This is a genomic window from Brevibacillus sp. SKDU10, assembly GCF_001645205.1.
Classification (GTDB): domain Bacteria; phylum Bacillota; class Bacilli; order Brevibacillales; family Brevibacillaceae; genus Brevibacillus_B; species Brevibacillus_B halotolerans.
The window spans coordinates 57,672-115,342 of the sequence record NZ_LSSO01000013.1; the positions used below are offsets into that span (position 1 = coordinate 57,672).

Genomic DNA, 57,671 nt, shown 5'->3' on the forward strand with positions numbered 1-57,671 from the left:
CAAACCTGAGCAAAAAGGCTATCATGGCTATCCCTATGCCACATGCGCATCAGTTAACGATGTCATTTGCCACGGATTCCCTTCTAAAAAGGAATTAAAAAATGGTGACATCGTAACGATTGACATGGTTGTTAATCTTAACGGATGGTTGGCCGACTCTGCTTGGTCATATGGAGTAGGACAAATCTCAGAGGAAGCTGATCGTCTATTGACTACCACCAAAGAGGCTCTGTATCTAGGGATTGAGCAAGCAGTTGTTGGCAATCGTATCGGCGATATCTCCCATGCTATTCAAACATTCGCCGAAGAGCGCGGATACTCAGTCGTCCGCGATTTTACCGGCCATGGAATTGGTCAAAAAATGCATGAGGATCCTTACGTTCCACACTATGGGCCTGCTGGTAAAGGAGTTCGCTTAAAGGAAGGCATGGTTCTCACCATTGAGCCCATGCTGAATGTAGGAACTTATCATGCAGTCGTAGATGAAGAAGATGGGTGGACAGCACGTACGCGTGACGGGAAATTATCAGCTCAGTACGAACACACTCTTGCTATTACGGCAGATGGGCCACAAATCCTAACTCAATTATAAGTCTTCTGTACCAGAAAAACATAATTCTTATTATTTTCATCGGCAAATTTGCATTAATAGATTTGCCGTTTTTCTTTTTTCCATAATTTAACGAGCCAATGTCAGACTACAGACGGATAACTGAAGATTTTGTTTTTTCGCATAGTACGAAAGTACCTTAGCACATGCTTCAATTGTTGCTCCTGTTGTAAAAATATCATCTACTAGCAGTACTCGCCAACTGGTTTTTTTTGGCCAAATAGAAAATGGATGAAAACAATGAGATGTAGTATGCAGGCTCGGATGAATCACGAATGCATCCTGCATACTTTCAAAACGTGCTGCCCGTCCTTTTTGCTTACTTTGCTTTTCTGTTTCCTTTTGACGCTCCCATAGTGGAACACAAGGAATTTTCTGATGATACCCCACATATTCGGCTAGCTTCTGCGCTTGATTAAATCCCCGTTCTTGCAACCGAATTCTGTGCATTGGAACGTAACTTATAAGATCAATCCTTCTCCTCAGACCATAATGAAACCGATAACCTAATAATATCAAAGTTGCACAGATAGAATACAATCGCTCATCGCCCTGATACTTCCACTGTTTTATTACATCTTTCGCCCATTCATTATACTGGATTACGCTTCGATTTCCATTCAATCCTTCCCTATGTCGACTACAATCCCGGCATAGCTCTGGATGTCCTGGACATGCTCTACCACACATTTTACAGATATGCTTCAGCAAAAGTATAGCATTTGAAACACATTTCTCACATAAAAGTAGCTGCATTAGCTGATAGAAGCAACTTGGATAAAAGAAAGCAGGCACATTCTTTGATAGATGATGAATTACTTGTCTTGTTTTTGCAGCAATTTGAATCGTATTTTTACAGACCAAACAATACTTCATCATTTATTCCCCTCATTCTATCATTGTTGCAGTCTCTTCTGCCAAACGATTCATTCGTTTAATATGCCTGATAGCTTGAGCTGGGCCAGAAGCTTTCTTATTCATGAGATAGAGAATCTGTCCCTTTGGAGAATCACTGGACCGTCCCACTCTTCCTGCAATCTGGACTAGTGAAGCTTCATCGAAGATAGGAGCATCTGCCTCTAGCACAATGCAATCGCTACGAGGAATGGTCACTCCGCGTTCCAGAATCGTAGTGGTTACTAAGATCATATACTCCTGTTCTCGAAAAGCACGCACCTTATGTTCGCGTGCAGGATCTGAAGCATGTACCCCTTCTACTTTATCTCTCATATCCGTAAAAAAGTGCTGAACATAAGCTACCACAAAGGGGATTTCCTCAATTCGCGGCACAAATATAAAAACCTGCCTGTGTGCCTGTATACTATTTCGCAAAAAAAATAACAGGGGAGTAATGGGCTGTAATACATGAATACTTTGACGCAAGTGGGTTGTAACAAGCATTGTTGGAACAGGAAGTGGATGTCCATGAAATCTAGCTGGCAGAATAGCATGTGTAGAGGAAGTAAGAGAAAGCTTTTTGTGAAAAGGGAACAGTTGATTATCCATTCGTTTTTTTACTAGTTCTTGCTGAAGATAGCGTGGGGGTGTAGCGCTAAGATATAAAATCTTGCCATGTGATAGTAACGAGCGCTTCACAGCATGATACAAGGTCTTATTTTTGTGGTAAGGAAAAGAATCTACTTCGTCAACTACTATCAAAGAAAAACGCTGGTAACAACGTAACATCTGGTGTGTAGTCGAAATCATCAGTTGGCTTTGCTCCCATTTTTGCTGGCTGCTCCCGTGAATAGCCATGACTGAAATGGAAGGAAATACTTTTTGTATACGTGGCGCTAGTTCTAAAACTACATCTTTACGAGGGGTAGCGATACACACAGCTCCTCCACGGGCCAATTCTGCATCGACCGCTGGAAACACGAGCTCTGTTTTCCCTGCCCCACAAACCGCCCAGATTAGAAATCTCCGTTCTTCGGAAAGAATGAATTCTCTTACCTGTTTGGCTACGATTGCTTGCCTTTTAGAAAATTGTCCATTCCATTGCAGGACGGTTTCTAAGGAAATGCAATATTGAGCATCAGCATCTAGATAACCGGACAGACTGGCAGGCACAAATATTAGAGGTACACAGCTCTTGCATCTCCCCATCGAAAGGCAATTATAGCAGTATGCACAGGGTTGTTGACAGCTATAGCAGCTTGTCTGTTCAATCTCCCTGAAACTATTGCACCGCTCACAATGATAGGACAGTTGATGCCGCCACCAACAACGATGTAATTCAAGACTAACACTTGGGCGCCACTCTGCTTTTCCCTGTAAAACAAGCCAATGCAATGACATGATAAGGTGATCTGAATGATTTAGGTTTATATATGGGGATTCCTGAAAACCGAACCTTTTAACTTCTTCTAATAATAACGCCCTGCCTTGTAGCTTAAGATAAAGCTGATGCGTCTGCTGCTTGTTGCTAGCAAAGAATTCTATCACATTTTGTTTTTCAAGCATATGAGATTCGCAAGCCCTTCCCTCCTCCTCCAGTTCTTCGAAGCTAAAGGCGCAGGATCGCCCGTAGGAATAATTTTCACCTGTCTCCCTTACGGATAGACGATTTACCTCTTTCGTGTAGCCTTGAGCCACCAGACGTGCCTGTTTGAGTGTATGAGAAGCAACTTGACCAGCGGCATCTTGCTGCGTAATTTTTCTGTTCACCCTGTCTCTTATCCCGAAAAGTAAGGAGAGTGATTTGCTTTTTCCAATAATGTGCAATCTTTGCCCGTTCTGCTCATTCCAAAATTGCTTGTCTACCTGGAAACACGGAGTAATATATGCTAAGACAGAATGTCCATCTTCTTTTAAATAAAGAACATATTCATGCATAATGTCGATCCCCCCTTGTCCTTATTCTTAAAAAAGACAATGGGATCATGCAAGAAAAAAGAGACCAGCCTATAACTTAGCTAGCCTCTTTTCCAACTGTTCGTAAATCGATGACAACGACCGGTTCTCTTCCTGCTTGTTGTTCTCTTATCGTATCTGGATGGACTCGGTATAATATCTCCGTCATCCGCGGCGTATCGTCAGAAGAGCCTTCATCCACAAAACTAATACTAATTGGATGTCCATATAAACCAGATTGAAACATCAGGGTGCGTACAGCCTCTTCAACTCGATGCTCTGAATTATGCAAAAGTAGTTGATAATGTGTCAAGGTCAAAGGTTCCATAATAGAAGCGGCCCTGCCTGACTCCATCCAGATATAGAACATTTTCAGCAAAAGAGCGGAGCAGCCGTATGCTGCAAACAACCAGATCATAAAATCAGCCAACACGGTCATCCCCTCCTGTAATAAGGTATGCCGTACTGCTTGACTTGGTTGCTTTCTCCACACTCATTTTTCATAAATGCTGTATGATCCGTTTAAAAACCTTACAGCTTTACCCAGCCATTCTTGATGGATATAACCACAGCTTGAGTACGATCCTGTACATTTAGCTTTTGCAAAATACTGCTTACATGGTTTTTAACCGTCTTTTCACTGATGAATAAATATTCACCGATCATTCGGTTGCTTTTACCTTCTGCCATTAATTGCAAAACTTCACGCTCACGACGCGTCAAGGATTCAATAATGCGCGGGTCCATCACTGGTGACTCTTCGAACGTAATACTACGATCCATTGACTCTTCCTGCTCGCTCAAGCGACGGAATTCGTCGATTAACTTACCGGTCACTTTTGGATGGATATACGCTCCACCTTGGGCAACTACGCGTACCGCTTCTACCAATTCAGAAGTCCCCATATCCTTTAGTAAATAACCGGATGCTCCTGAACGAAGTGTGCGGTAGACATATCCTTCATCATCATGAATGGATAAAATGATTACTTTTGTTTCTGGGCTAATTTTTACTACCTCTTCTGCAGCCGAAACACCGTTTACATTTGGCATATTAATATCCATCAATAAAACATCTGGTCTGTATTCAGCTACTAGCTTGGGAGCTTCCATTCCATCTGAACCTTCTCCCACCACTTTGAAACCAGATTCCATATCGAGTATTCTCTTTACGCCTTCACGAAACAATTGATGATCGTCTACTAACACGATTTTAATTTCATCCAACAATTTTTCCACCGTTATTAACCTCCCTGTTTGCCGGTACTTTTGAATACTGACGCGGGCTGCAGCGGTATTTGAAACACCACTCTAGTCCCTTCTTGGTTATTGGACGTAATGCCGATTCTGCCATTCAGTAATTGGCAACGTTCCTTCATTCCCATAATTCCGAACGATTGTCCTTTTTTGCTAACCTCACTCACATTAAATCCAATTCCATCATCTTTTACGACAATAAACATGTTTTCCAGCTGAAACTCAACCTTTATTTGGACAAAATTAGCTTTCGCATGCTTGTACACATTGTTTAGGCATTCCTGAACTAAGCGAAAAGCTGCTGCCTTAAATGAACTTTCAAGCTTATGTTCTTTGCCAAAAACAATTAGATCAATATGTAATTTACTACGATCCTCAAAGGTTTGTATATACTTTTGCAAAGTTGGAATGAGTCCTAAGTCATCTAAAGCCATTGGTCTCAAGTCAAAAATAATTTTTCTAACATCTGCTAAGCTCATTCTTACAATTTCCTTTAAGCTGCCTAATTCCTGTTGAGCATCCTGGATTGCGTCATTTTTCAACATTTTTTCTACGATTTCTGTACGCAATACTACATTGGCCATGGATTGTGCAGGTCCATCATGGATCTCTCGGGCTACCCGCTTACGCTCTTCTTCCTGGGCCTGAATAATTTTAAGTCCCATAAGCTGATGCTGCTTGGCAGATTCCAAGGCTTCCTCCACTTTGGACAAATCTCCTGCTAAAAAGCTGTGAACCACGCTGATCTGACTTAGTAACCCTTCTGCTCTAGTAATTGTCTCTAAAATATTCCGCAACCGAAACTCTAGCTCGTCACGGCGTTTCTTTAGGTTATTTTCCCGCTCACGCATTAAGGAAAGCTCTATCTGAACATTATGAGCTTCCTCATAAGCTGCACGAATATCGTTTTCAGTAAAGCTTTGAAAATTGCGGCTTACTTGTACCAATCTCGATCTTGATCGGCGGGACTGTAACTCTAGATTATCAACATTTTGGATCACTTCTGCTAATATTTGCCGTATTTCAACAATCTCTTTTTTGATTGCATTACTTTCCGAACGAGCACCTTCTGCTATCTGAAATATTTGCTCTTTGCTCATTTCAACCGTTCGAATCGTTTTTTTTATGACCCCATCTAGAAGGCTGATATCAATGCCTTTATCCATGGGTTTCCCCCTTATTCTTCCATTTTTACTTTAGTAAATAGTTCAAGGAGCTGGGGTGCACCTACCTTGCGTATTCCTACATCAAATCTCGGGATGGAATACGGATCTTCATTTGGCTTCACAACGTCTCTTCTAGATGTAAAGACATACTGATATCCTGCTTCCTTTGCCGAGTCAATCACAATCTTGCTTTTATAGCCTTGGGGTAAGGAGAGAGAGGCTATAGGCTTTTTCACAAGTTGCTCTAAGCCTATTTTCGACATCTTAAAATCAACAAATAAACGACTTCGGTACTCTTCCTCATTCTCTGCACGTTGGAATTCTTCTAGATATACAGGCTCCGTTCCCGCTTTCTGTACTCCCCACTCATCCAGCTCTTTATGTTCATGTAAACTGAATGTGTGCGAGCCAATATCAACTAAGCCGGAAGCCAGCATTTCGTCAATTTGTTGATAAGCTAAAGGAACGGTCATATTTTCTCGCTTTCGATCCATGGTATCTCTCAATCTACCTGCAATTACAAAAGCTGCAGATGGATACCCATATTCGGAAAGCAACGGATATGCTTGTGTGTAATAACTTTCATAGCCGTCATCAAACGTAAATAAAACTGCATTCTCCTTGGCAGTTACGCCTGTTTGCATAAAAGTGAAAAACTCTCTTAGGCTAATAGGATGAAAGTTATGTTCCTTTATAAATTGTAAATGCTCACCAAACTGCTCTGGTGTTATTACAAATGGCTTATTACTGTCACGATCAATGTGATGATAATTCAAGATGACAACCTTGTCTTTATACCATCTCTCGTTTGATATCTTTTCCTCTGGTTTACTATTTCTAGAAGGAATTTGCTCTACGTCTGACCCTTTAGGTTCTAATGAATGAGACGTATGATCCCCCGTCTTTTGTTGCACATAATCCGTATTTTCTACCCCTACATTCTCTGGTCTAAACCAATACACAAGGATAGAAAACAGCAGAAGAAGAAGGAAAAAGACGAGAAAGAAAGGTTTTTTCTTCATGATGCGCCCATGTTCCTTTCGATCTTATTATAGTGCTTTTCGACAAAGATTTACAGAATCCTCTACGTAGTCTACCCCATTGAAGTTGTACTTGCCTAGCCTTTTTCGCAATTTTCATAAGAAAAAAGAAGCCCAGGAAAATCCTAGGCTTCTCTGTATTTTTTACAGGTTAGCAGCGTCTTTTTTCAGATCTTCTGCTTTATCTGTACGCTCCCATGGTACATTCAGATCATTACGTCCGAAATGACCATATGCTGCGGTTTGTTTATAGATCGGACGACGTAGGTCTAATTGCTTAATAATGCCTGCTGGGCGCAAATCAAAGTGCTTGCGAACCAATGCTACCAAATCAGATTCAGCAATTTTTCCTGTTCCAAATGTGTTTACAGCGATAGATACCGGTTGAGCTACCCCGATTGCATAAGCTACCTGTACTTCGCAATGTTCAGCAAGACCTGCAGCTACAATGTTTTTGGCTACATAGCGAGCTGCATAAGCACCAGAACGGTCTACTTTTGTAGGATCCTTACCGGAGAATGCACCACCGCCATGGCGAGCATAACCGCCATACGTATCTACGATGATTTTACGGCCAGTCAAACCAGCATCCCCTTGAGGACCACCGATAACGAAACGTCCAGTTGGGTTAATGAAGTATTTGGTTTGATCGTCTAATAGGTTTGTAGGAACGATCGGTTTAATTACTTGCTCCATTAGATCCTTTTTAATCTGATCTAGTTCTACTTCTGGAGCATGTTGAGTAGAAATAACAATTGTATCGATGCGAACTGGCTTATCGCCATCGTATTCAACAGTTACTTGAGTTTTACCATCTGGACGAAGGTATTCAAGCGTACCATTTTTACGCACTTCTGTCAGACGACGCGCCAACTGGTGAGCCATGCTGATTGGAAGAGGCATTAATTCTGGAGTTTCGTTGCAAGCATAACCAAACATTAGCCCCTGGTCACCTGCACCGATTGCTTCGATTTCAGCATCAGTCATGCTACCTTCACGTGCTTCCAACGCCTGGTCAACACCTAGTGCGATATCTGCTGATTGCTCGCCGATTGCAGTAATAACACCGCATGTATCTGCATCAAAACCATATTTTGCTCGATCGTAACCAATTTCACGAATCGTATCTCTTACTAGCTTTTGGATATCTACATACGTAGAAGTTGTGATTTCACCTGCCACAAGTACTAATCCGGTGGTAACAGATGTCTCGCATGCTACACGAGCATTCGGATCTTTCGATAAGATCGCATCAAGAATAGAATCAGAAACTTGGTCACAAATCTTGTCTGGATGTCCTTCAGTAACGGACTCAGATGTAAACAAGCGACGTCCTTTTTGCAATTCCATACTTAAAAACCTCCTTCAACTGGAAACATGATATATAGTATGTTTGCCGAGCCAGGTTTCCATCACGACAAAAAGAAAAACCTTTCCCTCCGCTGAGGAAAAGGTTGCTTTTCTAATGCGTTCCTTAACCCTCTTATCGGCCAGAGTGAGTCTAACTATTTAGATAGTTATCCTTTCTCTGCTGGTTAGCACCGCTCAAAACGGTTGCCGGGCTTCATTGGGCCAGTCCCTCCGCCTACTCTGGATAAGAGTAATATCCATGATTTATAGAATAATCTTTTTTTAGAAGGGTGTCAATGTACTTTTGTAAAAAACCCGGTATTTTACAATTGGAAAGATTTAGCTAATACAGTGACCATTTCTCCGCGTTTCACAGGACGATCTGGCTTAAAGGTTCCATCCTGATAACCATGCAACCAGCCATAGTGTGAAAGTGTTTCGATTGCAGCCACCGCCCAATGTGAATGAGGCACATCACGATAAGAAGTACTGGACGATCTTGACACGTTTATTTTTTTAGCACGCGCAATCATCAAAGCCATTTCTGCTCGATTAACAGGTCGATCCGGTTCAATTTTTCCATTGAATCCGCTCATAATCCCCAACTGAGAAGCCTGTAACAAGCTCTCATACGCCCAATGCTTTTTATCTAAATCCTTATAGGTATTAATACCTATTTTACCAGTTGGAAGCTTTTTGGCCTTCATCGAGCGAAGGAGCATGTCTGCGAATTCAGCTCGTGTCATATTAGCATCTGGACGGAAGCTATACGTATTAGGTATGGTAATGACTCCACGTTGAGTTAAACGCCCTATATCATTTCTAGCCCAATGCCCATGTATGTCTCGAAAGCCGCCATACATTTCCTGACGATTTAATGTAAATCGATACGCATCATAGCGGAATGGCGTAGTACTGGTCAACTTTATATAGTATGTCCCTGCTGCTAATTTTTTTTCAAAGACAATGCTATTATCTTGTCCAAAAACCTTTTCAGCTCGAATTGCATATTTCATATCGCGACTATCATAAATACTCATCATGATCTTTACCTGTGGCGGTACATAAGGTGCCCGAATGGTAACATACGTTTCTTTTGGAATCGAAAACGTAAACCAATCGTTATCTGCTTCTGAAGGAATTGTGCCTGTAATCAGACTGTTATTCCCTAGTTTTGTAGCTAAACGATAGGTATCGTTTGGTTCGTTTGGATCTTTTCGTTCAGGCATATAATTGAGCTGAAAAAAGTACTCGCCGCTCACAGCAGCAGGATAGCTGTTCTGAATTTGGAACAAATAGCGACCTGGCGTGACGTTCATCTCTAAGCTTTTTAAAGGATCAGTGACTGAGCTGCTATCAAGGGAAATTCCGCCAGATGTCTTATCGCGTTCTTTACGCACCTTAATTTGCGGGTCTAATCGTAGAGTATCTGTATCCACTCGCAGATAAAGCTTGCCTGGATCACGCACAAAATAGGAAAACCAATCAACATCCTGTGCTGTATGAAAATTCCCCTTGATCTCAATATTATTACCCGGCGGCAGGGGGCGGACTTGATCAATACTATTATTTGGCTCATATCGATCAGGTGCAATGGAAAAACGATTGGTAATGGTATAGCGTAAAGTGCTAGATACCGCAGACCGCTGGAAGTGAATGTGAACCTTGCCCGGCTTCACTGCAATTGTTGCATTTGCTTTATTACCAAGATAATACGTATCTTGAGGCTTTCCATCCTGATAAACGCTAGCTGCCAATGGAGCCAGCGTATCCACCGAAACATCTGCTTTTAATTCTAAGGTTCCCTCATAAGGAATATCCGTGTAAAACCAATCGCTCTTATCTTTATCGCTCAGAGTGCCGCGAATCTGACTTTCCATGGGGAATGCGGCTGCTGTACGCTGTGTATTGTTTGGCTCATTTATATCATCAGGCAGTCTACTCATTACTGCCTTCTGAACATTTAAAAGTCCATATCCTGTCCGCCTGTCCCATCTAACTCCATGTAATTTCGTTGCTGAATGGTACAGAAGCTGGCGTACTTCCAACGGTTTCATATTTGGGTTCCTAGCAAGAATCAGCGCCGCCGCACCAGCTACCTGAGGAGCCGCTGCAGAGGTGCCCTTCATCGAATCGTACCCGCCACCTCTTGCTGTCGTATACACATTCACGCCTGGGGCCACTAGGTTAATTTCTGGCCCAAAATTAGAACGGCTATGGATGGTATTAGAGTTCGTAACGGCGCCAACCGCAATCACCGTAGGAAAAGCAGCAGGATAGTTAACACGACTCCCTTCATTTCCAGTAGCCGCTATAACAACAACTCCTCTGTCCTCTGCAAAATCTATTGCATCCTCCAGCGCCTTCGAATAATATAGTGCGCTGGCGGACATCAAAACAACTTTGGCCCCTTCATTAACTGCTCGTCTAATTCCCGCAGCTAAACGATCAGATGATGAAAATCCTTTTTTATCCAAGATTTTAATAGGCAATATTTTAGCATTCCATAAAACCCCTGTTACCCCTAAACCGTTGTTTCCTTTAGCTCCCAATATCCCAATGACATTGGTGCCGTGTCCGTTTAAGTCTGACGCACTTTCCTCTTGCACTAAATTAATAGTAGGCAACAGATTGTCCTTCAAATCTGGATGGGAAGAGTCTACCCCGGAATCAAGTACCGCAATTTTAATAGCTGTATTGCTGTTGACGATCCCCCAAGCCTCCACTGCCTTAATCTGCGTTAAATGAAGCTGTTTTGAAAAGTAGGGGTCGTTCGGCATGGCGGCTGCTTGGGCAGGCTTTTCACCAACCGTAAAAGCAAGTAAAGCAACAACCGCCGGAATAATCATTCTTTTTGTCAACTGTGTATATAGCATATGGTGCCCTTTCCTCCTTCTCCTGTAAAGAAGTAAATCAGGAAGGATTAGCGTTCTTAATCTTTCAATTGTTCTTTATATAGCATAGTATAGGCTTGCTCAAGAGACAACCATTTCCTACACCTAAATATTTCCAAATCCAATAAATAAAGACCCCTCTCATTACGAAAGGGGTCATAAAAGGATTACTGAATGAATCCCTTGTTATTTTCATGTAATTCTAGCTTCTGAGCTTTTACATCTTTATCCTGTCTTGCATCTGGTACATAAGCTTTGCATTTAGACAAGTCCAGATCTTTGCCTTCTAGCGAACTTGCTGGAATATAGAATCCCCATACGCGTTGAGTTTTAGGTTTAATGTAGAGGCTATGCAGGCCAAAATGCATGCGTGCAACATCTCTTCCAATCTCGTCACGGATATACACAGGTACTTCTGTGAATTCTACACGTTTATCTAAACCATTCATAAAGGCTACAATTACTTTTAGTCCGCCATCTGGAACCTGAACTAAATCAATAGCTGTCAGTTCAACTTGACCGTCTCGGATCGGGAACAGGTCTTTTACCTTTTGGATATAAGACTCTTCCTCTTCATCTGTTAAGCCGTTGTGTTTCTCCACTAGCTTTTCTTCCATTTTATATTGATCTAGTCTTTCTTTATCATAAACCATAAATAATTGCGTATCATCCTCAGGCATGAACAAGAAATCATCCCATGTGAAAAGGAATTCGCATGGACTTGCAGACATATCTTGCAAACCACCCATTGTTAGCATCTCAAAGGATTTGCGTGCCACTACCTTACCATCAGAGGTAACCAAAGCAAGTGGTAATTTATTTAACATAATATCCTGATGTGTAGCATTACGAACAAATGTCATTACCAAAAAGCCTGTATTTAATACATTCGTAAAGAACGGAAAAATACCTACCTCATCACGGACAACCGGTGGCAACTCATCGTGAATGAACTGCAACAACTCAATGTCCATCTCTTCCAAATTCTTGGAAGCTAAACTATTCAAGTTTAGAAACAATTCCTTGGAAGGGATGCGGTTTGACGATTGCTCAGGCTGTTCAATGCCAGATACGCCTAGGTAAAACTCTTTTTGTAGAAACTCATGAATATCCTCACGGGCCTGTTCTAACCCCTGTTTAGAACCAAACCAATTAACTAATTGCCAACTCATTCTATAACCTCCTGTGCATAAGGCAAGGCGACATGCTTTTCAGCAGTCACCTTGCATGCTTTCTCTATAAAACTTCTACATCCAATTCCCAATTGGATTTATTCAATGTTTGATTCATGTTAACAACTTTTGGCGGGAACGCTAATATCCATGGCTTGCTAGAACCGCTTTTCAGGCTGATCTTACTTCCATCCACGATTCCTTCCGCTATTACCTTATCCTTGTTTCGTTCACGCACTACTACACGCAATGCCTTTGGTTGGAAGGTGTCCTCCAAAGCGCTGCGGATTAGCATCGCCACGATTAAACGCCCATCCTCTTTTAAGCCAATGTCAAAACCGGTGAAACTAACTGTCCCTGGTGCCAGGAACGGAAGGTTGTATATCATATTTTCCAGACGATCCTTTTGCGTTACGGTCAAACGTTTTTCCATAGCTGGATCAATCTCTAGATTTTTTGGCCAGACAAACTCACGTTGTGGCAGTCCAATAATCAGTTTCCATTGTCTAACGTCCATAGATTTTTCGTTTGTCACCAGATCTTCTGGGAAAGTAATTTCCCACGGACGACTGCTCATTGGTGGAATTGTTCCAACTGGACTCAGATCAAATTCACCTTTAGCAAATAAATGACCTTCAACAGCAATTGCTAGGTCTAATTTACCCATTTCTACCGGTATTGATGAGGCATTACGAATAAATAACGCTACGGTAACCGCCCCTTCACGAGGAATCAAGCTAAAACCCGTAAGTCCTAATGTTCCCTCAGGGATATCCGGCAAGCTATCATTTAAGAAACGCAAGGTATACTTTTTCTCTTGATCCAGCATTTCGTTCCATGCTGGGTTGAAAGAAACTTCCAGATCGCTTGATTTTAACATTTTTTCTGTCGCTTCTTCAATCCGATTATGCGTAGTCTGAGAAAGGTCTTTCTTGAGATCCTCGGGACTTCGCATTTCATTATCGTTAGTAAACCAATTCTTTAAAAAGTTAAACATAAGATCCCCCTCTTTGCTGTGATACAAAATTCCTATATGATCAATTCCGATTTTAACGCAGTACGGTCTCTAGTCAGTGACCAGGAGTTATTCGCCGGGAAAAAGATTAATTTTGAGCAAGCTGCACTTTCCACTGGGATAAATCAACATTTTCCTTTAGGATGCTCTCTTTTGGAAAAATAAACATCCAAGGCTTGCTTGTTTGGGCATTTACAACAAAATCCTTGAGCTGGAATACACCCTCTGCCACCTTATCACCTGTGCCATCATAAAGAGCCAGTGGCAATTGTTCAAAAGAAAGATTTTGAGTCGTTCCATTCCGAATTAAGAGAATCGCTCGAATTACGCCTTCATCGTTTTGCTTCGCCTGAACGCTCTGAACATTTACTTCCCCTTCTTTTAACTCAGGAAGACTTTTCGCCAGCTCAATAAAGTATTTCTTTTGATCGTCAGTTAATGATTTCACCCAAGATTCTTCCAGCTCCAAATTTTTCGGCAGGACCATTTTATTTTGAGCCAATTCAAAGGCAAGTTTCCAGTTTTGCAGCAAAACATTTGTCGTGATAAAGTGTTCTCTCGTAAATACAAAATTCCACGGTCGAGCATGGAACGCCGGAATTTCTCCAAGCTCGCTTAGATCAAATTCTTGTCGGGTAAATAGCTTATCGCCGTCAAACAGGATAAGCAAGGTCATTTTTCCCAACGCAACAGGCTGATCGCTTGCATTTCGTACAAAAGCCGCTATTTCAACGCCGTCCTCATGAGGCACCATATTAAATCCAGAGATAGCAATATTGCCCTCTTCCAAAGGCTCCAATTGGTTAGCCATAAAGGACATAGAATATTTCTGCATATTATCTAGCTCATTTTCCCATAACGGATGCAGGGATAGCGCAGTCACGCGTGTAGCGACGTCAGTTGATTTTTGTTTCGTAGTCTTTTTGGCTTTGTCATTCTTCTTATCCGAAGCTTGTTTATCCGTGTTTGTAACAGGCAACACAGACTGTTCCTTACTTTTAGGCAAAGTAGAGGTGTCTTTTTCATCACCTGACAATATATTTTTCAAAAAGGAAAACATGATTTGTCCGCTCCCACATGTATAGTATTGTCTACCTATATTCTTATCTTTTCATATTATCATAAGTAACCTTCAAAACACAAAAGCCCATATTTTCCTTAACTTAATCGTTTCAGGCATACCATTATACCTTGTTCATAAGGGGTATGTACAATACGCCCAAGCTCGTGTTCATATTTACTGCCGTCTAACTGAATGGTAGATTCTGTGACATACATCATCTCCACCATTTCCCTCATAAAGGGCTGGAACCAGCCTAGCACTGTCATTACTTTCCGGCCAATTGGGAGCATGAAATTTTTTCTTCCATTATATAGACGCGCTATCTCCCTGATTTGTTTTGCTGAGATCGTCCCCGAACCTGGAATATTCCAAGTCGTTCCATACGTATTCGGATGTTTAGCCAATCGAATTATCGCTTTGGCTGCATCTGGTGTATAAATGTATTCACGTTTAACAGTAGGATCGCCAATAAAGATACTGGGCTTCCCTTTAGCCAAAGACTCAAGCGTGACATGTAAGAACGTATTCGTTGCGTGTGGACCATAAAAGTCAGGTAAATGAACAAGCATACATGGGGTACCTGACTCGTTCGCTTTCCACACAAGCTGTTCTAGCTGTAACCGAATCTTTCCCTTTGTCGTATGTGGTTCTTTGGAGTGCTGTTCATTTACTAATGGTGTTTTGGCTCTGCCATATGCATAGATGTTGTCGATCACAACCACTTTTGCTCCATGATGCTTGGCAGCAGTTAAAACATTGTTCATCAATGCTGGATGGCCTATTTTCCATTCCGGATAAGGAACACTGACACAATGAAAAATCACATCCACACCCTTAGCGGCTTGTAGCAAGTCTTCTAGGCTGTAGGCATCTCCCGTGTATAAGGACAAAGCTGGAGAGTAGTCTCGTTTTTTCGCTTCCAATTCCCATTCTGCTTGTAAATTCGTTAGCTTTGAATTAGAGCGTGCAAAAGCTACCGTATGAATTCCGTTGCGAAGTAATTCAAAAACTAATTCTGTTCCAATGCTACCTGTAGCTCCAAATACCAATGCTTTATCCATGATCCTTCTCCCCTTTTTTAACCAGCGGTCAATTAATGTTTGAGAAAAAACTCGACTGCTGCCGAGCTTTTTTCATGGTTTCTTGATTCTTGTCTCTGGATTCTTGTTTCTTGATTCTTGTTTATTGTTCCATCTATTATTTCATTTTCAGCTTTTCTTTTGATATTGAATGACGTTGCTTATTTATTCAATTCGCTTCAAGTTTCAAGCCTCGCGATCGTCAGCCAATTGGTTAGCCAGAAATCTCACATGCACCTTAACAAGTGCTTCCACATCCTCGTACGATTGCTTCGTTTGGATATAATGCACGACAAACCCATGTAAAGAAAGGAATATGACCCATGGTATTGTGAACATATTTCCAATCCTTTGCAGCGCATCTCCCGCCTCTTCCCTGACAAGGCTTGCAAACGTTTCATAACAACTGTCCTGTTCTGGTCGAGCGTACTCCAGTGTCTCCGGCTCATTTGAACAAAACATCATTTCATAATGATGCGGATGGCTCAAGCCAAAATGGATAAAGGTCTCCATTAGCGACTCTAATTTATGCTGGGGCTGGCTCGCAGTATCCGTCTGTTGGATTGATTTTTTCATTTGTTCCTGCAATGTACGATAATCCTCTTGCACAATAGCGTTAAATAGCTCAGCCTTTTCTTTGAAATGATAATAAAGTGATCCGTGGCTATAGCCTAGTTTTTGTGCAATACTTCGCATGGAAACCGCTCGATAGCCTTGTGTTGCAAATAGTTCCCGAGCTACTTTTACAATCTGTTCACGGCTCAGTTCCTTGGCTACCGCCCTTCTTGCCGCCATCGCGCTTCACTCCCTACAAACTAACTTCAGTTTATTTAACCAATGGTCAATTAATGATTTCATTATATCTTTAATTTCCTTTGCTTGTCAAAGGGCAATATCCGTTATTTCCCTCATCGTATCCCAAAGAACAGACAACCTATTCAAGTTGTTTCCTTATTATATAATGCTTTACGCAGGCCGATCTTATGATCTATACTTCATTACGTCTTTGTACAAAAAAAACGAGCGTAAAGCTCGCTCGTCTCTTTTGTCATGTATGATGCTGTATTTTTATTCGGTATTACCCTCGCTGGTCATTCTCGCGGTTTTCCTCTGCAAATGCAACAATCGCCACATTAGGAAAATAGCCCCAACGGCAAGACCTACAATTAAACCAATCCAATAGCCGAATGCACCTAAATCGGTAATTTGTACCAATAAAAAACCGAGTGGTAAACCAATGACCCAATATGAAATCAAAGCAACAATAAAAGTAATGTTTACGTCCTTATAACCGCGCAGCGCTCCTTGAATAGGTGCGGCCACCGCATCAGACAGCTGGAAAAAGATGGAATATAATAAGAAGTGCTGAGCCAGTTCAAATACTTCAATGTCATTCGTGTAAAGGGAAGCCACTTCTTTGTTGAAGATAACCAAAGCTGCTGAAAATAATAACCCCAGTGCTACGGCAATACCAATACCTAAAAAACTGTACTGACGTGCATCCTTCATTCGTTTTGCCCCTACCTCATGACCAACCACAATCGTTAATGCCATGGCGATACTCATCGGTATCATATATAGGAAGGAAGCAAAATTCATTGCCACCTGATGGGCAGCAATCGTAATGGTATCGAATCGGCTCATCAGCAGGGTAACAGCCGCAAAAATACTGGTCTCAAAGAAAATCGAAAAACCAATCGGCAAGCCTAATTTTAAAATTTCTCCCCATGTCTTAAAGGAGAGCTTATGAAGTTTACTAAACAATCCGTACTCTCTAAAATTCCCAACGCGTAAAATAACAAAATAAGTAATCACCAAAATAATCCAATAAGTAATAGCCGTCGCTACCCCTGCACCAACCCCACCTAATCGTGGCAAGCCGAATTTACCGAAGATTAACAAGTAATTTAATACAACATTAATCGGTAAAGAGATGAGGGAGATAAACATAGTGACTCTAGTCTCACCCAAAGCGTCGATAAAGCAGCGCAAAACAGTGTAGACAAAAAGCGGAATGATACCAAAAGCAAGTGCCAATAAAAAGTTCTGAGCAACCCGGTGCACCTCTGGTTCCAGCTTCATGCCGCCCAGGATGGAAGGAATGGCAAATATACCAATCACAATGACAGAGAGAGCGATTGCCACACCTAGGTAGATTCCTTGAAAAACAATATAAGGAACCTTCTCCTTCTTCTGCGCCCCAATCATTTGAGCAACGATTGGAGTGACCGCCAACAGAATTCCGTTTAACCCGGTAAAAACAGGCGCCCATATACTAGTCGCAATGGCTACGCCCGCTAAATCATTCGCCCCCGCATGTCCTGACATAATCGTATCAAAAAAGGACATTGCAAAAAGAGCCACCTGTGTAACCATGATTGGCAACAAAATGAGTAAAAAATGTTTCGATTTTTGAGATAAGTTGTAAGTTTGATTCATAATTGACCCCTGTATTTTTTTGGATAATTATAAAGTCTAATTATAACATAGTTTGGGTTTTTTATTGGTAGTTTATGTGAAGATAAAGCCTTTTGCAATAAGATATAGGATATGAATTGCATTTTACCTAGTTTATTACAATTTAGTCTATAAATTAGTACAGTTTTTCTTGTTTGGAAAAACCCCCCATTGTCGAAGAGCTTAGAAACAACCTAACTGGTGTAGATAACTTTAAGTATAAAGTAGTTGTTTCAAAAAACAATGAAAAGTTTACATTTGTCTAGTAACCGTTACAGTTTTGGTTGATCAAGTAGTTATTAGGGCGACTGGATTGGAATTGTTGAAAAACGGCTACTGCAATTGGCAAAGCATACGAAACCCTTGAATCAAAGTCTAAACATATGGAACCCTTGGTCAAAGTCTAAGCATCTATCAGTAGCCTTACTTACCGTCATATATTCCAAGTGGGAAAAGGCTTCAAATATAAGCTTGTTACTCTTTAAAAATATTTTCAATGATCTAGCTGCTCCAAAAGGAAGAGTTGATGTAAACATAATTGTGAAACGCTTGAAATTTACGACCCCTATGAGTTAGATAGATATATGAAATCATAGGGATATAAGTAGTTTTGGGGAAAAATTTATAGAAGGCTTACGGGGAATTTTACAGAGAAATCATAGTTGATCACCTTCCGTAACAATATATGAGGAGGAGAGTAATCTAGAGCCTTCAGAAGCATCTCAGAACGTTTCACAGCTAATAGGATTAAAATAAAAAAACGTTATTGTTAAAGAATATAGGAGTATAATGAACTACCTTACTTGTATTTGGTAGTTTGATACGGTGAAAAATTGATTAGGTTGAATGTATTTAGATAAGTAAAGAGCCTCCTAGACTCAGCAGTGAATGCTTTGTCATAGAAGGCTCGTTTCTTCTTTTACTCAAAAGAGTTTATGAAATTATGTTTCTTAAAATTAAAGACTTACTTTATTACTGCATTTTTAAAAGTTTCCGTAGCTGTAGCAAGATCAGCTTTTGCTTGATTCAATTGAGCTTTATTAGAAGCTGCATTATTAAATACTTGTTCTGCTGCTGCAATTGCAGTGTTGTAATCATCTTTAGCGCTTTGCTCATACTGTCCTGTAGCACTTCCAACTACTGCTGCACTGTGGTCAGCTTTAGCATCAGTGATTGCTTGTCCAAGATCTTTTTTAGCTGCTTGTAATTCAGCCGCTTCTTGACCTTTATTATCAAACGCAATACGAGCAGCTTCTACAGTGTTCTTAGCAGTATTTACTTTTCCTTGAAGGGTTGTTTTTTCTGTGCCATCAGCAAGTTTAGCAACAGCTGCATTAGCTGTTTTTACAGCATTTTCAGCAGCAGTCAAATTAGCTTCTACAGTCAAGTCTTTTGCAGCTGCTTCTTCAAGAGCTGTTACTGCTGCTTTTGCAGCTGTCAAATCAGCTGCTGCAGCTTGACCTTTTACTTCTAATTTCACAACTTCGTTATTTAGTTGAACTTTATAATCGGTAGTTTTTACTTTAACCTTAACAGATTTAATGATTAAAGAAGCTGTTCCGTCTTTTTTAACAGGTGTTGACGTATTACCTATACTACTAATTACTGCATCATTATCACTTAAGAAATCAAAATCTTCTACAGTAATATCGGATGCCTCAGCACCTGTGAAGGTAACTGCAAAGAGGTCTTTAAGATCAATATTCTCTTTAATTGTTGATCCTTTAGTTACATCAACACTAATAGTTCCTTTAGTCAAAGATACTTTTGGAAGTTCTTTTGTATCTTTTACTGTGAACTTATCAGAGAATAGTTGGTAAGCAGTGTTTTTATCTGCACCCATTTTAACAGTTACAGTGTATTCTTTTCCTGCTTCAAAGATGTCTTGAGTAGCATCAATTTTTGCAGTAGTAGCAATTTCTTTACCAGCTGCATCTGTTACAGAGTAGAAAAGACCATTTGTAATCTCTTCTGCTTGGTTACCTTTATCGTCTACACTAAACACTTTAAGTTCCATTTCGGATTTAGCGTCTGTGTTAGCCTTGTTTTTGTCAAGTTCTTTTTCAAATCCATTTACCTTAAAGTCAGCTACTTGACCAGCTTTTTCAACTTTTACAATCAATTCAGCTTTAATTTGATCATTTAGAGACAATTCGATAACAGCTGTTCCTTCTTTACCATCTACAGGTTCAATGGTAATAGAATGTTCTGTACCGTTAACTGCCTGTTCTTTAACCAATGGCTTGATCAAATCTTGCCCAGATTTAGGTTGAACAAATACCTTACCATCGTATGCAACGTCATTACCATATTGGTCTTTAAATTTCACCACTACAGTTTTAGTTGTACCAAGAGAAGATGAAACCGTTACTTCAGTTTCTTTCAACTCAAGTTTGCTAGTTACAGCTTTAGCAACTGTTTTGATTTCTACAGTTTTTGAGTAAAGAACTTTTCCATCTGCTTTTACAACGGAAATTTTAACTGGTGTTAAACCATCTTTAATTGGAGTTACTGTTCCTTCTTCACGATCAACTAAAGCAACAGTTTTGTCAAGAGACTCATATTGAGGTTTAATATCAGTATATTTATTACCAAACTGATCTTTCAATTCTGTATGGAATTTGAAAGCAGGACTAGCATCTGCAGTTACTACAGTGTTTTGCTTGTATTCAGAACTGTCAAATGTTGGGACGCTAGTGGAAACAGTCCAATTGATTAGATCCATTGGCTTAGGATCTTCAGCTTTTACAGTGATTTTTTCACTCTTAACTACAGTGCCATCGTCTTTAGTAACAGTTACATATACGAATGCGATTGCACCATCAGTATTTAGTGTAATATTGCCTTCATTATCGATTGGAGCAGTAGCTTCGAATTTTACTTTAGCTTTATTTTCAGCAGTTACATCTACACCTGCTGCATCAAGCAATTTGTAAGTAATTTTTTTGTCAGCAGCCTTAGTTGATACTACTTGAGAAGTTTGTACTTCAACTTTAGCTACTTCTCCAACTACGAAGTCGAAATCTTTAGAAGATGTCTTATCTCCAGCTTTTACAGTTGCAGTATAAGAACCTTTTGTCAAAGATTGATAGAACTCAACAGTTGCAGATTTTTTATCATCAGACAAAGTTACTGCTTTAACATATTCTTTGTTTCCAGTATCTTTGTTTACTACTGTTACATCTTCTTTAGCAATAGCTGCAACAGCTTGAGCGAAAGTTACTTTAACAGTTGTGCTGTTAATTGCACTTACGCTTTCAACTTTCAAATCACCAGTAGGTTGTTGTCCATCTTGCTCAGGTACTTTGTTCTTTTGGGAATCTACAGTACCGTCTTCAAGAACAGTGTGGAAGCCATCTGCGCCACCGATTTTGTCAAAGTCAGCACCTGTAGCTACACGGAAAGCGTCTTTGCCTGTTTGTCCATTATCGATTGCATCAACAATGTCTTTAAGAGATGCTACTTTACCTTGTGGGTTTACAAACAATACTTGATCTTGAGTAAGAGAAGATTTGAATGCTTCTTCTTTAAATTTAGCAGCTACGTCTGCATTAATTAATGCATCTGCTCCATAGTATTTCGTAACATTTCCACCAAGGTAATAACCAGTGGAAGCAGCGAATGCGGATGTTGCCATGCTAGTTACTAGCGCTGTAGAAAGTACTGATAGGACTACTTTTTTCACTTACTACCCCTCCAAACAGGATTTATTGTTGGATTTCTAATATATAAATAAGTACAAGTACTGTAAATTACAGCCAATCATTAGGCAGATCAGAGGGATTTCCTCTGATCTGCTTCATGATTATTGGTCAAAAATTACTTAGCAGAAAGTTTTACTTCTGTAGAGTAAAGTTTTTTACCAGCTTTGTATGCTGTTACAGTAGCTTTTTTCTCAACAGTGTCTACGAATAGACCAGCAGAGAATTTAGCACCGTCTTTTACAGTTACAGTTTTTGTTTCAGAACCGATTTCGATTTTCACTTCATCAGCATCTTTTGCTTCACCTTTAAGTGTACCAGCTACAGAGTAGAGGTAAGTTTCACCAGGGTATTTTTCATAGTTGCTGCTTGTGAAGTCGATATCAGCATCGTCTTGACCTGGATCTGGTTTTTCACCATTCCATTTTTGTTTTAGGAATTGATCCATTAGGGTTTCTTTGTTTTCATCTTTCTTCAGGTAACCCTCAGTTTTTGCATCGTCAGTGCTGATAACATACAATACATAATCGATATCGTCAGAATCGTCATCAGTATCAACTAGTACTACATAGTCATCAGTGTCAACTCCGCCAAGATCTTTACCGTCTTTGTCGAAGTAAACAACGTCTTTGTTAAGTCTTACGCTTTCTTTCTTAGAATCTGCAGTGTTGAAGTAGATCTTCTTAGATTCTGTTTTTGTTACAAGTGCAGGAATAACAGCTTCTACACCAGCATCTTCAAAGTCAGAAGTTTTGATAGTTTGGTATTTGTACTCGTCACCGCGAGCGTTAACGATGATTTTAACATCATCCTCTTCGATTAGCTTGTCGCTATCTACGCTGTAACGGATGAAAGTTTTCTCAAGCTTATCGCTGTTGTCACCATCATATTTGAACTCGTCTTCAACCCATTTGTTGTTTTCATCACGGTGTTTGATTTTTAGGTAGTCTGTGCTTCCTTTAGTGTAAGCTTCAGTAACCACACCAAACTCAGAACCAGATGCAAGACCTTTGGAATCTACAACGAATACTGCTTCTAGATCGCTACCGTCTACAGTGTAGTAAACTTCAGCGTCTTTCTCAGCAACGTCTTTCCATTTCAAGATCTTAGGACTTTTCAGTTCAGGTTTGCTACCGGAAGAAGTAAGATCTTTAGTTCCATCGATCAAGACAGTGCTGCTAGTGTATTCATACGTTTTACCGTTGATTTTAACTGTCTCATCGCTCTTCTTGGAGTTTTTGCTCCATTCAGATTTAGATAGAGATTTTACTTTAGAAGGGTCTTTCATTTCAACTTTTTCAATATCACCGTTTGCATTCATTTCAATTTGTGCAAGGATGAATTTTTTGTCGTTGGACAAAGTTAGGTATTCTTTAGCAAGTTCGTCTTCTTTTTTCTTCAAGTCGCTGAACTTGTCGCCTTTTTCGTTTTTGATATATTTGCCTTCTAGTTTAACAGAAGTAGTTTTACCTTTTTCAGTGAAAACTTTGAAGACATATCTATCGTTGACGTTATCCCAAGTACCGGAAGTGGAGATAACAGCCAATTGTTTGCGATCGTTAGCTTCATATCCTTCGATGTGGCGAATACGGCCTACAGCGTCAAGATAGATTTTAACTTTTGTACCTTCAAGGTTCTTAACATCATCAGAAGAGATATTGTCTTCGATTTCCTTGTCTTTGTCTTTCGCGAAAGAAGCATTTCTGAAACGGTATTCTTTACCGTCGATGCTGATGCGGTAGTCGCTTTCAGACTTCGTACGAACTTTTTCAACTTTACCTTCAACTACAGTACGGTTAGCGAAGATTAAAAGTTTGTCTTTGTTACCGTCTGCACGGTATGCATGGTAAACGTCCATTTCTTTAAGGTCAGCCAATTTAGCTGGTTTACCATCCAAGAATACTAGGTAGTCAACGCCTTCTTTTTTACCGTCAAGAGATAGATCTTTACCTACCAAAGTAGTGATCTTCTTGTCAGATACTTTTTTGATTAGCTCAGAACCGAAGTGGTTGTTTACCCAGTTTTGGTCGCCACTGCGATCGTCAACGATGCTTAGGTAACGAACTTCATTCTTAGTGTTAAGAACTAGCTTAACAGAATAAGCATCGTCAGCTTCTAGCAATCTTTGTAGAGCATCTTGTACATCAGATGCTTTTGTAGCGCGCTCAAAGTTGAACGTTACAGTTACATCTTCAGCCAAATCGTATTTTTTCTCGCTGTCAAGTTCTAGAGTAAGTTTCTCGAACTTGTCTTTTTTGATTTGGTCTTTGTCTTTAGAAGGAGACAATTTTTTACCATTAACATGGATAGCTTTGTATTTATCGAAAACAACTGTTTCGTCTTCGGAACCTTCCATCCATACTACAGTGTTGTCTTTGTCTTTGATCCATACTTGTACGCGTTGACCAGCGTAGTCGTTAGCATTGATGCTGTCAGCAACTTTGTACTTCACTTTGTTGAAGAAAGATTTGCTGTCAGAAGTCAATTCTACTTCGTTGTATTTCAAAGATCCAAGACCGATTACTGGTACGTTAGAAACTGAAGGAAGATCTTCAGGTTTGTTACGATCAGTCATAGTCCATTTTGTATCGTAAACATGTACATGTAGGTACTCAGTTAGAAGGTTCTTACCAGCAAGAACTTCGTGATTGTTGTTAGATCCAACAGTTGTTTGTTTCATTAGGTCAACGCGAAGAGAGTTGTCTAACATCTTCAATACGTCACCACGAACAGCTGGTTTGTTAGGATCGATAGTTACGCCATTGGAAATTCCCAAAGTGGACGCTTGTGCGATGAAGTTGTTTGGCCAAGTACCTTTTTGAAGTGCCATTGGCTCATAACCTAGTGCACGCACCAACATAGTAGCTGCTTCAGCATATGTTACTGTGTTGTTTGGACGGAAAGTTTTGTCTGGGTAACCTTTTGCAAGGTCTTCGCTAACTGCGATGCTAACCCAACCTTTGAACCAGTCAGTAGCAGTAACGTCTTTAAAGAATGGATTGAAAGTTGCAGTGTTTGCAGCTTGCTCAAGTCCACGAGCACGTACCATCAAAGTAGCGAACTCAGAACGTTTGATTGTTTGGTCAAGGTTAAGGTTACCTTTTTCATCCCCTGCAGCCAAACCAAGTGCTTGCAAACGCTTGATAACTTTCTCCATGCTTGGATCTAATTGTGGTGCAGTAGTTTTTGTTTCTTCTGTAGTTTTTGCCGCTTCTTCTGCTCCTGCAACAACAGGAACTACGGATAGTGCTAGTGCACTTGCCAATAAGCTATTAACAACCTTTTTCATAACCTTAGGTTCTCCTCCTCTAGTATATAACAATTGATTTTGGGATATCTTATTACTAGTTGTCTCTTTCTTTTTCCAGCCCGAATCCTGCAAGCGCGTTTCACCCCCTTTCGCAGGATCGCATATAGAAAGAACAAAATCCTTCATAAATTACGCAAAACTAGCGAATCATGTCATAAAAGTGCAACAGTCATTAGTGTATCATAGTTGCTAGACTTCGTGAATCCTTTTTTAGGAATCTAACCGTAATTACTTCGACATACTATTAAACGCATAGGATTTTAAAAAGTTGCGGTCGTTGCATACATTTTTTTAAAAAAACTTTTCGTAAGTTGATAATTCTGGGTAATTTGAGTCACAAAGGTAATTATAATTATCGAATTTCCAATTGTCACCTACAATCTTTTTCCATTTTTGCTACCGCATACCAAAAAGAGGGGATAGAATAATCTATCCCCTCTTTGACTGTTTGCCTACAAACAGTTGGTAATTCCCCTATTTTTGTGTTTTATTGACCTTTAGGTGATTGCAAAACTGCATTCTCGTATGACATCACAGCCAGGTTTAGCTGATGCAAATTCTTTTGATAGTTGTTTTCCGCCTTAGATAGCTCTTCCTCAGCAGTAACTACCTCAACTGCTGTTGCCAAGCCGTTCTCGAAGCGTAGCTTGGTTAAACGATAGTTCTCTGCTGCAGCTTCTGTACCCTTTTTAAGGGCTTCTAGTGCAGTTTTAATTGAATTTAGGTTGTAGTAGGACTGCATGAGATCCACTTTAACTTGATTTTGTGTTTGTGTTAAAGCTAATTTATTTGTTTCGTAGTCATTCTTAGCTTTTTGGCCCCCGAATCCAGAGAGGATCGAGTACTTCTCAATGACTTCCAGCTCTTTTTCTGTGTTTGTAATTTCTTGTTGAGCAGTCAGGATGTCTACATGTTCTTTTAATGCTTTGGCGATTGCTTTTTCAACATCCATCACTTCTACATTTTCACTTGTTTGTTTTGTCAGCAGGTTCCATTTTTTATTCAGGTCTACACCCATAAATTTGTTAAGCTCTAGTCTGGCGATGTCTTTTGCAGACTCAGCTTGAGCAACTGCAGCCTTAGCCTGAGCTACCCCTGTTTCTGCTTGCAGTACTTCCGTTTTTGCACGTGTACCTACACCAAATGCTGCATTAGCAATTTTCAACTGAGATTCGGAACGTTCCAAGCTTTGTTTTTTTAATGTTAAATCATCCTCAGCATTTAACAAATCAAAGTATAGTTTCTCTGCACCTAACTTAAAGCTACCCTCAGAACGTTTCAAGGCAAGCTTCCCAAGCTTCTCCTGCCCCTCCGCTTTAACCGTTCCTACATATTTACTAGTCGCAGTGCCAACATCTTCAATCATGCCTTCCTTGATTTTAGTACTAGTGAAAGCAGCCGCATTTGCGCCAATCATCGCATTATCTACAAGAATCTTTGCTTTTTTATAGTCCAGATTATTTTCTAATGTAAGCTGTACCGCTTTTTCAACAGTAAGATCGTTAGCTCCTACTTCTTGTTCTTTCTTAACAGTCACTTGTTGAGTTGTTGCTGGTGCTGTTGTAGTGGCTGCCGCAGCAAGTCCACTGCCTGAGGTCATAACCATCGCTGCTACTGTTAGTGCAACCCATTTTTTTGAATAAGGAAAATTCATATCTGTACACTCCTTCTCTCTTACCATTCGATTTATGAAACTCTCTCGTCTATCTACATTAGTACCATACCATATTTGGCGTAAATTGGTCTCTGGCAAATCATTCGTATTTTGTTACAGATTTGCTTAGACCTTGATTTGCCATGCATCCTAAGTCTTGCATACAATACTCAGGTCTCTTATGCAGATTGCTTATATTGCAAGTGCATTTTTCCTTGTACTCATTTACAATACGTCTACTATCTGCAAAAAATTACACATCGTTTGCAAGGTTCTCTGTTTCTCGTTATGCTGGTAGCATGAGGTGATGCAAATGTTACAACATTATAAAACCCTGGCTGGCTACGGAGAAGATGAGATCGTTATTGAACGATCCCGCTTCATTGGTTACGCACAGCGTGTAACTACAGAAGAAGAAGCGACTGCTTTCATCGCTATGATAAAGAAAAAGCATTGGGATGCAACCCATAACTGTTCTGCATTCATCATAGGGGAGAATGACCAAATCCAACGTTCTAGCGACGATGGTGAACCAAGCGGCACAGCTGGAAAGCCCATATTAGAATGCATCAAGAAAAATGGGGTAAAAGATACGGTTGTTGTCGTAACTCGCTACTTTGGTGGTATTAAATTAGGGGCAGGCGGGCTGGTACGTGCTTATACAGCAGGTACGGTCACTGCATTGAAAGCAGCCGGCATCGTTGCCCACATTCTTCACCAAGAAGTAATCATTTCATTGGATTATCATTGGTGGGGGAAGGTGGAAAACGAGCTGCGACTGGGAAATCACCGGGTAGCAGGTATTGATTACGCCGATTCCGTAACCGTTCGGGTACAGTTACCACAGGGAGAGGAAGCAGCCTTTATCGAACGAATCACAGATCTTACAAATGGTAAGGCTTCACTGACTCTCGGAAATAAAGAGTATGTAGAGCTACCTGTCGAAGCCATTCAGGAAGATACCGAATAAAAAAGGTATGACATCTTGAAAGATTATACAAAACCAGTATCTACTTACTATACGCATAAAACCATTTGAAGGTTGCACCTTCCTGTTAGACAAATGGTTTCCTATACAACTATATAAGGATTATTTGTGAAATACTAGACCTTACTCGTATGAACAAGCACTTGCCAAATTGCGGCAGGTGTTTTTTATTTCTAACTTTGCATCTATATTAATGAAGGAAAATTTACAGACAAAGATTTATTTCTTAAAAAAATCAAACACGCAACAGTTCATTTCTCGCTTATTTTCAGTCTTACCACATACATAACTCGTTCTTATCTGTCCACTTTTCTCTCCTAATGTCTAGGAGATGATAGATGATCCATCAATTTTGTGTCACTACCTGCTAAATCTTGGGCTCCATGTATATCAAGCGTAATTTTTTTACACCCGTGTCTAATACAAAAAAAGAGCCGCTGATTGAAGAGCGGCTCTTACATTTATTGACCTCGACGCATCGAGTTGCTTACTTTTAATTTTAAACGTTCATAAGCATTGAGGATTGGACGGTGCTTACGGCCAACCAAGCCTACAATTTCGGTCACCATGTGAATGACAAACCCTAAAACAGCCAGAATAATAAGCGTCATCCAAATGGTATGCTGTGCGTTGGTTACTTTTGTAAGCAGGATAGCTGCTCCGCCAAAAAACGCACTCATTCCATAGATTGTGATAACTGTTGTTCGATGGGAGAGTCCCATATTCAGCAAGCAGTGATGCAAGTGCCCTTTATCTGCACTGGAAATTGGTTTGTTATTCAGAATACGGCGTACAATCGCGAAGAACGTATCCCACAACGGAACCCCCAGAACCACAATTGGAATGATAAAGGAAACAAATACCGCTTCTTTAAAGCCCATAATGGAAAGAGCCGCTAAATTAAATCCTAAGAATAACGCTCCTGTATCACCCATAAAAATTTTGGCTGGATGGAAGTTAAAATAAAGGAAGCCAATGATTGCTCCAAGCAAAATGAAGCAATACATCGCAACACCAGTGTCCTTCATGATAATGGCCATAACACCCATAGTAGCTGTGGCAATACCAGACACACCAGCAGACAGTCCGTCTAATCCATCAATTAGATTAATGGCATTAGTAACTCCAATAATCCATATCATCGTAATAGGGACGGCTAGTACAGCTAACCAGCCTGTGGAGAAGTCTAAGCCAACATCCCCGAATGGAAGATTCACTACTCCAATCTTCAAGCCAAACCCTATCACGACAACCGCTGTTCCGATGATTTGTCCAAGCAGCTTCCACTTAGGGGACAACTGATACTTATCATCGAGAATCCCGGTGATTAGCACAATCGTTCCACCTATAAAGATTCCCAGCATTTCATTTGTTAAAGGCTTTAAGAAAATAAACAGCGCAACTACAAATCCTATAAAAATCGCAAGTCCACCCATGCGCGGCATAATTTTGGTGTGTACTTTTCTATCGTTGGGAGCATCAACTGCTCCAATTTTTATTGCTAGTTTTTTTACATATGGTGTAGCGATAAAAGCCACAACCATCGCAGTCAGCAGTCCGAAGACATAACCAGACATGATGTTTCCCCTCTCTACTGAGACTCGGAACGTTTTTTCAAACGGCTCCACAGCACTGTGGCGACAAAGTGTGGTATTGCCAGTTGTCTTCTCCATCTCGATGGATCTTTTAGTAAGCGATATAGCCATTCCAAGTGTAATTGCTGCCACATTTGTGGGGCACGTTTTACTTTACCAGAAATGACATCTAAGCATCCTCCAACTCCCATAGCAAGTGAAACAGGAAGCCCATCCCAGTATTTTGCTATCCATTCATCTTGTTTTGGTGCACCCATGGCTACAAATAGTAAATTTGGTTTCTTTTCTTGTATATCTGCGACAATTCTGGCCTCTTCCTCAGGCTTAAAATATCCATGTTGTCGACCAACAATGTTTGCTTGTGGAAAACGTTCCTGTAGAACTTCAGCCGCTTTCTCATTTACATCCGGCGAAGCCCCTAATAAATAAACTCCCCAATGATTTTCATTGGCTTGTATCATGAGATGCTCTAATAATTCAACACCTGTAACACGTTCGCGTATCGGGGCGTTTAACCACCGAGCTGCATAAATAATTCCAATGCCATCTGGCACTACATAGGCTTGTTCCATCAAGCGTGCCATGTTTTTGTTTCCTTGAGATAGCATCACGATTTCTGGATTGGCGGTAACGACGTGTGTACGCTCCCCAAGTTTGACAAGATCGGTCAAATGCTGCACCGTATCCTGCAAACCTTTAGTAGAAAACGGAACCCCCAGGATTCGCGCGACTTTCATAATATATGCCCCCACTAATTCTATTATGTAGGCCTTAAAGAGACAGGTTGCACGTAGCCAATTTTACTCTAAAAGAAAGGCACATTCAAGATCAATTCCAGAATGTGCCCATGTTCTTCTTTGTCTAATTTGCTTATTTATTGGCGATGGCAAACATAATTTCGCCTTCTGCCACTACTTTTTCGCCAACTCGCGCTACTGCATTTCCTTTTCCAACAGTACCGCGAACCCTTGTCATTACTACCTCTAACAGCAATGTGTCACCTGGCGTTACTTGTTCTTTAAAACGGAAATTGTCAATACCTGCAAAGAAAGCTAATTTCCCTTTATTCTCTTCTTTACCCAAAATTGCTACTGCACCGACTTGAGCAAGTGCCTCCACAATTAAAACGCCTGGCATAACAGGATAGCCGGGAAAATGCCCCTGAAAAAATGGTTCATTTATCGTTACATTTTTCAATCCAACAGAGCGTTTCCCATATTCCACTTCTACAATTCGATCCACTAAAAGAAATGGATAGCGATGGGGGATGATCTCCTGAATTTGTACAGCATCTAAGATTGTTGGATATTCCACGCGTCTTTCCTCCACTTCCATATTTTCACTAGCTATGCTATGTATGTGAGTTGTTTGATCTACTTACAATATAAGTACTCCCTTGTCTTGTCCCAATCAGGACGAGGGTTTCCTATAAAGGGGCACTTCGGTTACGGAGTGCTCTTTTCTCCTATATCCTTGTTTAACAATAATACCTTCATTAAATAAATGGCACTGGTCAAAATGGAGAACAAAATAACGATCCATAAAAATAATTCACCATATGTGTATCGAAACATGATGGAAGTAAACACGATATAAAATAACACGGTGGTTACCTTCCCATAAATATTAGCCGATACGAGCTTCTTTCCACGAAAATGAAAAAATGCAGAAAGAATAATCATTGCTAAATCTCGTAAAAAGAATACGGATGCAGCCCAAATGCTGATACGACCAGACAGCAAGAACGAAAAGATAACGGCTAACATCATCAATTTATCGGCTAGTGGATCGAGCATTTCACCTGTCGCAGTAGTCATTTTATAAGTACGTGCAATATATCCATCCACCACATCCGTAAGGCCTGCGAAGATAAGAATGAAATAGGCCCAGATAATATGGTCGGAAAAGAACACAATCAGGTAGATCGGGACCAATGCGATGCGTAAAAGAGTTAACGCATTAGGAACATTCACCGAGCATACCTCCGTTTATTCCGGCTCTATAGCAAGAGCGAGAAGAGTATTTTCCAGAGAAAATGGTTCATCTTATGTTCACACAAGCAATTCTCATTATACCCTTTTCAGCGAACAAACAGCAACTAGGAGTAGGCAAGGAATCAAATTCCTTCCCTTTTTGCACCCTCATTATGAAAAAAGAAGCCCTCTTCCCCTACAGAAAAGGACTTCTATCTGATCACGCTTGTACTTTATTAATTTGAAAACATCAAATCGTAAATATGCTTGTACGTCTCAAACTGGAATGCTTGGGATAGAGGCATCTTTCCCACGACAGAAAACCCGATACCAAGGCCTATCGCAAGAGAGATAAATAACAGGATAGGCACCATGGCTACTTTTACAAGCACTCTTGGGAAGCTCCTACCTTTTTTCGACTTTACCTCTTTTGCATCCAACTCTTCACGTTGTGTGTTACGTCCTCTCACCTGGTTCACTGCTTGGGGTCCTCCTTACTAATTTCCTATCGGCTACGTAGCATATTTGCTGTACTCATCATCTGATCGCTAATTGATAGCGCACGTGCATTAAATTGGTACGCCCGTTGAGCTAACATAAGCTGAGTCATTTCGTGATTCAGCTCTACGTTTGAAGTTTCCAGCATGCCTTGGCGCAGTTGACCTTCACCAGCAGCATAATCAATTCTGGTCATACCTGCCAAATCAGCGGCGTTATTCGTAATACGTAGATTATTTTGACCTACTCGCTCATATCGATCTTGGTTTTTAATCTTAAATAAAGGAATTGTACTGGTAGATGCTGACTTTCCATTAACAAGGATTTCACCGTGATCGTTGACAGTAATTTGCCCGCCTTCCGGGTCATCAATGTCAATTTCAATGCCTGAAGCGTCGACAAGCACTTCACCAGTAGCCGTTAGCAGATTATACCGCTCATTTGCATTCTTTTGCAAATGGAAATTACCATTACGTGTTGCATAGTACTCTTCAACAGGGCGTCCATTGCGGAAAATGACTTGTCCGTTTTCATCCATCATTTGCTTGCGGACCATAAACATGCCGTCGCCTTCAATCATAAGATCAGTGGGAACTTCTGTCGTACGCACTGCACCTTGCTTTAGATTGGTACGGGTCATGCCCAGCTTCACACCGCTCCCAATAGAGATGCCCGCTGGTGTATTGCGATTGACTTGATCCGTAACTGGTTGTTTGTCCATAGTGTCTGACAACAACTCGGAAAAATCTGCGCTGCTCCCCTTAAAGCCTACAGTGTTCACATTAGCAATGTTATTTGATGTAACGTCAAGCACCTGTTGGACAGCACGCAGGGCAGATGTAGAAATATTTAATGATTGCATGCAGGCTCCCCTTTTCTATTAGGTTACACGTCCAACTTCATTTGCGGCCTTATCCATCGTACCGTCCAATGTGGTAATTACCCGCTGATTTGCTTCATACGCTCTCATTACCGTCATCATGTCAGTCATTGTACGGGTGGGATCAACATTGGCACGCTCAATCCATCCTTGTCGGATAGCATAGCGCCCAGTGTCAGTGCCTTCAAGAGCTTGTACATCCTCAGGATTTTGCGGACGAAATACATTGTTTCCCTCGCGCACCATTTGATAAGGATTATTTGCTTTTACAAGTCCTAATTGACGTGTCGTACCGTCTGACAGGTGAATGAGTCCATCAGCATCAATCGTTATTTTCCCATCTAACAGACCCGTGTCATCGCTAATCTGAATAGGACGATTATCATTTCCCAACAGATAGTAGCCATCAGAATTCACCAGATATCCTTGGGGATTTACATTCCAATTCCCATTGCGTCCATAGCGAATTTGTTCCGCTGTTGCCGTCCCGTTTGCGTTTTCCAATTTAGCTACACTAACAAATAGCTTAGGCTGAACTGGTTTCCGATTAAAGAGGGGGGCATTTTCTGGGATTGGCAGGTTATCCGTCAAAGCAACATCATACGGATTATTGCTCTCAGCAATATCCCCTTGAATAAAGTTAGAAATCGATTCAGACATATAGACACCTTGATGCAGTCTGCCGATTTGTACGGCATGCCTGTCAATCTTCGGGTAGCCCTTTACCTCAGGACCTTCCTCATCATTCATACGCATCAACAGCTCTTCAGGAAACGCGCGCAGCACGCCTTCATTCTGCTTGTATCCTGGTGTATTTATGTTGGCCAAATTGTTAGCCAACGCCTCTTGACGGTTCTGCAATGCCACCATGCCGGAGCCGGCCGTGTATAGCCCTCTAATCAAGAGAACTCCTCCTTATCCAAAAAACTTTTTACGACTAGGAAGCTTATCCAGATAATCAAGCATCAAGCCTGTTCCTTTGGCTACGCAGTTCATGGGTTCTTCTGCAACCAATACAGGTACCTTCAGCTCGTCCATCAGCATTTGATCTAAACCGTGCAGGAGCGCTCCTCCGCCGGTCAAGAAAACTCCCTTATCAATAATATCGGCAGAAAGCTCTGGAGGTGTTCGTTCTAAAACATTTTTTGAAGCTTGTACGATCTGACTCACTGATTCAGCCAGGGAAGTCTGTACCTCCTGCGAACGAATCGTGATGGTTTGCGGCAAGCCACTTACCATATCACGTCCGCGGATGTCCATTTCATCCTGGCGTGAACCATAGACAGTTCCGATCTGCACTTTGATGTCTTCAGCCGTCCGTTCTCCGATTAACATTTTATATTTACTCTTTATGTACCTCATAATGGCTAGATCGAATTTATCACCAGCTACTTTGATCGATGAGGCGGTGACGATATCTCCCATGGATAGAACCGCTACATCCGTGGTTCCACCGCCTATATCAACTACCATATTGCCAGATGGTTGGTAAATATCCATTCCAGCTCCGATAGCTGCCACCTTTGGTTCTTCTTCAATGAACACTTCACGTGCCCCTCCACTTCGCTCAGCAGCCTCACGGATTGCTTTTTGCTCAACAGATGTAATATTGGTTGGGCAGCAGATAAGAATACGAGGACGTGCGAAAAAGCTTTTTGCTCCGATTTTAGCCATAAAGTGTTTTAACATTGCTTCTGTAATCTCGAAATCAGCTATAACCCCATCACGCAAAGGACGAATCGCAATAATGTTTCCTGGTGTACGGCCGACCATACGATGTGCTTCGTTCCCGACAGCCAAAACCTTTTTGGTATGATCATCTATTGCTACTACGGACGGTTCATCTAAAACAATGCCTCTGCCTTTTACATAAATTAACACATTGGCAGTTCCTAAGTCGATTCCAATATCTTTACTCAACATGAAAGGGCCTCCCTGTACTTACTAACCTCGCTACCTAATACTATAGGAATTATTTCGGAAATGTACAAGGAAAACCTTCATTAGATGAAATATTTCTTACACGCTCTCTTCCTGCTCTCTGCGAGCCTTTTTATTCTTGCGCTTATACTTGATTTTGGTAGCCTCTCCACCACGTAAATGACGAATTGCTTTATGATATTCTAAAATCTCTTTTACTTGGTTAGCCAGTTCGGGATTAATTTCTGGCAGCCTTTCCGTCAAATCCTTGTGTACCGTACTTTTGGACACTCCAAACTCCTTGGCGATCATGCGAACCGTATTGCGGGTTTCCACAATATATCTGCCTATTTTAATGGTTCGCTCTTTGATGTAATCGTGCACGCCCCTCGCCTCCCAGCATCAAATTGTCTGATACAATATATGGGTTGAGGGGGACACATATTCTACATATCCTCATGTGACAAGCCAACAAGTACCCATCTTTTTTTGAGGGGTTGTACACTAACTCGGCATTTATCCGCGCCACATCTAGGGTTTGGCTGCTTTTACACAACAACAGACTCGCCATAAAAAAAGAGCTGAGATTTCTCCCAACCCTTTTTTCCTAAGGCTATGCGACAGCTGTACTGAAACATTTTCCGTTTATTGCGGTTGTGCTTCTTTTAAAAACTTGTGCGGATCAACGGAGTTTCCATCCATGCGAACTTCAAAGTGGAGATGTGCTTTTGCATCCTTCTCAAATACATTACGCCCTGCTGTACCGATGATCTGCCCTTGCTTGACTTCATCATTTTCCTTCACGGTAACTTTCTCCAAGCTCTGATATACACTTACCAGCTTATTGGCATGCTCGATTTCCACTAAATTTCCTACCAATTGATCATTGTAAACTTTCATAACTTTCCCGTCACCAGCAGCTGCTACATCAAATCCTTTACCGTTCGTAGAGATTAAATCAATCCCTGTATGCGGTACGAAAGAATCGTTAAATTTGACTAATGACTTAGATTGTTCATCAGCATTCGCTTCTTCATTAAAGAAACCCATGCCAATCTCATACATGACTTCTTTTGCTACCGGCCACGCAAGTGTCGGTGTCGTGTTGTTTACCGCAACAGCTTCCTCGTTCTCATGAACAGTAGCTGGTTTGTTTTCACCATTGACTACTGTCACCTTGTCAATTTGTTGTGGAGTCTTGGTTGCTTGATTTAGTAAGCTTCCTTGATACCACATCACGAATGCTAGGATAATTGCTGCTGTACCGATGTAGATAGCTGGGAATGCCCATTTTTTGCCTAGGATACTTCTCCATTTTGACTTTTTCATAGAAACAGGTTGTTTTTGATTTCTTTTATCTTCCATTTTGATCACCTCATCCCTCAGTATCGCCAGTTTTTTGACGTATAAACCTGAGAAACAAGGGAAAACTAAAAAAATTTTCTCACACCTTATACTTTCATAACCTTCTGATAATCTTGCAGGGTAATTCCTTTATAGTAGTATTTCACAATCTGCTCTGCTGATTTACCTGCTTTCGCCATACCATTGGCTCCCCATTGACTCATGCCTACTCCATGACCGTAGCCTTTTGTGGTGATCACTACATTTCCTTGTTTGATTTTCATAGAAAATGAACTAGAGGATAAACGTAGCTTTTCTCTTATTTCCTTTCCACTAAACTCCTTTTCCCCTACTTTAATACGTCCAATCCGGTTACCGGCTGTTCGCTCCTCAATGGAATACCAATTGCCATCAGAAGCAGTCGCCACAATCATTACACCTAGCCTTTGTTGAAATTGTTCAATTGGAATCTGAACGCTTTGTTCATACCTAGGAGAATCAATATCCCAAGGACTAGCTACACTCCGCAAATAGGGAATGCGGGATGACCAGTAATCCTCTGCATTCTCGGTAAATCCATTACTGGTTGAAAAAAAGGTAGCTTCAATTGGCTTACCTTCATAGGTTAGTACTTTGCCAAGAGTGCCTTTAACAGCTTGATGAATCCGATTTTGCTTCCACTCATACTGCTTTCCCCATATTTTCTTTCGCTCTGCTTCTCCTAAGAAGGCTTGGTGCTTCACTGTATCAAGAACATGAGCTCCCTTAGGTACATCTTTAAAATCATTCTCCGCCAATCGCCGGACAATATAGGTTCGAGCTGCCATTGCTTGGGCTTTCAGTGCCTCTAGCTCAAATTCGGCTGGCATTTCCGCCGCAACCACACCCTCGATATACGTCTCTAGCGGCATTTTTTCAATCTTATTTGATTTGCTACGAAAGACATTTATCTGAGGCTGGTTGTCCGAATAGGATTCACCCTGCTGTTCCACCATCACAACAGGGGCTACTGCTGGATCGGGCGTGTGATACATGACTAGAGCCGCCGGTACAAAAACAAGGAGAATCGGTAGAGCGAAGATGAGAAAAAGAAGGTAACGCCTCATAAAAAAATCCCCCTGCCTTTTCAACTAGACAACCTGCTGCTGTACTAGTCTATGAATGAAGGCAAGAGGATAGAACGATTTACAAGATTAGAAAAAGCAAGTTAAGAGAGACGTTCTACGAAGCGACTCATACGCTCTAGCGCCCTCTCCAATTGTTCAAAGGATGTGGCATATGAGCAACGAATATATCCCTCTCCACTAGTACCAAATACATCGCCTGGAACAACTGCTACCTTTTCTTCCATTAGCAACCGCTCTGCAAATTCAGCGGATGCTAATCCAGTAGAAGCGATAGATGGGAAGGCATAGAAGGCTCCCGCTGGTCTATGGCATGAAAGCCCCATTTCAGAGAAGCTTTTTACAACAAAGTTACGGCGCTGGCCATAGCTCTCTACCATACGATCTACATCGTCACGCCCTCCACGCAAGGCTTCCAGGGCTCCCATCTGTCCAGTAATCGGGGCACAAAGCATCGTATATTGATGGATTTTTAACATACCCTGCAATAAATCTTCCGGAGCACATACATAACCAAGACGCCAGCCTGTCATAGCAAAAGATTTAGAGAATCCAGAAATTAGAATCGTACGCTCCTTCATCCCTGGTAAGCTCACAATACTCTCATGCTTTTGGTCAAAGGTTAGTTCAGCATAAATTTCATCAGAGAGGACGAGTAAATCATGCTTGGTTAAGATCGGCTCTAATTCCTTCCATTCCTCCAAGCTCATAATGCTGCCAGTCGGATTGTTCGGATAACAAAAAATAATCGCGCGAGTTTTCTCCGTAATTTTGGCTTCTAGTTCCTGTGGTGTCAGTTTAAATTGGTTTTCTGCATACGTGTGTAAAAAGACAGGCACTCCACCAGCTAAACGAATGACAGGCTCGTAGGAAACATAGCATGGCTCAACAATTAGCACTTCGTCCCCTGGATTAATAATCGCTCGCAGCGCAATATCAATCGCTTCACTCGCTCCAACTGTCACCATAATTTCTTTGGCAGGGTCGTAGGAAACATCGATTAGCTCCTCTGTGTAGCGCTGAATCTCTTTTCGCAAATCCATGAGTCCTGCATTGGAGGTATAAGCCGTATAGCCGCATTCCAAAGAGGAGATAGATGCCTCACGAATACGCCAAGGCGTCACGAAGTCAGGCTCCCCTACCCCTAGAGAAATGACACCTTCCATAGAAGCTGCCAAATCAAAAAAGCGGCGAATGCCAGAAGGTTTAAGTTCTCCTACGATGGCTGACAAACGGCTTTTATTCGTTACCTGACTCATGGCGTTACCACCATCCTGCGATCGTCATCATTATCTTCTAAAATGGTACCATCGTGCTTGTAACGCTTCAAAATAAAGTGAGTCGCTGTAGAAACAACGTTATCTAAAACAGCTAATTTCTTCGTAACAAAGTTAGCAACCTCATGCATTGTTTTGCCTTCTAATACTACTGAAATATCATATCCAGCTCCTGACATCAGGTATACGGCCTTTACTTCAGGAAAACGCGAGATGCGCTCTGCTACCTTTTCAAAACCAACCTCACGAATCGGTGTTACTTTCACATCAATCATGGCTGTTACATTATGATTATCCTCCACACGATCCCAGTTGATCAGTGCTGGATATTTCACAATAATCTTCTCAGATTGCAGACGCTTAATCTCTGCTTCAATCTCTTCTTCTGTACTATCCAACAAGAGCGCAAGTTGTTTATTGCTCAGTCGGCAATTTTCTTCCAGGAGCATTAGCAGTTTTTTGCTTTTCACAGTCTCCATGATCTTCTTCTCCCATCCATTACATGCTGATTTTGTTATCAGTTTTTTTGCTTATCCATCATCTTACCACGGGTTTCGAACTCATCCCAGTACAAATGTAGAAAATCCCTCACCAAAAGGCAAGGGATTCCCAGACCTATCCAACCTAATTTATACGTTACGCAAAATTAGGAGATAGATTTACTTTCAAGGTTTTCGCTGTTACTTTTTCAGAGCTAGGAGCTGCTTGCTCTTCTACTTTCACACGCTTTACATTTGCACCTAGCATTTGCAATTTTTCAGTGAAGTTCACATAACCTCGGTCAAGGTGATGCAAGCCGCCTACTTCTGTCTCACCTTCAGCAATCAGTCCAGCCAAAATCAGTGCAGCACCGGCACGCAGGTCAGTAGCACTCACTTTAGCACCAGTGAGTGGCACATTACCTTCGACAATTGCACTGCGACCTTCAATTTTGATATTAGCACTCATGCGTCTAAATTCCTCGACATGCATGAAACGATTTTCAAATACAGTTTCCGTAATAATGCTTGTCCCTTCCGAAGCAAGCTGTAACGCCATCATTTGCGACTGCATATCAGTTGGAAACCCTGGATGCGGTAATGTTTTCAAGTCTACTGCTTTCAATGGACCCTTGCGAGTAACACGAACGCCGTTTTCTTGTTCATCAACAGTAACACCCATTTCACGAAGCTTAGCAGTTACAGATTTGACATGATCAGAAATAACTCCTTCAATAAACACGTCTCCACCTGTAATAGCTGCTGCCACCATGAAGGTTCCGGCTTCAATGCGGTCAGGGATCACACAATGTGTGCAGCCCTTCATGCTCTCTACGCCTTCAATTCTAATGGAACCTGTGCCAGCTCCGCGAATTTTAGCGCCCATGCTATTTAAGAAGTTAGCCAAATCTACAATCTCTGGCTCCTCCGCTGCATTTTCGATAATCGTTGTTCCTTCAGCTAGACATGCAGCCATCATAATATTTTCAGTAGCCCCTACACTCGCAACATCCAGATAGATTTTTGCTCCTTGCAGGCGACCATTAACATTCGCTTCAATAAATCCTTGGCCAATCTCAATTTTAGCACCCATCGCTTCAAAACCTTTAAGGTGCTGATCAATTGGACGCGTACCAATCGCACATCCACCAGGCAACGCAATACGAGCTTTTCCTTTACGCGCAAGCAAAGGTCCCATCACAAGGAATGATGCTCTCATTTTGCGTACCAATTCATAAGGCGCTTCTACACCCTTTAAATCAGTCGCATTAATGGTTAACATTTCATTTTGATATGTAATGTCAATTTGCAGGGTTTTAAGCAATTCACAAATTGTATGGACATCATCCAATCCAGGAACGTCATGAATGATAGATATTCCTTCTTCTGCCAAAATAGATGCAGCAATAATCGGTAGAACCGCATTCTTCGCACCAGAAACCTTTACGTTTCCTGCTAATGCCTTACCACCGCGGACAATAATTTTTTCCAATGTTATACCCCTCCGCGTGCTTAGTATTCCGCTGTGATGATAGGTGTCCCTAACGTGATCCTAGTCAATTGGTTCAACGAATCTACATGTGTCGCTACTTGCACATTCATTTTCTGATCGTTGGTTATTATATACGGCTTCCATTGCGTGGTAAAGCCCGAAATACTAGTCACAGATTCATCCTGTAATCGCTCAACTTCTTTTGCTTGGAGGAGGGCAAAAACCTTATTAATTCTAGCCTCCTGCCAACCATCACTCAGTGTATCACTGTATATTCCGCGAATACAAGTGCTAAATTGCGGAATCAGACCCCTTCTTTTGGTCTCAGCCACAACTTTTTCATACGCTCTCTCAATATCTTGCGCATGAATCCGCTTCCCTTCCAACGAGATCACCAAATATACGCTGATGTTATGGGGCTCAGGTAATCCTATCAAGCGAATATGAAGCTTGGTTTGACCCACTTTTCCTTCGGTTTGATAGATGAGCTGTTTTCCCTCTGCGGTTACTGCTTGTGCAGAAGGCATCCCCAGAATACCGCTCCATTCATGACCGAGAGAAAGAAACTCTGTAGCAGTGCTAAGAGGTGCAAGCCGTATACTGGTCCGATGCTCAATGTCGGTTATGGTAGCCTCAGTGGCTTCGGCAGCTTCTATTAACTGCGTTGCCACAGATGCTTTGGTTACTTGTGTCCAATAGGAAAATCCACTTGCAACAAACAGCCCAATAAACGACAAGACAACATAGACCATAGATATGTGCTTTTTCATTCTTTCCCTCTCCCCGTACACTTTTTCTATATCTTAATAGTCATTGTGTACGTAAAATTGGAGGGTTATACCAATCTACTGAAACAATTGATTCAGTAACAGAGAATAACCTAAATAGTCCATGAAAAAACGTGCTACTCCATGTCCGATAACAATGGAAAGCAAGATTTGTAACAGCTTGGTCTGGGCACTATCTGCACGTTTTACAAATAGATCAAAGCGAAAAGCTTGTATAGCCCACCAGCTAATACCTATACAGATGACAGAAATAAGAATCATCATCAAGGAGTAAAGTCCATTTGAACCGAGCAACAAAACTCTCACTTCTTTCTATAAACTCATTTTTCATTTTTGTAATGTTTCCCTGCGTGAATTCTTTTACTACTTTACCATAGACCTGTTGGCATTGAAAGGAAAAGGCGCTAGATATCATAGAGATGTTAGAAACTTTATAGGTATTAAAAAAATTAACGATTTCTCAGCCTCTGATCCATTAGTAGGACAGAACAAACATACGCTTTTTCTAATAAAAAGAGGACAGCCGATAGCCATCCTCTGTGTTATCTCTATTCCCTGACATTCTTGCTTACAGCATATCGCCCCAATTAAACATTGGATTAAAGTGAGTATGGATATACTGAATGAGAACCTCTGGCACAAGTCCGAAGACAAAGGTTCCAAGCGCCGCCAGCACTACAATGATTGTTACTCCTATTGGCAATCGTAATGTCTCCTCTGTCTCCCCAGCTCTCATATACATCTGTCGAATGATTCCAAAGTAGTAATAATAAGAAACGACACTCGTCGCAAGCATGATTCCTGCCAGCCAGAAGCTGCCGCTGCCAATTGCGCTTAGGAAAATATAAAACTTCCCAAAGAAGCCGGCGGAAATAGGAATGCCTGCTAATGAAAGCAAGAATAGTGTCATTGCCACTGCCGCCAACGGAGAACGATGGTATAAACCGGCAAAGGCTTTAATATCCTGTGTTTTTCTATCCTCTGTCACCACCATAATCAGTGCAAAAGCACCAAAAGCCATCATCAGGTAGGCGACTAGATAGAAAATGATTTGCTCAAAGAAGAAGGTCTGATGCAAAATAACCAGTGGTACCAGTAGGTAACCTGCTTGAGCTATCCCAGAGTAAGCCATGAGACGCTTCACATTTTTTTGTCGTAGCGCCAGCGTATTTCCGACAATCATAGACAAGCCGGCTACGATAGATAGAAGCCATAGCATCCCGCCAAAGACGCTTTGATTGGTTTCTTGATTAAATAGCCCAGCAAAGCTTAAAATCATCACGCGAATGAGGAGCGCAAAACCAGCTCCCTTGGAAACCACCGCCAAAAAAGCAGTAACTGGCGTAGCGGCTCCCTGATACACGTCAGGTGCCCACATATGATTAGGTACCGCCGAGATTTTAAACGTCAAACCTGCCACGAGAAAGACAAAACCGATCAAAATCATTGGACCGAATCCACTTTGGTATGCTTCTGACAAACGTTGGGTCATTTCATACAGATTGGTTGTACCGCTAAATCCGTATAGATAGGACATTCCAAACAGCGTAACAGCTGTAGCAATCCCCCCTGCTACTACGTATTTAAAGGCAGATTCGTTGCTGTCGGTCCGTTTTTTCCGCATACCAACCATGATATACGATGCCAAAGAGAGTAGCTCTAGCCCTACGAATAACGTGATTAAATCAGCCGAAGAGGCCATCACCATACAGCCAACTAGTCCCATCAGCATCAAATAGTAGAACTCTCCAAAATGGACAACCTCATCTGTTTTCTTTATATAGCTGATCGACATTAGTAAAGCAAACGCAACCCCAGCGAACAATATCAGTTTAAATGCACTACCAAAATGATCAACACGCATCATATCTGCCATATATATGACAGGTTCTTTGAGCGAGGTCACATTAGATACAATAAAATACCCAGCTATAAGCACGCCTAGTAGTGATAGCCAACCCATGATAGTTCGATTCAGACGCTTACCTGCAATCAAGTCAACTATGGACAGGACAGTGGCAAAACCAAGAATCGTAAACTCGGGCAGGAGATAGCTCCAGTTATAGGAAAAAATATCTTTTACGTCCATCGTTTACCCTCCTATTCCCGTCACATGGATGACAATGGTTTTAAGCGTTTCTTGCAAGGGATTGCTTAACATCGCTGGATAAACACCGATCAGGATGATAAAACCAAGCAATACAACAATCGGGATTACCTCCATCGGCTGTGCATCGGCCAAATCCAGATGCTTTTCTTTTGTCGGTCCATAGGTTATTGCCAGCACGGCACGCAGCACATAGACTGCAGTAAAGATAATACCTAAGGAACCAATCGCTGCTAACACAGGCTGACTCGCAAATAGACCTAGGAAAGCAAAAAACTCACTGATAAAGCCCGACATCCCCGGCAATCCTAAGGAAGCCATCCCAGCCGCTAGGAAGACGCCGCTTACGAAAGGCATTGATCTAGCTAATCCCCCTAGCTGATCTAGCTGAGAAGTACCCGTGCGATCCCAAATGATTCCCACTAAAAAGAACATGAGCGCTGAAATAAAGCCATGTGATATCACTTGGAATAAAGCTCCTTGAAAACCAAACTGATTCATAGAAGCAAATCCTAATAAGATAATACCCATGTGGCTAATACTGGAGTAGGCTAGCACCATTTTCAGATCCTTTTGGACAAAGGCAAGCGCTGCCCCGTACAAAATATTAACTAACCCCAGAATTGCCATTCCTGTCGCAAAATATTGAACTGTTTCGGGAAAAAATCCAATCCCCATGCGTAACAGCCCATATGCACCCATTTTTAAGAGGATACCGGAGTGAATCATAACGATAGCCGGCGGAGCCTGAACATGCACTCTTAGCATCCACGTATGGAAAGGAAAGATCGGAAGCTTAATTCCAAAAGCGATAAATAGCACCAGGAACAATCCCCAACGGAACGTCTCTGGAACATGTTCAATAAATGCATTGTTCGGAGAAGTTAGTGCTTCTGTCAGGACGGGAATGCTCATAGTTGGTTCTTGTGTCACGATTGCACTCACAAAAAACAACGTGATAAATCCGACCAACATGAGAGCTGAGCCAACCCCGTTATATAGAAGAAAACGATTTGCCGCTTTTTCTCGATCTGTATAACCCCAAATCCCAATGAGGAAGTACGTAGCTACCAGAGTCATCTCAAAGAACAAGAAGAACAAAAGCAAATTCTGAGCAGCAAAAACTCCAAACATCCCGATCAATAATAGGTGAAAGAACACAAAATACTCTTTCGCCCTCTTTTTTACCCCCCACGAGGCTACAGCCGCTAGTGTTCCAATAATAGCTGTCATCAGGATCAAAGGCATGGAAATTCCATCTACACCCATTTCATAATCAATATGCAAATTGTATAACTGTTGATCGGCTGTGATGGAAGCAGGTATTTGAATCCATGTCGCATGTTCCTCAAATTGATTGCCTCTCTGTTGATAGTCAAAGGCACCAAACATCATGAATGCCAGAATCAACGGCACCAACGTTCCCAGGACTCCAATTTGTTTAACAATGCTAACCTGCTGCTTCGGAACGAACAATAAGATCAGGAGAGCCAGAATAGGCGAGAACGTCAGGAGTGATAACAGATAGCTATTTAACAAAAGGAACACCTCCCAGCGCCGTAAGACTGACCATTAGAACAACAAGCCCCAGCAAGACCACAAAGCCATAGGTCTGCATTTGACCAGACTGTAAGCGGCTTAGTAACCTTCCAACCATGTTGGTCAATCCGCCAATGCTTCTAACCAGACCTCCAATGATGTAGTGATCCAGCCAGTTAAAAGCAAGGCCAATGCCTTTTAGCGGACGAATAAATACAAATGTATAGAGCTCATCCATGTAAAATTTACGGTACGAAAGCTGATAAAGCCATGGCAGTTGTTCGGATATAATATCGGTTGGCAGATTTTTTTTGCCATACATCAGATAAGCGAGTCCTATTCCAAACAACGAAATTATTACAGCTACAATCTGCAACCATAATGCACTATGACCAGCTTCCTCTCCAAATTTATCGATAATGAACTGACCCACAGAGCCACTCATCATCCATTCCCCTAGCATAGGTGCATTTGGAAGATTAATAAATCCGGCACCAATTGCCAACAAAGCTAGCAGGAGCATCGGAATCGTCATGACACTTGGTGATTCATATGCTTTTTTAGCCCCTTCAGAAGCAGGCGCTCCTCTAAACGTAAGAAAATACAAACGGAACATATAAAAAGCGGTAAAGAACGCAGCTACAATCGCAATGATTAATAAGTCATATCGCCCGGCTGCATACACCGCTCCAAGAATCTCTTCCTTCGACCAGAAGCCAGAGAAGGGAGGGATGCCAGCTATAGCAAGACAACCAATCAAAAAAACAACGGATGTAACCGGCATACGTTTCGATAACCCACCCATTTTAAATACATCCTGAGTGTGTACCGCATGTATCACGCTACCTGCGGCAAGGAATAATAATGCTTTAAAAAAAGCATGCGTCATCAGATGAAAGGTTCCTGCTACATAACCCGCCGCCCCCGCTACGCCCAAGGCCATCATCATAAAGCCAAGCTGACTGACTGTAGAGTAGGCAAGAACGCGTTTAATATCACGTTGCGTGAGTCCAATAGAGGCGGCAAAAATGGCAGTAAATCCACCAACATATGCCACTACGTCTAAGGCGATCGGCGACTCAATAAATAGTGGAAATGTTGTCGCAACCAGATATACCCCAGCCGCTACCATTGTGGCCGCATGAATTAAAGCAGACACAGGGGTCGGGCCTTCCATCGCATCAGGCAACCATGTATGGAGCGGAAATTGACCTGATTTTCCGACCGCTCCGACAAAAATGAGAATAGCAGCTAAGGTAATGATAAACGGTTCTACTTTCCCGCCCTGAATAGCAGTAAAAATATTATCAAATTCAAAGCGTCCTGTTTGCCAAAACAGCAGGCAAATGGCAATGAATAATCCAACATCACCTATTCGAGTGACGATAAAAGCTTTTTTGGCCGCCGCCTTAGCCTCTGGTTTAAAGTAGTAATACCCTATCAAAAGGAAAGAACAAACACCCACCAACTCCCAAAAAATGTAGAGTTGTAGGAGATTTGGTGAGATCACCAAACCAAGCATGGAGAAGGTAAATAGCGCTAAATATTGATAAAACACAGGAAAACGCTGATCTCCTTGCATATATCCACGCGAATAAATCTGTACTAACAAGCTCACAACAGAAACGATCACCAGCATCATGGCGTTTAATTGATTGACTTCAAAACCTACAGGAATGACATAATCCCCTACTTGGAGCCATTTAATGCTGAGTACGTAATCCTGTGCCCCTTCCTGAAAACGAGCCACGAACGTAATACAAGCCAGCACCAGAGATGCCGCCGTCAATAGAATGCTTATGTACCCCGCTCCCTCTTTTAATTGCCGTCCGAACGAGAGGATGATGGCAAAAGCGATCAGAGGAAAAAGCGGTACGAGCCAAGCGTACTGCATACTTGTTTCCATATTTTCACCTATCCTTTTTCCTGGTTAATCTTTTAATTTATCCATCTCGTCAACGTTCACCGTATCACGATTGCGATAGAGAGCGATCAATACTGCAATCCCAACAGCCACCTCTGCCGCAGCTACCGTCATGGTAAACAATGTGAATATTTGACCAGTAACAGCCGCATGCAAACCATATTTCGAGAATGCAACTAAATTAATATTTACAGCATTCAGCATAAGCTCAATGGAGAGCAAGACGATAATGGCATTTCGTTTGGTCAATGCTCCGAACAGCCCAACACAAAATAAAATGAGGGCAACAAGCAAATAAGAAGAGATATGAATATCCATCTGTCTTACTCCTCCTCTTTCTTAGCCAACACGATTGCGCCTACCAAGGCTACTAGTAACAGTACGGACAGTAATTCAAACGGAATAACGAACTTTGTAAATACTTCGATTCCGATTTCCTTGACGTTACTAACAGATGGATTGGGGGTTCTTGCCGGCACAGAAGACCAATTTGTGTTTTGAATAGCCATAAAAATAGTTGTAAACAACGTCACAACTCCTGCCAAGCTAAACCAAAACCGCGCTCTTCTTTTTTTCCCTTCTTCTGTCGCATTGTGCTTTGTCAGCATGATTCCGAATAACATCAGAATCGAGATTGCCCCTGAATAGACCAGTATTTGGGAAACAGCAACGAATTCAGCACCAAGCAGCACAAACAAACCTGCGATACTAATAAACGTTACCCCAATAGAGATCACCATGTGAACCACTCGATTAAAGTTAATCATAAAAATCGCCCCACCAATGGTCAGAAGGCCCAGTATAAAGAACACGGCATACGACCCGCTTATCAATTAGTTTTCCTCCCTCACATTGGTATTGTTATCGTCCAACCATTTTAAATCCTTGTACAATTCATCTCGACTATACACTGCCAGCTCAAAATTATTAGTCATGACGATTGCATTTGTTGGACAGACCTCCGTACATAGATCGCATAAAATACAGATTTCAAAGTTAATATCATACGTATCAATGATTTTGCCTTTTTTCTCGGGATCAGGGTGCGGCTTCCCAGTTAGCTGAATGCACTCAGTCGGACAGACCCTGGCACACTGATTGCACACGATACATTTTTCCGGAGAGAAATGCTGGATTCCTCGGAATCGAGGCGGCATCTGGAAGGGTACATCTGGATACATTGTCGTTAACTTCTTCTCAGACAGCTTTTTGAGCGTGTATCCTAGGCCTTTGGCAAATCCTAGCACGTAAATTCCTCCTCATTATCAAAATAGATAGCTTATAGCTAAAACTCTACATAAAACCTTTTTGAAATGAGATGACTACAGCCGTAAGCAAGATATTCAATAGAGCGATTGGTAGAAGCCCTTTCCAAGCAAAGCCCATTAATTGGTCTGCACGGAATCGCGGCATCGTAGCCCTAATCCAGAACTGCATAAATACGTAGCACATAAATTTAAGGATAAACCAAATAACCGGCGGAATAAAGCTCAGGCTCGGATGAATAGGCAGCCATCCTCCCAAAAACAGAATGGTAATCAATGCCCCCATGCCAAACATGTACACGTATTCTGATAACATAAACATGGCAAAACGGAAGCCAGAGTATTCCACATGATACCCTGCGACAAGCTCCGACTCAGCTTCTGGCAAATCAAATGGGGAACGATTCAATTCCGCCTGTGCTGCAATTAAGAATACACCAAATCCTAAGATTTGCGGAATAATATTCCACATGTCCTGCTGTGCATAGACGATATCTTTTAGATTAAGGCTGCCAGTCATTAAAACAACACCCACAACTGACATAACCAGCGGCACCTCATAGCTAATCATCTGCGCTGCCGAACGCATGCCGCCAATTAAGGAATATTTATTATTAGAAGCCCATCCAGCAGTAATGACACCCATGACTGAGATACCAGACAAGGCAATGTAATACAAGACCCCAATCCCTAAGTCGGCAAATTGTAGCTTATCCGTAAATGGCATAACCGCCAGTACCGCAAACGCAGGAGCATACGCCAATATAGGAGCTAGTGTAAACAGGGCGCGGTCAGCATTTTTTGGTCGAGTATCTTCTTTAATAAGCAATTTGACAACATCAGATACCGTTTGTAAAAGCCCTAGTGGACCTACACGATTAGGACCATAGCGCAATTGCATCCAGCCAATTACTTTTCGTTCAAAATAGATCGCATATGTAACAAAGGCAAGCACCACTAACAGTAACACTATTGCGGCCATGGAGAACAGTAAAACATTGGTAAATGATGGGGTCTGTTGAAGCCAACTAGTCATTTATGCATCTACCTCCCCTACCACAATATCAATGCTACCCAAAATGGCCACCATATTGGACATATTAACACCTTTCAATAAGGAAGGTAAAATCTGCAAATTTACAAAGGATGGTCTTCGCAGTTTCATTCTCCATGGCTTATCCTTACCCTGACTAGCTATATACACACCTAATTCTCCACGTGGTGCTTCAATTCGTACGTATGCTTCTCCTGCTGGCGGCCGAATCACTCGAGGAACTTTACCAATAACCTCTCCTTCTGAGGGAAATTGATCTAGAGCTTGCTCTAAAATGCGCAGTGATTGCTCAATTTCTTGGAGACGCAAATGATAGCGAGCCATGCAGTCCCCGTCTGTAGATACAGGAACATCAAATTCAAAACGATCGTAAATGGAATATGGCTCATTTTTACGAATATCCCAGTTCTCTCCTGTACAGCGAAGCATGACACCAGACAGAGAATAATCAAGAGCTGTTTGACGATCATAGGTACCAATACCGGTTAATCGACTAATAAAAATTTCATTCCCGCTCACCAAAAGGTGGTAATTAGCTAATTCCTTTTTCAGATATTGAACAAATGCCTTTGCTTTATCAATCCATCCAGGAGGAGCATCCCATTTTACTCCACCAATTCTCATATAATTGTACGTCAAACGTGCCCCAGAAATCTCATTGAACAAATTAATAATGGTTTCTCGATCGCGGAACGCGTACAAAAATGGTCCAATCGCCCCGATGTCCAAAAGATAGGTGCCCCACCAAACTAAATGGCTAGCGACACGATTTAGCTCCATTACAATTACACGTAAATACTCAGCCTTTTCCGGAATTTCTAGTCCCATCATCGTTTCAACGGCATGACACAACACATAATTATTGGTCATAGACGAGAGATAGTCCAATCGATCTGTATAGGGAATGATTTGCGTGTAAGTCAGATTCTCGGCTAGCTTTTCTGTGCCACGATGCAAATAGCCCATTACAGGAATGGCTTCTTTAATGGTTTCTCCGTCTATCTTTACAATTAAACGAAATACTCCATGGGTACTTGGATGCTGAGGTCCAACATTCAGGATCATTTCTTCTGTGCGAATACTAGTCGTCATTGGAGTACTCAAGGTTATACCCCCTCATCAAAAGGCTCATAATCTTTACGCAACGGATGTCCAATCCACTCATCTGGCATCATGATTCTAACCAGATTGGGATGTCCTATAAAGTGGATTCCTAACAAATCATATGTTTCGCGCTCATTCCAATCTGCTCCTCGCCACACATCTACAACAGAAGCCACAGATGGCGCTTCACGCGTAGTTTTCACCTTAATGGCCAGGCTTTGCTGATGCGCATACGAGTACAAATGATAGTAGACTTCCATCCGGTCTTCATAATCGACGCCGTGTAGGTTGGAAAGGTAATCAAATTGTAAGCTTGACTCCTGCTTTAAAAAGAGTGCAATGTCATGCCAAAGCTGATTTTTTATCGTCATGGTGGGAACTTCTTTTGATAAAGTGTTAACGTAGGATTCTTCGATGCTTTCTTTGCCAAATCTCTCTGTAATGATTTGTACAAAACGATCTAGGTAGGGTTGATTCTTTGAGGGGGGAACTTCTGCTGCTACAGTTTCTCCGCTTGTTTTCGCCTTTGCCGCCGCGGCTGCTGCCGCTTTTGCTTTCGCTGCTGCTACTGCTTTCGCTTTTTCTGCTGCTTTAGCCTTGGCATCTGTATCAGCCTCTGTAGGTAGTCCTGTGGTCACATCTTCACTTGCTTGTGTATTTTTTTCTTGAATAGACTGGGCAGGGTTTTCTGTAGTCGTAGCGCCACTTTCGAGCTTTGCTTTTGCCGCCGCGGCTGCCTTCGCCTTTGCTGCCGCCGCTGCCTTTGCTTTCGCTGCTGCTTTAGCCTTGGCATCTGCATCAGTCTCTGTAGGGAGTCCTGCGGTCATTTCTTCACTTGCTTGTAAGCCCTTCTCTTGGACAGCCAGCTCCTTACTCGCTTCCGTCGTAATATTTCTTTCGAGCTTTGCTTTTGCCGCCGCGGCTGCCTTGGCCTTTGCTGCTGCTGCCGCCTTTGCTTTCGCTATCGATTGATCATCGGGTACGGAAGAACTAGAGGAAGGCTCATCTTGTGTCATTGTTTGTGTTGGAGGTTTATTTGTTTCCTCATCAGCTACATTCGCTTCTGCTTGCTGTGCCAATTTAGCTTTTACAGCCGCCGCCGCTTTTGCCTTCGCTTCCGCCACTGCTGCTGCCTTTTCTTCAGGTGTAGGCTTTCTTTTTTCTTCACTCATTGCTGATCCACCCGCTTTCCGGTCTTTGCTTCATAGCGGATTTTTTCTTGTAATTTATTAATGCCATAGATCAACGCAACCGGACTTGGCGGGCAACCTGGAATATAAACATCCACAGGGCATATTTGATCAACACCCTTTACTACACTATACGATTTAATATAGGGACCACCCGCCGTAGCACAGGAACCCATGGCAATAACCCATTTTGGTTCAGGCATCTGATCATACAAGCGTCTTAATAACGGCGCCATTTTTTTGGTTACTGTTCCGGCCACAATCATCACATCCGACTGTCTAGGAGAAGGGCGAAAAATGACGCCGAATCGATCTAGGTCATAGTGAGAACCGCCTGTCCCCATCATTTCAATCCCACAACAGGCTAATCCAAACGTAAGCGGCCATAGCGAGTTGCTTCTTACCCATCCTTTTAGTGTCTCTAAACTCGTAAACAGAACATTCCGATTTAATTCTTCCTGTAAATCTGGTTCGATGCTTTTCAAATCTAATTCCATTCAAGCACCTTCTTTCTCCATGCGTACAACAGGCCAATAATCAGAAGAACAATGAAAATACACATTTCCACGAGAGCAAAAAGCCCTAATTCATTAAAAGCTACTGCCCACGGATACAAAAACAACGTTTCTACATCAAAAATAACGAACAGTAGAGCAAAGATATAATACTTTACGTTAAAACGAACCCAACTGTCTCCAATCGGGATATTCCCGCTCTCGTATGTTGTCTGCTTTTCAGCGCTCGGTTTATTGGGACGTAATAAAGGCCCTATGATGCTTACCGTGGCAACTGGAAGCAAAACACCAAGAAGCAGAAAGATGGCAACAATCACATAATTGTTTGCATAAATAGCATCCATCTTATTTCCCTCCATTGTGCTGTAGGTCTTCGAATTTCTTCATAATTATAGCAAATCAGTACATTTCTGTACAACGAAAGCCCTTACAAACACTCAGACTTTTATTAGCCTGCGTACATTTATATACCTATTTTATCAGATTTTTGTTTATTTTATGAAAAAATATTACAGTAATAAAATATAAGGGTCTTACCTGCAGCAGAGATGTGCAGGTAAGACCCTTTGTTACTTGGCTAGTTCCTCTTAAAAATGCAACTGCCTTACTGAACAGTAGGTTCGGCCACTTGTTGGTCAGTTTGTTCAGCTTGCTGTTCAACTTGTTGTTTAACTTGTTCTTCTACTTCGCTTGGAGCAGGAAGTCTACCTTTTCCTTTTCCCTTACCTTTATTCGGTTGCAGCATTACATCTACAACGACTGCCTTTTTAATCGAAGGCACCTTTACAGAAGATACATAAACGGTAAGATACACTGGCTTTTTCTGTTTTTTCTTTGGCAATTTTACTAGGAAGCCATCGTTGTCGATCAAATCAGGGTTAGAGCTTTCTACCACTTTATAAGTAATTTCATCTGTTTCATTCGGTAGCTTCAACACTTGCTTATTCAATTCGCTTACATTGACAATCTTTGCAGAGAAATCATCGGCTGCTTCGTTAACTAATTCCCTGATGTCTTCACGGCCTTCTTCATCAACTGGACCTTGAATGGAAATAGCACTCCAAGCCTCATATTTAATTTTTAAATCGTCCTCTTTTTCAACTGGGTTCTCTGGATCATACTGATATCCAAAGATTCTTACTTTATATTTTCCGTTTTCCGGCTTTGTCAGTTTACCAGTTTTTGCACTTACATATTCCCCAGTTAGGTTTTTAAAGGAAAGCTTTCCTGGTTTCAACAACTGAAGATTTCCTTTTTTGTCTGTCTTTTTCTCTACAGCCATTGTACCTAGCTTCTCGTCATCTAGACCCCAAAGCTGCAGCTCAATAAGATTAATATCCTTTGCCTGCAAATCGGCAGATGCAGAGAAAGTGAGTGAATCCGGATTAACCTGGGTGCTGGAGAGCTTAAAGCTATCAAAACCGAATTTGTTTTCTTCTCTTTCATCACCTACATGAATAACAAACGGCAGATGCAAGTCAGGGTGTCCTTCCTGGCTCTTCAGACGAACTTCACCTTCATATACGCCGTCCTTTACTTTTTTCTTAGCCTCTATCTGCAAATTAAATTGTACGGACTTTCCAGGTTTTACGGTAAAGTCATCCTCTGACAGCTTCACTTTCAGGGTGCCCACATTAGTAGTTGTCGCTGGTTTTCCTGGTACAGACGTTACCTTTTCGTGCATAATAACTTCTGCTTCATATTCAACCTCTTCATCAGAAGTATTTTTTAATTGAAGTGTTCTAACTAACGGTTTTTTCATGTCTCTGGAAACTAAACCAAAGCTAACATTTGTTCCGTAGTTGGTAACATACTTTTCATTCATGTTTTTATCCAGGATTTTGGTCTTTTCAACTGTTTGTAGCAGAGCTGGCGTTTTTAGCGCTGCCAAACCATCTACACGACCAGAGCCTTGGGAATACACATCATATAGAACACCATTGCCATCCTTGATCTCAACAGCAGTATTGGCCATAGCCGCCTTTACATCAAATGGCGTCCAATCCGGGTGAGCCTGTTTTAAAAGCAATACTAGACCTGCTACATGCGGTGTCGCCATACTTGTACCGTTTAGGCGTTGGTATGCATGATCGTAATTCGCATCTGGGAAATCCTTTTGCCATGTTGGCTTAGCTGACAAGATGCTTACCCCTGGAGCCGAAACATCTGGCTTAATTGAATACTCATCATCCATAGCTGGTCCACGCGAACTAAAGTCAGCCATTAGATCGCCTTTTTCTTCCGTCTTAGGATACTCGCTGCTAAACGTAATGGCAGCTTTGCTTGGATCAGCTTGAATTTGCTTCACCAATTCACGGCCTTCTTTTCCTTTCATATCAAAGGTAGGAATTGCATCCATTTGATCGCCAAGATAGGAATTAAAGTAATCGTCACGACCTACTGGATCTGGATCCGCAATGCCGTCTCCATTTGCATCATTGCCATTATAAATAATAATAGCTTTTGCTCCCGCCTTTTTCGCGTTGGAAATCTTGTCCACAAAGGCTATTCCACCACGTGAAACTAAAACCACTTTGCCCCTCACATCTACTTTAGCAAAATCAGCATTCAGTCCTAGATTAGCAAATACAAGCGGGAGGGTTTTTGTACCCACTATCTTCGCAAAATCATTTAGACCTGTTTCATAACTTGCTACTTTAAACTCATAGTTTTTACCGAAGGAGGTAGTAGCTGTACTGGTATACAGTTCTACAGGCGGTGTAGTTGCTCCTACGGAAATAACTAATTTGGCTCCTGCTGGAGATCCGGCTGTGTAATAATATTGATTTGGATTATTATTAGCAGCATTTCCGTTAGCTACTACTGGAATAACCCCAGCCAATACAGCATTATTTAATGCGATAGCATCAGGCGAGTCAGAGCTCTTTTCCAAATCAGAGCCTAGCGACAAATTGATAACATCCATGCCATCTTTAACAGCACGTTCAATACCATCAATTACTTGAGCCGAGCTTCCGCCATGTCGTCCTAATACACGGTATGAATAAAGGTCAGCCTCATAGGCAATTCCACGAACATGAACGTCGGATGTTTTATTGGAAGCTCGCCCCACAATTGTACCGGCTACGTGAGTACCGTGATGTGAGCCTTTATAACCTTTCCCCTCTGGATCTTCTTCAACTGGGATTGGCTTTTGCTCATATGGGTCGTCATCATCATCGTAGGAATCATAGCCACCTTTATAGGCATCCTTTAAGTCAGGGTGCAAATAGTCTACACCGGTGTCAATAACACCTACTTTTAAGCCTTTGCCAGTGTAGCCTAGCTTCCACATCTCAGGTATTCTCATTGCTTTTAGAGGGTTCGCGTCATAATTTCCCGGCGGTAGCTCGGCTGTCTCAGATACAACCTCTACCTCTGGTTGGGAATAGTAGTTAATGTTGTTATAAACGGCTTTTACATTAGGCAGTTCAGCCAGCTTAGGGATTTCATTTGCAGGCAGAGTCACTACCATTCCATTAAATACTTCTTCAAACTTCTTCTCGATATCTACATCAAGGCCCTTGTCTTCAATAAGTCCTTCAAAATCATCCTGATCATCAGATACGAGTGAACGGGCTTCTCTTTCAGAACTTTTCGACTTTCCTTTCGTTACAACAACCGGGTCAGCTTTTAATTGGACAATAACCGTCACCATTTTAGAAGACTTGGTATCCAAAGCAGGAGATATGTACGCAGGGCCAGTAGAAACTTCCTCATCAGTTTCTCCCGTTACCTTTGCCTTTGTTAACTCGTTAACGTCTAATAGAGCGTCCAATTCTAGACCTTCTTTTGGAGTCGCCGCCATAACATTATACGGGATAACTCCTAGCAACAAGCTAGTAGCTAGTGCTATTGATGTAATCTTTTTAGGTTTTCGTAACAACTATGATCCCTCCTGAAAATAATAAATTTTAAAAAAATATAATGGCATACTGAGTTTTCTAAAAAATCAGTACATATTAATTTCTCTATATTTTTCTTTATCCCTTTAGGTCTAAAGTCATGTTTTTACAAAATTAAAAAAAACTGCCCTTCCGTATAATTGTCTATACGTTAAAGGGCAGTCATTTTTATTTTTTTATGGTAAAATTTGTATTTTGAATAACGTTTATTGAAGAGCTTGCGGATTATCTGTACCCAAGAAATCCTCGTAAATACGCTCCCATACCACTTTGAATTCCATTTTTTCATTATCCGGAATTTCTTGGAAACGTTCAATCGGCTCTTCCAGGTATGGTGTTAATTTGATCAAGACTTCTGTTAGCATATTATCGTTAATGCCTCCTAGAATTTCCTTGATCTCATTTTTGGATAACGCGAATTCATTCTCTTCTTTTTCATGTAGATACATTACTAACTGGCTAAATACTGGATGAATCAACGACTCCAAACGAATGTGATACAAAGCGAACATTTCATCATCGCGAAGCTCGAATGTATCTACTACTTCTGGGAAGGGATCTACTGGTACATCTAGGCTTGTTCCTTTATCAATTACTAGTCCCCACTTAATGAACATATCTAACGCTTCCTGAGCTGTTGCCGGATACTCATAGTTAGAGCGCTTCAAAAAGTTAGCGTACTTCTCCAATAGAGCCACATAGTTTTCATAGTTCTCTTCGTCATGGAATTTATTTTTATCCAATGTATCGAAAGTTCCTTCCAATGCTCTAGTAGAGTAGATGGACTCCAACATTTCTTCTTTTGTCTCTAGCTTGCTCACCGCATAGCAAACGGCTTTAAACAATACGTTCATCTCATGAGAGAACACGGTGCTCCAGCCATGCATGTCATAGCCTTTCGGAATAATAATATCGTCGCTACCTTTTGTGCGAAGATCTTGTATCGTTTGCATATTACACTCTCCTTATCCACAACTGCGTTTCACAGAGTACCTCTTAGTAATCCTAGAGTACATTAGGTTTATTATACACATAACTAGAGGCAGATTTCCAACTTCCAAAAGAAAATCCCCAAGCATATTCAAATGCCTGGGGATTTTCGCTTACTTGTGGCGTGCCACATCTAAACGTACAACTGCGCGTTGTAGGGCATACTCTGCGCGTTGAACGTCAAGATCTGGAAACTTCTCATTGAGACGTTTTTCGGCACGTTGTTTTGCTAATTCTGCACGAGCTGCATCAATGTCTGTTGATTGCTCTGCTGCTTCTGCTAAAATCGTTACCTTTTGTCCGCGAACTTCCATGAAGCCGCCGCTAACTGCGATTACGGTCTCTTTGTCGCCTTCTTGCTTAATCCGAACAGGAGCAATTTTTAACGGAGTCACTAGCGGCGTATGGTTAGGAAGAATACCCAACTCACCTTCAACGCCTCGTGCAATTACCATTGTGGCTTCTCCGCTATAGACAACCCGTTCAGGAGTAACGATCTCTATTACCATTTTGCTCATTACCGTCTCCCCTTTCAGGGTTGTCTTACTTCATGTTCTTTGCTTTTTCAACTGCTTCTTCAATCGTACCTACGAATAGGAAAGCTGACTCTGGCAAATCATCATGTTTACCATCAAGAATTTCTTTAAAGCTACGTACAGTCTCCTTAACTGGTACATATTTACCAGGGAATCCAGTAAATTGTTCAGCAACGTGGAAAGGCTGGGACAAGAAACGTTGTACACGACGTGCGCGCGCTACAGTTTGTTTGTCCTCATCGCTCAACTCATCCATACCTAGGATCGCGATGATATCTTGCAATTCCTTATAACGTTGTAGGATTGTCTGTACGCCGCGAGCTACTTCATAGTGTTCTTGACCTACAATGTCAGGTGCTAGTGCACGAGAAGTAGAAGCTAGCGGGTCAACCGCTGGATAGATACCCAACTCGGAAATACCACGATCCAGGTTAGTTGTTGCATCCAAGTGAGCAAACGTAGTAGCAGGTGCTGGGTCAGTATAGTCATCCGCTGGTACGTAGATCGCTTGAATAGAAGTAACGGAACCTTTTTTCGTGGAAGTGATACGCTCTTGCAAGCTG

Annotated in this window: 50 protein-coding genes and 1 riboswitch (2 of these 51 cut by a window edge); of the genes, 2 read left to right on the top strand and 48 right to left on the bottom strand. The window is 41.6% G+C overall.

Annotated features, from left to right (window positions below):
* Window positions 1-592, top strand: the 3' portion of a protein-coding gene (gene map / locus AYJ08_RS01875; protein WP_031412961.1) for a type I methionyl aminopeptidase. It extends 158 nt beyond the left edge of the window; 592 of the gene's 750 nt are visible here — the last part of the coding sequence; its start codon lies beyond the left edge, outside the window; its stop codon occupies window positions 590-592.
* 87 nt (window positions 593-679) lie between these two features.
* Here map and AYJ08_RS01880 read toward each other — a convergent pair whose 3' ends face one another.
* The 17 genes from AYJ08_RS01880 to AYJ08_RS01960 form a co-directional block, all read right to left on the bottom strand.
* On the bottom strand, window positions 680-1,489 hold the full coding sequence (locus AYJ08_RS01880; protein WP_064016368.1) for a ComF family protein: 810 nt from the start codon (window positions 1,487-1,489) through the stop codon (window positions 680-682).
* Window positions 1,490-1,498: 9 nt separating this feature from the next.
* The gene (locus tag AYJ08_RS01885) at window positions 1,499-3,445 is read right to left on the bottom strand and encodes an ATP-dependent helicase ComFA (RefSeq protein ID WP_064016369.1); all 1,947 of its coding nucleotides are present in this window, start codon (window positions 3,443-3,445) and stop codon (window positions 1,499-1,501) included.
* 76 nt (window positions 3,446-3,521) lie between these two features.
* The gene (locus AYJ08_RS01890; protein WP_231928969.1) at window positions 3,522-3,902 is read right to left on the bottom strand and encodes a hypothetical protein; all 381 of its coding nucleotides are present in this window, start codon (window positions 3,900-3,902) and stop codon (window positions 3,522-3,524) included.
* 92 nt (window positions 3,903-3,994) lie between these two features.
* Window positions 3,995-4,702 (bottom strand): response regulator, encoded by a 708-nt coding sequence (locus tag AYJ08_RS01895; protein ID WP_003334302.1) that lies wholly within the window; start codon window positions 4,700-4,702, stop codon window positions 3,995-3,997.
* Window positions 4,703-4,707: 5 nt separating this feature from the next.
* Window positions 4,708-5,886, bottom strand: a complete 1,179-nt coding sequence (locus tag AYJ08_RS01900; RefSeq protein ID WP_064016371.1) for a sensor histidine kinase — start codon at window positions 5,884-5,886, stop codon at window positions 4,708-4,710.
* 11 nt (window positions 5,887-5,897) lie between these two features.
* Window positions 5,898-6,908 carry a polysaccharide deacetylase family protein gene (locus AYJ08_RS01905; protein ID WP_031412953.1) on the bottom strand — a complete coding sequence of 337 codons (1,011 nt, stop codon included), beginning with the start codon at window positions 6,906-6,908 and terminating at the stop codon, window positions 5,898-5,900.
* 162 nt (window positions 6,909-7,070) lie between these two features.
* The gene (gene metK / locus AYJ08_RS01910; RefSeq protein ID WP_031412952.1) at window positions 7,071-8,276 is read right to left on the bottom strand and encodes a methionine adenosyltransferase; all 1,206 of its coding nucleotides are present in this window, start codon (window positions 8,274-8,276) and stop codon (window positions 7,071-7,073) included.
* A gap of 130 nt (window positions 8,277-8,406) precedes the next feature.
* A riboswitch (SAM riboswitch) is annotated at window positions 8,407-8,527 on the bottom strand.
* Window positions 8,528-8,599: 72 nt separating this feature from the next.
* Window positions 8,600-11,152, bottom strand: coding sequence for a S8 family peptidase (locus tag AYJ08_RS01915; RefSeq protein WP_064016372.1), 2,553 nt, complete (start codon window positions 11,150-11,152; stop codon window positions 8,600-8,602).
* A gap of 185 nt (window positions 11,153-11,337) precedes the next feature.
* Entirely contained in the window at window positions 11,338-12,342 is a 1,005-nt protein-coding gene (locus AYJ08_RS01920; RefSeq protein WP_064016373.1) for an SLAP domain-containing protein, read from the bottom strand.
* A gap of 64 nt (window positions 12,343-12,406) precedes the next feature.
* Window positions 12,407-13,339, bottom strand: coding sequence for an SLAP domain-containing protein (locus AYJ08_RS01925; RefSeq protein WP_064016374.1), 933 nt, complete (start codon window positions 13,337-13,339; stop codon window positions 12,407-12,409).
* Window positions 13,340-13,445: 106 nt separating this feature from the next.
* Window positions 13,446-14,417 (bottom strand): accessory Sec system S-layer assembly protein, encoded by a 972-nt coding sequence (locus AYJ08_RS01930; protein WP_064016375.1) that lies wholly within the window; start codon window positions 14,415-14,417, stop codon window positions 13,446-13,448.
* A 98-nt stretch (window positions 14,418-14,515) separates the two neighbouring features.
* Window positions 14,516-15,481: an NAD-dependent epimerase/dehydratase family protein gene (locus AYJ08_RS01935; protein ID WP_064016376.1), complete on the bottom strand. Its 966-nt coding sequence runs from the start codon at window positions 15,479-15,481 to the stop codon at window positions 14,516-14,518.
* A 204-nt stretch (window positions 15,482-15,685) separates the two neighbouring features.
* Window positions 15,686-16,294, bottom strand: coding sequence for a TetR/AcrR family transcriptional regulator (locus AYJ08_RS01940; RefSeq protein ID WP_064016377.1), 609 nt, complete (start codon window positions 16,292-16,294; stop codon window positions 15,686-15,688).
* A gap of 273 nt (window positions 16,295-16,567) precedes the next feature.
* Window positions 16,568-17,938: an MATE family efflux transporter gene (locus AYJ08_RS01945; protein WP_064016378.1), complete on the bottom strand. Its 1,371-nt coding sequence runs from the start codon at window positions 17,936-17,938 to the stop codon at window positions 16,568-16,570.
* A gap of 982 nt (window positions 17,939-18,920) precedes the next feature.
* Window positions 18,921-21,641, bottom strand: coding sequence for an HlyD family secretion protein (locus tag AYJ08_RS01950; RefSeq protein WP_064016379.1), 2,721 nt, complete (start codon window positions 21,639-21,641; stop codon window positions 18,921-18,923).
* A gap of 134 nt (window positions 21,642-21,775) precedes the next feature.
* Window positions 21,776-25,039: an S-layer homology domain-containing protein gene (locus AYJ08_RS01955; protein ID WP_064016380.1), complete on the bottom strand. Its 3,264-nt coding sequence runs from the start codon at window positions 25,037-25,039 to the stop codon at window positions 21,776-21,778.
* 415 nt (window positions 25,040-25,454) lie between these two features.
* A complete protein-coding gene (locus tag AYJ08_RS01960) occupies window positions 25,455-26,621 on the bottom strand; it encodes a TolC family protein (RefSeq protein ID WP_064016381.1) in 1,167 nt (388 codons plus the stop codon).
* A 313-nt stretch (window positions 26,622-26,934) separates the two neighbouring features.
* On the opposite strand from AYJ08_RS01960, the gene AYJ08_RS01965 reads away from it, so the two are divergent.
* Window positions 26,935-27,591, top strand: coding sequence for a YigZ family protein (locus tag AYJ08_RS01965; protein WP_064016382.1), 657 nt, complete (start codon window positions 26,935-26,937; stop codon window positions 27,589-27,591).
* A gap of 479 nt (window positions 27,592-28,070) precedes the next feature.
* Here the strand turns inward: AYJ08_RS01965 and AYJ08_RS01970 are convergent, their stop codons facing one another.
* The 31 genes from AYJ08_RS01970 to atpD form a co-directional block, all read right to left on the bottom strand.
* Window positions 28,071-29,186 carry a glycosyltransferase family 4 protein gene (locus tag AYJ08_RS01970; RefSeq protein WP_064016383.1) on the bottom strand — a complete coding sequence of 372 codons (1,116 nt, stop codon included), beginning with the start codon at window positions 29,184-29,186 and terminating at the stop codon, window positions 28,071-28,073.
* A gap of 14 nt (window positions 29,187-29,200) precedes the next feature.
* On the bottom strand, window positions 29,201-29,941 hold the full coding sequence (locus AYJ08_RS01975) for a WecB/TagA/CpsF family glycosyltransferase (protein WP_064016384.1): 741 nt from the start codon (window positions 29,939-29,941) through the stop codon (window positions 29,201-29,203).
* A 133-nt stretch (window positions 29,942-30,074) separates the two neighbouring features.
* Window positions 30,075-30,503: a 3-hydroxyacyl-ACP dehydratase FabZ gene (gene fabZ / locus AYJ08_RS01980; RefSeq protein ID WP_064016443.1), complete on the bottom strand. Its 429-nt coding sequence runs from the start codon at window positions 30,501-30,503 to the stop codon at window positions 30,075-30,077.
* A 146-nt stretch (window positions 30,504-30,649) separates the two neighbouring features.
* Window positions 30,650-31,177: a CDP-alcohol phosphatidyltransferase family protein gene (locus AYJ08_RS01985; RefSeq protein ID WP_064016385.1), complete on the bottom strand. Its 528-nt coding sequence runs from the start codon at window positions 31,175-31,177 to the stop codon at window positions 30,650-30,652.
* Window positions 31,178-31,413: 236 nt separating this feature from the next.
* Window positions 31,414-31,656: a DNA-directed RNA polymerase subunit beta gene (locus tag AYJ08_RS01995; protein WP_231928968.1), complete on the bottom strand. Its 243-nt coding sequence runs from the start codon at window positions 31,654-31,656 to the stop codon at window positions 31,414-31,416.
* 26 nt (window positions 31,657-31,682) lie between these two features.
* Window positions 31,683-32,537 carry a flagellar hook-basal body protein gene (locus tag AYJ08_RS02000; RefSeq protein WP_064016386.1) on the bottom strand — a complete coding sequence of 285 codons (855 nt, stop codon included), beginning with the start codon at window positions 32,535-32,537 and terminating at the stop codon, window positions 31,683-31,685.
* An 18-nt stretch (window positions 32,538-32,555) separates the two neighbouring features.
* Window positions 32,556-33,458: a flagellar hook-basal body protein gene (locus AYJ08_RS02005; RefSeq protein ID WP_064016387.1), complete on the bottom strand. Its 903-nt coding sequence runs from the start codon at window positions 33,456-33,458 to the stop codon at window positions 32,556-32,558.
* 12 nt (window positions 33,459-33,470) lie between these two features.
* Complete coding sequence (gene mreB, locus AYJ08_RS02010; RefSeq protein ID WP_018669762.1) at window positions 33,471-34,478, bottom strand: rod shape-determining protein; 1,008 nt, start codon at window positions 34,476-34,478, stop codon at window positions 33,471-33,473.
* Between the two features lie 96 nt (window positions 34,479-34,574).
* A complete protein-coding gene (spoIIID, locus tag AYJ08_RS02015) occupies window positions 34,575-34,859 on the bottom strand; it encodes a sporulation transcriptional regulator SpoIIID (protein ID WP_003334276.1) in 285 nt (94 codons plus the stop codon).
* 261 nt (window positions 34,860-35,120) lie between these two features.
* Entirely contained in the window at window positions 35,121-35,840 is a 720-nt protein-coding gene (locus AYJ08_RS02020) for a M23 family metallopeptidase (protein ID WP_064016388.1), read from the bottom strand.
* Between the two features lie 86 nt (window positions 35,841-35,926).
* The gene (gene spoIID / locus AYJ08_RS02025; RefSeq protein WP_064016389.1) at window positions 35,927-36,925 is read right to left on the bottom strand and encodes a stage II sporulation protein D; all 999 of its coding nucleotides are present in this window, start codon (window positions 36,923-36,925) and stop codon (window positions 35,927-35,929) included.
* A gap of 101 nt (window positions 36,926-37,026) precedes the next feature.
* Window positions 37,027-38,202: an aminotransferase gene (locus tag AYJ08_RS02030; RefSeq protein ID WP_064016390.1), complete on the bottom strand. Its 1,176-nt coding sequence runs from the start codon at window positions 38,200-38,202 to the stop codon at window positions 37,027-37,029.
* A complete protein-coding gene (locus AYJ08_RS02035) occupies window positions 38,199-38,699 on the bottom strand; it encodes an Lrp/AsnC family transcriptional regulator (RefSeq protein ID WP_003334271.1) in 501 nt (166 codons plus the stop codon). The genes AYJ08_RS02030 and AYJ08_RS02035 overlap by 4 nt, the downstream gene beginning before the upstream one ends.
* A gap of 157 nt (window positions 38,700-38,856) precedes the next feature.
* Window positions 38,857-40,191, bottom strand: a complete 1,335-nt coding sequence (gene murA / locus AYJ08_RS02040; RefSeq protein ID WP_064016391.1) for a UDP-N-acetylglucosamine 1-carboxyvinyltransferase — start codon at window positions 40,189-40,191, stop codon at window positions 38,857-38,859.
* 20 nt (window positions 40,192-40,211) lie between these two features.
* Window positions 40,212-40,961: a YwmB family TATA-box binding protein gene (locus tag AYJ08_RS02045; RefSeq protein WP_064016392.1), complete on the bottom strand. Its 750-nt coding sequence runs from the start codon at window positions 40,959-40,961 to the stop codon at window positions 40,212-40,214.
* A 75-nt stretch (window positions 40,962-41,036) separates the two neighbouring features.
* The gene (locus tag AYJ08_RS02050; protein WP_003342326.1) at window positions 41,037-41,276 is read right to left on the bottom strand and encodes a DUF1146 family protein; all 240 of its coding nucleotides are present in this window, start codon (window positions 41,274-41,276) and stop codon (window positions 41,037-41,039) included.
* A gap of 271 nt (window positions 41,277-41,547) precedes the next feature.
* Window positions 41,548-43,068, bottom strand: coding sequence for an NADH-quinone oxidoreductase subunit NuoN (gene nuoN / locus AYJ08_RS02055; protein ID WP_064016393.1), 1,521 nt, complete (start codon window positions 43,066-43,068; stop codon window positions 41,548-41,550).
* A 3-nt stretch (window positions 43,069-43,071) separates the two neighbouring features.
* Window positions 43,072-44,625 carry a complex I subunit 4 family protein gene (locus AYJ08_RS02060; RefSeq protein WP_064016394.1) on the bottom strand — a complete coding sequence of 518 codons (1,554 nt, stop codon included), beginning with the start codon at window positions 44,623-44,625 and terminating at the stop codon, window positions 43,072-43,074.
* Entirely contained in the window at window positions 44,615-46,531 is a 1,917-nt protein-coding gene (nuoL, locus tag AYJ08_RS02065) for an NADH-quinone oxidoreductase subunit L (protein ID WP_064016395.1), read from the bottom strand. Before nuoL ends, AYJ08_RS02060 begins: the two co-directional genes overlap by 11 nt.
* A gap of 24 nt (window positions 46,532-46,555) precedes the next feature.
* On the bottom strand, window positions 46,556-46,867 hold the full coding sequence (gene nuoK, locus AYJ08_RS02070; RefSeq protein WP_003334264.1) for an NADH-quinone oxidoreductase subunit NuoK: 312 nt from the start codon (window positions 46,865-46,867) through the stop codon (window positions 46,556-46,558).
* Between the two features lie 5 nt (window positions 46,868-46,872).
* Window positions 46,873-47,379, bottom strand: coding sequence for an NADH-quinone oxidoreductase subunit J (locus AYJ08_RS02075; RefSeq protein ID WP_031309634.1), 507 nt, complete (start codon window positions 47,377-47,379; stop codon window positions 46,873-46,875).
* Between the two features lie 3 nt (window positions 47,380-47,382).
* Complete coding sequence (gene nuoI / locus AYJ08_RS02080; RefSeq protein ID WP_003334261.1) at window positions 47,383-47,796, bottom strand: NADH-quinone oxidoreductase subunit NuoI; 414 nt, start codon at window positions 47,794-47,796, stop codon at window positions 47,383-47,385.
* Between the two features lie 46 nt (window positions 47,797-47,842).
* The gene (nuoH, locus tag AYJ08_RS02085) at window positions 47,843-48,850 is read right to left on the bottom strand and encodes an NADH-quinone oxidoreductase subunit NuoH (protein ID WP_031412913.1); all 1,008 of its coding nucleotides are present in this window, start codon (window positions 48,848-48,850) and stop codon (window positions 47,843-47,845) included.
* Window positions 48,851-49,960: an NADH-quinone oxidoreductase subunit D gene (locus tag AYJ08_RS02090; protein ID WP_064016445.1), complete on the bottom strand. Its 1,110-nt coding sequence runs from the start codon at window positions 49,958-49,960 to the stop codon at window positions 48,851-48,853.
* Window positions 49,961-49,974: 14 nt separating this feature from the next.
* Complete coding sequence (locus AYJ08_RS02095) at window positions 49,975-51,144, bottom strand: NADH-quinone oxidoreductase subunit C (protein WP_064016396.1); 1,170 nt, start codon at window positions 51,142-51,144, stop codon at window positions 49,975-49,977.
* Window positions 51,141-51,659 carry a NuoB/complex I 20 kDa subunit family protein gene (locus AYJ08_RS02100; protein ID WP_003334257.1) on the bottom strand — a complete coding sequence of 173 codons (519 nt, stop codon included), beginning with the start codon at window positions 51,657-51,659 and terminating at the stop codon, window positions 51,141-51,143. Before AYJ08_RS02100 ends, AYJ08_RS02095 begins: the two co-directional genes overlap by 4 nt.
* Window positions 51,650-52,021: an NADH-quinone oxidoreductase subunit A gene (locus AYJ08_RS02105; protein ID WP_003334256.1), complete on the bottom strand. Its 372-nt coding sequence runs from the start codon at window positions 52,019-52,021 to the stop codon at window positions 51,650-51,652. Before AYJ08_RS02105 ends, AYJ08_RS02100 begins: the two co-directional genes overlap by 10 nt.
* A 260-nt stretch (window positions 52,022-52,281) precedes the next feature.
* Complete coding sequence (locus AYJ08_RS02110) at window positions 52,282-55,563, bottom strand: S8 family serine peptidase (protein ID WP_064016397.1); 3,282 nt, start codon at window positions 55,561-55,563, stop codon at window positions 52,282-52,284.
* A 225-nt stretch (window positions 55,564-55,788) separates the two neighbouring features.
* Window positions 55,789-56,535: a DUF6042 family protein gene (locus AYJ08_RS02115; RefSeq protein ID WP_064016398.1), complete on the bottom strand. Its 747-nt coding sequence runs from the start codon at window positions 56,533-56,535 to the stop codon at window positions 55,789-55,791.
* Window positions 56,536-56,685: 150 nt separating this feature from the next.
* Window positions 56,686-57,090 carry a F0F1 ATP synthase subunit epsilon gene (locus AYJ08_RS02120; RefSeq protein WP_031412908.1) on the bottom strand — a complete coding sequence of 135 codons (405 nt, stop codon included), beginning with the start codon at window positions 57,088-57,090 and terminating at the stop codon, window positions 56,686-56,688.
* A 25-nt stretch (window positions 57,091-57,115) separates the two neighbouring features.
* On the bottom strand, window positions 57,116-57,671 hold the 3' portion of the coding sequence (atpD, locus tag AYJ08_RS02125; RefSeq protein WP_003334251.1) for a F0F1 ATP synthase subunit beta. Its footprint extends 854 nt past the window's final position; 556 of the gene's 1,410 nt are visible here — the last part of the coding sequence; the start codon falls outside the window, past its right edge — the gene reads right to left on this strand; it ends in the stop codon at window positions 57,116-57,118.

Bases quoted from the DNA above. Each gene is read 5' to 3' on its own strand.
- AYJ08_RS01880 (WP_064016368.1), bottom strand. From the start codon at position 1,489: ATGATGAAGTATTGTTTGGTCTGTAAAAATACGATTCAAATTGCTGCA.
- AYJ08_RS01885 (WP_064016369.1), bottom strand. From the start codon at position 3,445: ATGCATGAATATGTTCTTTATTTAAAAGAAGATGGACATTCTGTCTTA.
- AYJ08_RS01890 (WP_231928969.1), bottom strand. From the start codon at position 3,902: ATGACCGTGTTGGCTGATTTTATGATCTGGTTGTTTGCAGCATACGGC.
- AYJ08_RS01900 (WP_064016371.1), bottom strand. From the start codon at position 5,886: ATGGATAAAGGCATTGATATCAGCCTTCTAGATGGGGTCATAAAAAAA.
- AYJ08_RS01905 (WP_031412953.1), bottom strand. From the start codon at position 6,908: ATGAAGAAAAAACCTTTCTTTCTCGTCTTTTTCCTTCTTCTTCTGCTG.
- metK (WP_031412952.1), bottom strand. From the start codon at position 8,276: ATGGAATTGCAAAAAGGACGTCGCTTGTTTACATCTGAGTCCGTTACT.
- AYJ08_RS01915 (WP_064016372.1), bottom strand. From the start codon at position 11,152: ATGCTATATACACAGTTGACAAAAAGAATGATTATTCCGGCGGTTGTT.
- AYJ08_RS01920 (WP_064016373.1), bottom strand. From the start codon at position 12,342: ATGAGTTGGCAATTAGTTAATTGGTTTGGTTCTAAACAGGGGTTAGAA.
- AYJ08_RS01925 (WP_064016374.1), bottom strand. From the start codon at position 13,339: ATGTTTAACTTTTTAAAGAATTGGTTTACTAACGATAATGAAATGCGA.
- AYJ08_RS01930 (WP_064016375.1), bottom strand. From the start codon at position 14,417: ATGTTTTCCTTTTTGAAAAATATATTGTCAGGTGATGAAAAAGACACC.
- AYJ08_RS01935 (WP_064016376.1), bottom strand. From the start codon at position 15,481: ATGGATAAAGCATTGGTATTTGGAGCTACAGGTAGCATTGGAACAGAA.
- AYJ08_RS01940 (WP_064016377.1), bottom strand. From the start codon at position 16,294: ATGGCGGCAAGAAGGGCGGTAGCCAAGGAACTGAGCCGTGAACAGATT.
- AYJ08_RS01945 (WP_064016378.1), bottom strand. From the start codon at position 17,938: ATGAATCAAACTTACAACTTATCTCAAAAATCGAAACATTTTTTACTC.
- AYJ08_RS01960 (WP_064016381.1), bottom strand. From the start codon at position 26,621: ATGAATTTTCCTTATTCAAAAAAATGGGTTGCACTAACAGTAGCAGCG.
- AYJ08_RS01965 (WP_064016382.1), top strand. From the start codon at position 26,935: ATGTTACAACATTATAAAACCCTGGCTGGCTACGGAGAAGATGAGATC.
- AYJ08_RS01970 (WP_064016383.1), bottom strand. From the start codon at position 29,186: ATGTCTGGTTATGTCTTCGGACTGCTGACTGCGATGGTTGTGGCTTTT.
- AYJ08_RS01975 (WP_064016384.1), bottom strand. From the start codon at position 29,941: ATGAAAGTCGCGCGAATCCTGGGGGTTCCGTTTTCTACTAAAGGTTTG.
- AYJ08_RS02000 (WP_064016386.1), bottom strand. From the start codon at position 32,537: ATGCAATCATTAAATATTTCTACATCTGCCCTGCGTGCTGTCCAACAG.
- mreB (WP_018669762.1), bottom strand. From the start codon at position 34,478: ATGTTGAGTAAAGATATTGGAATCGACTTAGGAACTGCCAATGTGTTA.
- AYJ08_RS02020 (WP_064016388.1), bottom strand. From the start codon at position 35,840: ATGGAAGATAAAAGAAATCAAAAACAACCTGTTTCTATGAAAAAGTCA.
- spoIID (WP_064016389.1), bottom strand. From the start codon at position 36,925: ATGAGGCGTTACCTTCTTTTTCTCATCTTCGCTCTACCGATTCTCCTT.
- AYJ08_RS02030 (WP_064016390.1), bottom strand. From the start codon at position 38,202: ATGAGTCAGGTAACGAATAAAAGCCGTTTGTCAGCCATCGTAGGAGAA.
- AYJ08_RS02035 (WP_003334271.1), bottom strand. From the start codon at position 38,699: ATGGAGACTGTGAAAAGCAAAAAACTGCTAATGCTCCTGGAAGAAAAT.
- AYJ08_RS02045 (WP_064016392.1), bottom strand. From the start codon at position 40,961: ATGAAAAAGCACATATCTATGGTCTATGTTGTCTTGTCGTTTATTGGG.
- nuoN (WP_064016393.1), bottom strand. From the start codon at position 43,068: ATGGACGTAAAAGATATTTTTTCCTATAACTGGAGCTATCTCCTGCCC.
- nuoL (WP_064016395.1), bottom strand. From the start codon at position 46,531: ATGGAAACAAGTATGCAGTACGCTTGGCTCGTACCGCTTTTTCCTCTG.
- nuoK (WP_003334264.1), bottom strand. From the start codon at position 46,867: ATGGATATTCATATCTCTTCTTATTTGCTTGTTGCCCTCATTTTATTT.
- nuoH (WP_031412913.1), bottom strand. From the start codon at position 48,850: ATGACTAGTTGGCTTCAACAGACCCCATCATTTACCAATGTTTTACTG.
- AYJ08_RS02090 (WP_064016445.1), bottom strand. From the start codon at position 49,960: ATGACGACTAGTATTCGCACAGAAGAAATGATCCTGAATGTTGGACCT.
- AYJ08_RS02095 (WP_064016396.1), bottom strand. From the start codon at position 51,144: ATGAGTGAAGAAAAAAGAAAGCCTACACCTGAAGAAAAGGCAGCAGCA.
- AYJ08_RS02100 (WP_003334257.1), bottom strand. From the start codon at position 51,659: ATGGAATTAGATTTGAAAAGCATCGAACCAGATTTACAGGAAGAATTA.
- AYJ08_RS02105 (WP_003334256.1), bottom strand. From the start codon at position 52,021: ATGGATGCTATTTATGCAAACAATTATGTGATTGTTGCCATCTTTCTG.
- AYJ08_RS02115 (WP_064016398.1), bottom strand. From the start codon at position 56,535: ATGCAAACGATACAAGATCTTCGCACAAAAGGTAGCGACGATATTATT.
- AYJ08_RS02120 (WP_031412908.1), bottom strand. From the start codon at position 57,090: ATGAGCAAAATGGTAATAGAGATCGTTACTCCTGAACGGGTTGTCTAT.